The sequence below is a fragment of the Acinetobacter sp. NIPH 2100 genome (assembly GCF_000369805.1).
Lineage (GTDB): Bacteria > Pseudomonadota > Gammaproteobacteria > Pseudomonadales > Moraxellaceae > Acinetobacter.
The window spans coordinates 1244637-1302307 of the sequence record NZ_KB850224.1 but is presented as its reverse complement, the minus strand read 5'-3'; the positions used below and the strand labels follow the sequence as shown (position 1 = coordinate 1302307).

The following is a 57671-nucleotide window of genomic DNA, read 5'->3' as shown; positions in this document are numbered from 1 at the left end:
AGACCAAATACCCGTATGGATATAATCTGCCTTGTTATTTTTACCCAGCAAGTTGAGTGGAATCGCTGAGAATTGCAAGGATGCACCACCTTGTAAAAACAAGACTTTATAGTTCTCAGGAATATTCATGAGCTTACGTAAATCAGCTTCAGCCTTTTCTGCCACAGCAACATAATCATTGCTGCGATGACTCATTTCCATGATCGACAGACCCTTACCTTGCCAATCCAACAATTCTTGTTGAGCTTTTTCTAAAACAGCCGTAGGTAATGCAGCAGGACCAGCGCAGAAATTATAAGCACGCATGAGTTTTCCCTTGTTAAAGTGGAACAAATTGGAATGGGAATTTAACCATAGATTGGCGAAGCTTGCAGCAGCTTATCCAGTAAATATTTCAATTTGATTGAGAAAATAGGACTAATTTTTCAATCATGTCTTTGTCATTACATTGATTTTAAGTTGAATTACCCACTCATATTTATTCGCTCAAAAACCATCATTTCGCCCATTTTAATTAGATTAAAAACTCTACTTTTTACAAATTCACTACACCAAATCAGGTGATATAACTATTTAATTAAAAACATATTATTTTAATTTTATAAAAAGAATTTAGACTAACTCAGGATATTATTAAATTGCGACCTACCCTAATGTTGAAACGACATGATCGACCGAGTTTTAAGGTCAAACGGTTTCCCAAACAGTTAAGCTTAAGTATAAGCTTGATCAGCTGTGCTCTATTTTCAACTTCTTTATTTGCGCAAAGCTTTAGTTATACCGAAGCTGAACAATATGTTGTAGAAAATGCATATGGCACACAAGCACAGCAAGCACTACAACAAGCTTCGCAACTCGAAATGGAAGCCGTCAAACATCTGGGTTTACCGCGTATCGACTTAAATGCGCGTGCCTACTCATTTCATAGCGAAACCAGTGTGCCTTTAGAATCAAGTAAACGTCGGCTTGAAAACTCCCTCACGCGAGGTTTTGATGACAAATTGTCACAATGGGGAAATGTGCTACCTCCAGAAGTGATTGATCAAGTTAGCCAAGGTTTTGATCAGACTGTACAAGAAGGCTTAAATCAAGTCCCCAACAATCTAGATGTCACGGTAAAAGACCATGATGTTCGAACTTCAATTTCAATGGTTATGCCACTTTATACCGGCGGTAAGATTAACAGTGCCAAACAGATTGCTACGATTCAGGCGCAACGCTCAAACATTAGTGAAAAACAGCAACAAGATTCACAACGTTTTGAAATGATTCAATCGTATTTTAATGTGCAATTACAACAACAGTTACTCAATGCCAGCCTGTTTAATTTAAATGCGATGCAAGAACACTATAACAATGCACTTAAATTAGAAAAACAAGGCTTTATTAACAAAGGCCAACGTATGCAATTTGAGGTGGCACGCAATAATGCAGAACGCACCTATCAAAATGCTCAATCCAATTTGCAAGCCAGTCAGTTTAGCCTGCAAAATTTATTAAAAACACGAGAAAGTTTAAATCTCACTACTCCACTGTTTGTGAATAATGCCCAAAATCATTCTTTGGATAAACTCCTTGCAAACTACGATCAAAACTCCAGTTTGATTAAAAAGCTGCAAATGGATACCCAACTGGCCAATGAAAATGTCAAAGTTCAACAATCCGCCAAGAAGCCCAGTGTTTTTGCATTTGGTGAATATGGATTGGACAGCAAAGAGAATTGGATTGTCGGTGTGATGGCCAAATACAATTTATTCTCGGGCATTGATAACAACAAAAACATACGTGCGGCCGAACTTAAAAAGTATGCAGCCGAACTCATGACTGAACGCACTAAGCAAGAAGTTGAAAATGTACTGTACAAATCCTATAGCGAATTAAATTCATCGCAAACCAGTCATCAACTACTTACTCAGAATACCAAAGCCGCACAAGAGAACTTACGTATTCAACAGCTTTCATTTAAAGAAGGCATGGGCACAGCCACACAAGTCATTGATGCACAAAATGCCCTCAGCGCGTTAAGAAGTGAAATGGCCATTAATTCATATAAATACATTTTATCTTTAGCGACTTTATTGCAAAGCTATGGCTCGATTGATGAGTTCAAGCTTTATGTTAATCAACCACGTACTGACTATATCCGTTAATTGGAGAATTTTATGAGCCAAGACCAATCATCATCCAATTCAGAACGCGATAAAGATCAAGTGGTTAACACAGCTGAATCACCAGCTTCTGAATCGTCTAAAGAGCAAATGGCATCTACACAAATTCTTAATGAATCGAAATCAGAGGCAAGCACTTCAAATACACAGCAACCACCTCCTCCCCCCAATGAGCCACCTAAAAAAGGAAAGGCAAAAATCATTGGTTTAATCATTCTGATCTTGCTGTTAGGTTTGATTGCCTTTGGTTTATGGAAAGCTTATCAGCCGCAAGCCATTGAATTACAAGGTCGAGTTGAGTCAGAAACGGTGCATATCAGCACCAAAGTACCAAGTCGTATTGAAGAGTTTTATGTATCTGAAGGACAGAGCATCAAGAAAGGTCAGGCGCTGGTTCGTTTTGTCAGTCCTGAACTCGAGGCGAAAAAAGAACAGGCTCAAGCGGCCCTACAAAGTGCGACTGCCTTCCATTCGACTGTGTATCGTGGTGCTCAACAAGAAAATATTGAGACCTTATATGCCAACTGGCAAGCAATGAAAACCCAAGCAGAATTGGCAGCAACCACTTATAAACGTGGTGAAACGCTTTATCAACAAGGCGTAATTTCACGTCAACGTCGTGACGAAATGCTTGCTGCTCAAACTTCTGCACGAGAAACAGCAGAAGCAACCTATCAACAATATGCACGTGCCAAACGCGGCAGTACCGAGCAACAAAAATCAACTGCTGATGCACAAGTTGCCATGGCACAAGCCGCAGTCAAAGAAGCCAATGCATTAACTGAAGAAACCAAACTGTATTCACCTACAGACGGGACTGTGTCTAAAACATACGGCAAACCAACCGAACTAGTCGCAACAGGCGTGCCTGTGGTGAGCATTATTGAAGACCATGATTTATGGGTCAGCTTAAATGTCCGCGAAGACATGTATAGCACTGTTTATAAAATGAAAACCATTGAAGGTTTTATTCCTGCACTCAATCGTAAAGAAACATTCAAAGTAAAAAATATTGATGCCGAAGGTGACTTTGCAACGATTAAAACTACGCGCCAGACAGGTGGCTATGATATTCGCAGCTTTAAATTTCATTTAGTCCCTGAGCAATCAATCCCAGATTTGAAAGTCGGGATGAGCGTACTGTTTAAAATTGAAGAGGCAAAATAAGCGATGTTTGCAGTTTTGCTGCGGGAATTGCGCTATTTAAAACGTCATAAAGTTGATCTGTTTATGGCGGTGATCGCCCCTTTGCTGGTGATTTTGCTCTTTGGCAGTATGTTTTCTGCAGGTAAAGCAGAACACTTACCCATCGTTGTGATTGACCAAGATCAAAGTGAGATGAGTCGTAAAGTGATTCATGCGCTTAGCATCAATCATACCTTAAAAGTAAAAACCATTACTGCCAGTCAAGATGAAGCTGAACGCTTGATTAATAAAACGGATGCTTGGGGTTTTGTGATGATCCCCGAAGGTGCTGAGCAACGCTTGGTCAAAGCGCAAGATGCACAGATTAGCATTGCCTATAATCAGTCTTTTTTTAGTATCGGCAATACCATTTCTTCCGCCATGTTGATTAGCACCTTGAATGGAATGGCTGAATATATGGGGCAGAGTTATTTGGCCAATACCATCCCCTATTTGGATATGCCAACACCGCACATCAAGATCTCAACTTTGTATAACCCAAGTATGAGTTATGAACTGTTTCTGGAACCCTTCATGGTACCAGCAGTTTTACACTTATTGCTCTGTTGCTGTGTGGCTTTTGCCATAGGTCAGGAATTTAAACGAAAGACTGTCGGTGAATGGGTCAGTTCTAAGCAGGTGATTTCCAGCTTACTCGGCAAAATTCTACTCTATGTCTTTATTTTCTGTGCATGGACGTGGTGTTGGATGTTCTGGCTCGCCCATATTCGCGGTTATTTTATCGCAGGTTCGCTGACGTTGATTTTGTTCGCGCAATTTCTATTATATTTTTCTTATGCAGTAATCAGCAGTACCGTTGTTCTTGCCACACAAAACCTACCTAAGACTTTCGGTTTTATTGCACTGTATGGTGGGTCATCACCAAGTTTTTCAGGTATCACCCTTCCCTTGAATAATGCGCCTGCATTTACTCAATTTTGGTCAATGCTAATCCCTTACACCCCTTATGCCAAACTACAAACTGAACAGTGGATTATTGGCAGTGATCTCTATGTTTCAATGATTCCTTTTGGCATTTTAATCATTTTTGCCTGCTTGTTCTTTGTACTAAGCGTGCGCCTGTTAAAGAAAAATACTCAGGAGCTTTGTTCATGAAGTCATTTTTCGCTTATTACTTACAGACCTTTAAAAACATATTTGCCAACAACTCGGTTTTTACCACACTGATTGCAGCAACATTGGTCTATAGCTTCTTCTATCCAACCGCCTATAAAGCACAAACCGCAGAAGATATTCCGATTGTCATTGTGGATGAAGAACAAAGCATTCTAAGCTCTAAAATCATTAGCCAAGCGTCTAATAGTCCTCATATCAAAATTACCACTGTGACGGATAACTTCTTGGAAGCACAGCGTATGGTGCAGAACCAACAAGCTGAAGGCATTCTGTTACTTCCCGAAAATCTCACCAATAGTTTAAAACGTGGAGAGATGGGCGGAATTGGCCTGTATTTGAGTACTGCTTATTTCATTCGCACCAAAGAAGTTGGCGTGGGTTTAGCAGGTTCTATTGAATATACCCTGAAAGAGCATTTAGAAAAGTTCGGCAATGCATCCTCTTTTGAGCCTGAACTGTCGATCCACCAAATTCCTTTGTTTAATACTATGTCAGGTTACGGCAGTTATATCTTCCCTGCAGTCGCCAGTTTAATCGTTCACCAAACCATTCTGCTTGGACTCGCGATGCTCATTGCCAGCTACCGAGAAAAAGGATGGATTGCAAAACCAGTCGAATTTTGGGCGATATTTGCTGCAATTTTTACTACGGGTTGTTTAAGCTGCTTATATTTATTTGGTTTTACCTTTTGGTTATATGAATATCCTCATGGAGGCAACTTCTGGGGCATGTTACTTGCCGTGCCGATCTATGTCAGTTGTTTGATCGGCTTAGGGATGTTGGTCGGTTCTCTGGTCGATATGCCTGAACGAGTAGGTCATTTGATTGTGGTCACTTCAGTGCCCCTATTTTTGCTGACAGGCACCGCCTGGCCACATGAAGCCATGCCTCACTGGATGCAATACTTCGCTTGGATTTTTCCTTCAACCAATGGCGTACAGATGTTTGTACAACTCAATCAGATGGGTGTGCCAACCTCAATTGTGATGCCAAAAATGATTTATCTGGCGACAATAGCTGCCATTTTACTGGCATTGTCTTATTACCGCTTGGTCATGATGGAACCAATAAAAAAGGAAGCTGATTAGCTTCCTTTTTTTGATGAGAATGTTTACGCTTCTGGCGTATCATCTTTTGGTTCTATCGCCACTTCTTCAGAAGTTACAGCCTCAACCGTCTCGGTATTTTCCACTTCTTCTATAGCATCTAACTCTTCGTCATCTTCTACAGCTTCAATCGAAACAACACCAACTAGAGTTTCAGCATCGCTTAAACGGATTAAACGAACACCTTGTGCATTACGACCTGTGGTTGCAACTTCAGCAGCACGCGTACGTACCAATGTACCACCATCAGAAATCAACATCAGTTCTTTGCTTTCGTCAATCGATACAGCACCGACAAGCTCACCATTACGTTCGCTGGTCTTGATTGCAATCACACCCTTACCACCACGTTTCTTAGTTGGGAAATCATCCACAGGAGTACGTTTACCATAACCATTGGCACAAGCACAAAGCACTTCACCCGTTACCGGTACGACAACCAGCGAAACGATGCGGCTAACAACATTTGAATCTGATGAATCATCATTGTCATCTGTATCGTCATTTTCAACGTCTGCATCTTCAACTTCAATAGTATTACTTGCGAAGCTTACCCGCATACCACGTACACCTTTCGCGGTACGTCCCATTGCACGAACATCCGTTTCAGCAAAACGAATAGCTTTACCTTCGTTCGAGAACAGCATGATTTGCTGTTGGCCATCGGTAATTGCAACACCAATAAGCGTATCTTCTTCATTCAGTTCAATTGCGCGCAGACCATTTGAACGAACGTTGCTAAATTGACTCAATTCAACACGTTTTACCGTACCTGATGCAGTTGCCATAAACACATAATGGTTTTCAGGGAATTCTGTCAACGGTAAGATTGCGGTCACGGTTTCATTTGCATCTAATGGAAGCAAATTAATAATTGGACGACCTTTTGCACCACGAGATGCTTGTGGAACTTCAAATACTCTTAAGCGATACACTTTACCCACATTGGTAAAACATAAGACCGTCGCATGGTTGGATGCCACAATTAAATGTTGGATGATGTCATCATCTTTCATTGACGTTGCTGACTTACCACGACCACCACGGCGCTGCGCTTGATAATCAGAAAGTGGTTGAGTTTTCGCATAGCCTGTTTGAGAAACAGTCAATACAACCTGCTCTTCAGGAATCAAATCTTCACGGCAGAAATCAACACCAGACTCGACAATTTCTGTACGACGTCCATCACCATATTGCTGCAAGATTAAAGCAAGCTCTTCACGGATCACATTCATCAATAAGTTAAAATCATTGAGAATCGCTGTTAATTCAGCGATTTGACCTAAGATTTCAGAATATTCCGCATGTAACTTGTCCTGTTCTAAACCCGTTAAACGGTGCAAACGTAATTCTAAGATCGCTGCAACTTGCGTAGGTGACAAGCGATAAATATCACCAGCCAGACCAAATGGACGTGTTGGATCTTCGCCTTCAATCTCATCTGGACGAACAGAAATCGCACCCGCTTTTTCGAGCAATGCAACCACGCCACCGCCTGCCCACTCACCTGCCTGTAAACGCTCGCGAGCTTCAGCAGGGTTTGCAGAGGTTTTAATGGTTTCAATAATGGCATCAATATTTGCCAAAGCAACCGTTAAACCTTCTAAGATATGCCCACGCTCACGTGCTTTACGCAATTCGAACATGGTACGGCGAGTCACTACTTCTTGGCGATGACGAATAAATGCCGCAATAATATCTTTCAGGTTCATCAACTTAGGCTGACCATTGTCTAGGCAAACCATGTTGATGCTGAACGAATTTTGTAGTTGTGTATGCAGGAATAAGTTATTCACTGCCACTTCTGCATTTTCACCACGCTTCAAGTCGATCGCGATACGCATACCGTCTTTATCTGACTCATCACGCAGTTCAGAAATACCTTCAAGTTTCTTTTCTTTGACTAACTCGGCAATACGCTCAATCGTTCTTGCCTTGTTGACTTGATAAGGAATTTCAGTAAATACAATCGTAGTACGACCCGTTTTCGGGTCTTCTTCGAAGTGATATTTACCACGAATATGTAAACGACCTTTACCTGTACGATAGGCATCAACAATGCCTGACTTACCGTAAATAATACCGCCTGTAGGGAAATCTGGACCCGTAATATGCTCCATCAAACCTTCGATAGAAATATTCGGGTTATTGGCATAGGCCAAACATGCATTCACGACTTCTGTCATGTTATGCGGCGCCATATTGGTCGCCATACCGACCGCAATACCCGTCGTACCATTAATCAAAAGATTTGGAATACGTGTCGGCATCACTTGTGGAATACGTTCAGAACCGTCGTAGTTATCTTCCCAATCAACAGTATCTTTTTCTAAGTCTGCCAAAATTTCATGGGTTAACTTTTGCATACGAACTTCGGTATAACGCATTGCTGCTGCGCTATCACCGTCAACAGAACCGAAGTTACCCTGACCATCAACCAACATATAACGTAAGCTGAAGTTCTGCGCCATACGAACGATTGTTTCGTATACTGCACTGTCACCATGAGGGTGATATTTACCGATCACGTCCCCGACAACACGAGCAGACTTTTTGTACGCTTTGTTATAATCATTGCCCAATTCGTGCATCGCAAATAAAACGCGACGATGAACAGGTTTTAGACCGTCTCTAACATCTGGCAATGCACGAGATACAATTACGCTCATGGCGTAATCTAGATATGAATGCTTGAGTTCGTCCTCAATGGCAATCGGTCTGATTTCCGATACGCTCATGCATACTCCTTGTTTACAGATAGAGAGTTCTACCTGTTTTTATGTCTTCAATCTTGCAAAAATTTAGCTCAAGAGCTTGAACTAAAAATAAAAAATACAGCGAAAAATTATAGCATAAAGGACAAACTAACTGTGAGTTTAAACTTTGAAAAATAGCATTTTTTTACAATAAAAATTATATATAAATGAACAACTTAAAATTATCAAATACAAGACCGACAGATAAAAATAGATTCTCATCCATTTTGGGCAAAAGATCATCAAATGATGAGATAAAAGTAAGGAATTTAATGCACGAATTTTAATTCGGCTCAACCTCAAAAATTGAGCTGAGCCATATCCAATGATTTAAGAATAGGAACTCGACTTGGCTTGATTTGAAAGCTGTTCTAACCCAGCCACTTTTACCCGATCTTTCTTCATGAAATAAAATGCCATGAAGAATAAGGCAAAAATAAAAGGCGTTTCATACAACTCTTCTACAATGTCCTGATTCATGGCATCACTGAATAGCCAGGTATAAATAAAACGGTGATGCTCAACACTATCAGCAAAAAATAAAGATAGGATCGCGATCAATAAATACCAAAATGGAAACTTCACTTGGTGAAACTTATACTCAATCTCAGCGCGTAAATGAGAAGAAAACAGCATCAAAACGACTGGAGCGATAACAAAAACAGAAATAACGCGGTAGTAAATATGAGGAACTTCTGGGAAGAAATCACGTCCCCAACTGATACTGCGCCCAAAAAACATAAACCACCAAGCGATTGCCCACATCCAGAACCATTTCTTTTGCTCTGTGAGTGTTTGAGGCTTCATATAGAACCACGTAAATGGAACACACGCTAACAGCACAAGCGCTTGAATATCTTCAATCAGATGCACATTCCATGTCAGTAGCAATGGCCCTTTCGCTATTGCCAAAAAAGCAGTGATCAATAATAGGGAGAATAGGATCAATGCCACTATATTAAAACGGAAATCAAATTTCATGATTCAACAAAGACGATCGAAAACAAAAGTTTAGCAAAAGTGTACTAGTGAGTACACTTTAAGCTTAATTGAAATTACTCATTAAAAAAATTAAAAAATAATTAAATTGAAATCAATCACTTATTTAAACGCAACATTGTCCTATAAACAAAACACTCTGTTTCACGGGCCTTTTCTCTCGACTCATAAAATTAAAGTGAAAGCTTTCGAGATACAGAACAGAATTCCCTTCCTTCTTCCCAGCAATTAAAAATCCACAATATTCACTTTTGTGGACGATATTGTGTAGCAATCCACTGGTAAGTTTGGTTTTTTTTACCAATATGACCAATTCCAGGAAAAGCGACATGCGCGGCACCAATCCACCATTGATGCAGGTAAGCTTGCTCAAAAATATTTTTACGGACAGCGATTGCACCTTGAGAATTGGTATCAGGTTTATAACTAGCTTCAGGATAGGGAAATTGCACAGCTGTATAATGCACCACATCCCCTAGACCCAGAAACTTTTGTCCATTCTGTCCGTCAACCAAATAAGATGAATGACCTTCGGTATGACCATGGGTACTGATCAATTCAACATTCGGGACTTTAAACGAAGCTGTGGTAAAAGCAACCAACCGCCCTGCCTGTTGATAAGGCTTCAATGCATCACGGGTCATTTTAAATAAAGGTTTAAAGAAATTAGTGGCTTTTGCTTCATTCTTGGCTGATGTCCAGTAATCCACATCCTCTTTGGCCAAGTAGACTTTGGCATTTGGATAAACCATTTTCCCATCCAGCGTAATTCCACATAAATGATCAGGATGCGCATGGGTAATTAAAATGGTATCAATTTGCTCTGGTTGTACCCCCGCCTTTTTCAAATTTTCAGGGACATGGCCCAAGCTTGGGCCAAAACATTTTGCCGTGCCTGCATCAATTAAAATATTTTGTGTTGGTGTTTGCACCAGATAGGCTGAAAAATCGGTCACAATCTGATTGTGTTCATCGACAGGTACAAAATTCTCTTCGAATAGCTGATTGGCTTTCTTTGACGAGATACCTAACAAATCACTGCGCGGCAGCCCCAGTTCACCATCAAATAAAGCCGTGACTTTCAGATTCCCAACGGACTGTAAAAAATATCCATCGACCTGTTGTCGCTTTGGTTGTGATTCAGCATATGTTGTACCAGCACTAAACAGTAGTGCGATCAGGATAGGTTTTAATAATTTCATACTCATCAGCTTGATATTTGGTTGATTTAAATCTAACTATTTTTAGTGATAAAAATCGCTCAATCATCTATGTGAATCGCTCATTCTGAATCAGTCCAAAGATAAAACGGCAGGATCGACTTGATAGCGCTGCATAAACCGTTCACGAAACGTTGCTGTAGATTGATAACCTGATTTTGCTGCAATCGTTTTCATCGGTAGCTTGTTTGAGTACAACAACTCCAATGCATAAGCAAGCCGCGCATGGGTAATGATCTCTCGCAAGGAAGTCTGCTCATGACTCAGTTTACGACGTAGTGTGGCACTGCTCAAACCCAAACGCATTTCAATTTCACTGGATTGCCATTGATGCTGCGGATCATCGATAACCCACTGATAAATTTGTTTCGATAATTTTGGTGGGGGGAGAATCAGGACATCTGCACAGTGCTGTTGACATAACTGTACCAGTATCGCGGCAATAGATAAGCGCGCTTTTACGAAGTCCTGTTCAAGTAGCGCTGTTTGCCACTCCAGAAGATGGGCAGCAAAGTCATGGATTGAAAATCGTAAGATTGCTGCTGTTTTATCGGTAATTGGCTTGGCCCAAATCATTTGTGCTGCATGAATCACTTCTTCACACATTGGTACCAGAATCGTCAAATATTCCCCTGTGTTTGGATCTGGGATATGGACCGTATCCGCAATGGTATCTGGCTTGATGATAAAAAGATCACCGACATTGAGATCAATCTGGTGGTGATAAACATTCAACTGCTGCTGCCCATGTAGAATAATCCCCATGTGCAGTTGATTCACTTGAATATTTGACAGGCCATGCTGATTTTTCGCCCGAATACACAAATAATCCCGCGCCATATCTGCACGTGCCAATTTCACAAGTGAACCATGCAAATGATCAGCGTCAATGGAAGCAGAAGAATCAATATTCATAATCATGAAAAATAAAAAAAGCCCTTGTGCAATTTATAGCACAAGGGCTTTTTTAGAATAAGTAGCAGGCTGTAAATTACAGCTTGCTAACCAATTCTGGAACAACAGTATTCAAATCACCAACTAACCAGTAGTCAGCAACACTGTTGATTGGCGCTTCTTCGTCTTTGTTGATTGCAACAATAACTTTAGAATCTTTCATACCTGCCAAGTGCTGAATCGCACCTGAGATACCAATCGCCATGTAAAGATCTGGAGCAACGATTTTACCTGTTTGACCTACTTGGAAGTCGTTTGGTACGAAGCCAGCATCTACCGCAGCACGTGAAGCACCTTGAGCAGCACCAAGCTTATCCGCTAATGGATCAAGTACTTTGTGGTAGTTCTCACCAGAACCAACACCACGACCACCAGAAACAACGATACGTGCAGCAGTTAACTCTGGACGATCAAGTTTCACGATTTCTTCGCTTACAAACGTAGAGATGCCAGCATCTTTCGCTTCTGCAACCGCTTCAACCGCAGCCGAACCGCCTTCAGCAGCAACAGCATCAAATGCTGTACCACGAATTGTACCAACGATGATTGCTTCATCAGATTGAACAGTCGCGATTGCATTACCTGCATAAATTGGGCGCTTGAAGGTATTCGCAGATTCAACAGCAATAATGTCTGAAATCATGCTTACATCAAGAAGTGCAGCAACGCGTGGAAGAATGTTCTTACCCGTCGTTGTAGAAGCAGCTAATACGTATTTGTATCCGCCTTTTGCGATGTCAGCAACTAAGCCAGCAACGTTTTCAGCCAATTGGTTTGCATAAGCAGCATTGTCAGCAAGTAATACTTTGCTTACACCAGCAACTTTAGCAGCAGCGTCTGCAACTGCTTGAGCGCCAGAACCAGCAACTAATACAGTAATATCACCACCGATTTTTTGAGCTGCCGCAACAACGTTTAAAGTTGCACCGTTAAGTGTCTGGTTGTTGTGATCAGCGATAACTAAAATACTCATGATTTTATCCTTCTGTATTAGATCACTTTCGCTTCGTTTTTCAATTTTTCAACAAGCTCGTCTACAGACTTCACTTGTACGCCAGCTTTACGTTCAGCAGGTGCTTCAACTTTAATTGTTTTAAGTTTAGTACCCGTTGCAACGCCATAATCAGCAGGTGATTTAGTATCAAGTGGCTTTTTACGTGCTTTCATGATGTTTGGAAGAGCAGCATAACGTGGCTCATTCAAACGTAAGTCAGTCGTGATGATTGCTGGTAGTACAAGCTCAACAGTTTGCAAACCGCCATCCACTTCACGAGTTACTTGAACTTTACCGCCATCAACTTTAACTTCAGATGCAAAAGTACCTTGACCTGCACCAAGTAAAGCACCAAGCATTTGACCTACTTGGTTAGAGTCATCATCAATTGCTTGTTTACCAAGAAGAATAAGTTCTGGTTTTTCAGCATCAACAACGCCTTTCAAGATTTTAGCAACTTCTAAAGCGCCAACTTCATCAGCAGTTTCAACTAAAATACCGCGGTCAGCACCTAAAGCCATTGCAGAACGAATTTGTTCTTGAGCGTCTTTAGAACCCACTGAAACAACAACGATTTCAGAAACTGTTCCTTTTTCTTTTAAGCGAACCGCTTCTTCCACTGCGATTTCACAAAATGGGTTGATTGACATCTTAACGTTGGTAAGGTCAACCCCACTATTGTCCGGCTTAACACGAACTTTAACGTTGGCATCAACCACACGTTTTACAGCGACAAGAGCCTTCATGTAATCCTCGGCTGTTCTAAGCAAGTAAATGTAATGAAGAGCATTCTAACTCTTCGATCGAAACTTTTTAGGTGCCCTATCTTGCAATGTATTTGGCATTTCGGTCAAGTCACAATTTCCGCTACAGCTATAAAAAAGATGAAACGCTCAGTTCACATATTGAAAATAGTTATCCATTTTATAAATTTAGTTAACAAGAATAATAGATATTAAACTTTGATTTTTTTAATATTTTATAAAATTCAACGATCTAAAACAGGCTTTTTCGATCTTGCCTACGTGCACTGTAACGGATCATTTCGAGTAAAAACTGACGGCTTTCAGGTTTTGCAAAAATGTGGCAATTAAGTAAGAACAACAATTCAACAGATATTGCGAATAAAGTGGAAAAGTCATCGATGATTAAACGCTCAAATTTGCAACATAATATATCAAGATTTAGCTTTTTTGCGCGCGCGGATGCGTTTGATCATAAACTTTGGCCAGTTGCTCAAAGTCAACATGGGTATAAATTTGAGTGGTCGATAGATTACTGTGCCCCAGCATCTCCTGCACAGACCGTAAATCACCACTGGCTGAAAGCATGTGGCTGGCAAAACAATGGCGTAATAAATGTGGATGCAGGTCGACATTCACGCCTGCGCGTTGCGCCTGTAGTTTGACTCGATTTTCAATCTGTCGAGGTGTTAAGGCATTGCCCCGTTGCGAAATAAAAACTGCTGACTCAGCATTAAAACCCCCTTGCCAAATCCGATAGATTTTCAGCCACTCCACTAGACTGTCTTTGGCTTTGGTTCCGAATGGAACGATCCGAGTTTTGTTACCTTTACCAGTAATACGTAGCAGCTGTCGATTAAAATCAATATCTTTAACCGTTAAACCCTGCAATTCAGCCAAACGTAAACCACTTGAATATAACAATTCAAGCATGGCTTTATCACGTAACCATAGCTGTTGTTCAAGCGGCTTTTCAGGAGCAATTTGATCTAAGATTTGATGTACAGTTTCAATGTCAATCATCCCTGGTAAAGGTCGTGGCTGACGTTTTAATTTAAAATCTTCAGATGGATTCTGTTCTAGATATTGGCCTTGTTCTGCCCACTTCATAAATTGACGAATTGAAGTCAAATGACGCTGCAAGCTACTGGAACTTAATTGATCTCGTTCAACGCGTGTCGCCAGATATTCCCTCAAATCAGATGCTTCAATATCTTGTAGCTGTAATTGTTTATATTCGCAAAACTGAAAGAAATCGGTTAAATCACGTTGATAGGCCGCAATCGTATGTTCAGATTGATTTTGAATCATTCGTTCTTTTAACCACATGGACAGCAGTTTTTCTGGGCTTTCCAAATCGCTCTCCAAAGTTATGCAGGAATTAACAGCTACAGTCTAACAAATTTTTTTCCAAATCAAGCTAAACAAGTCTCGAAGCAGATCTATTGCTGTACTACAATTCTTATATCAGTACGCAATAGCCGCTCTTATCATGTTCACAACCCTTATTCCTTATCTGATCGCCATTACCCTGCTGACACTTACGCCTGGCCTTGATACCACGCTTATCATTCGTACAGCGACATTAGAAGGCAAAGCGAAAGCATTCCAAGCTGCATTGGGTATTAATTTGGGCTGTATCGTCTGGGGTGTGATTGTGGCCTGCGGTTTAGGGGCTTTATTGATGACCTCCGACCTTGCTTTCAATGCCTTAAAGTGGATGGGCGCAATTTATCTGACATGGTTAGGTTTAAATCTGCTTTTAAAACCACGTACCCAACTTGCAAATATCAATGGAACGACTGCAACGCAGAACTGGTTTATTAAGGGCTTCTGGGGTAATTTACTCAATCCGAAAGTCGGCATTTTTTATATCTCATTTTTACCGCAATTTATCCCACAGTCTTCCTCACCAGTCATTTGGACCATGGGTTTGGTGATGATTCATGTGCTGATTGGCTTTATCTGGTCCATTTTCCTGATCACCGCGATGCAGTCCATTTCTGGCTATTTAAAACGACCAAAATTCATTAAATATATGGATCGGATTACAGGCAGTATTTTTATCCTGTTTGCATTGAAACTGGCATTCAGCAAACGATAAATAATAAAAAGCGCGTTAATTAAAACGCGCTTTTTTAAATCTTAGATCATTAACCTTGGAAATATCTTAAATCCAAACGGGCATCATAAACATGCGTGGTTGGACCTGTCATCCAGACCACATCACCTTCACGCCAAGCGATATGTAACTTACCACCTGCAAGTTGAACTTCAACTTCATTGGCTAACAAACCCTGACGCATGCCACTGACAGCGGCTGCACAAGCACCTGTACCGCACGCTAGAGTTTCCCCTACACCACGTTCGAACACACGTAAACGGATATGCTTTTCATCGATGATTTGCATAAATCCTGCATTCACACGTGCAGGAAAACGTGCATGTGATTCCACTTGTGGTCCTATACGCTCAACATCCGCAGTCAATACATCAGGAACAATGGTGACCGCATGCGGATTTCCCATGTTCACCACATCAATATTAATGCTTTGATTGTCAGCTAGTGCCAATCCATATAAGCCTTCAATATCTTCATGCTCTTGAGTCACAAACGGAATTTCTTCTGGAAGAAACTTCGGTTGCCCCATATTGACGCGCACCCAACCATTGGCACCCAATTCAGGCTCAACGATACCTGCTTTGGTTTGCACACGAATCTTGGTTTTGGTCGTGAGTTGACGCTCATGTACAAAGCGAGCGAAACAACGCACGCCATTACCACACTGCTCTACTTCTGAGCCGTCAGCATTAAAGATTCGATATTTAAAATCAACATCTGGCAAATCAGGTGGTTCAACGATCAGTAGTTGATCAAAGCCCACACCGAAATGACGATCAGCTAACCGCTGAATCGTCACTGTATCTAAATAAGCTCGCTGGGTCACGAGGTCAACGACCATAAAATCATTGCCCAAACCATGCATTTTGGTAAATTCTAAATACATCTCAATTTACTCCTCAGGCAACAAACGCTCTTTTTCCCAAAGTGATTCTATGGTTTCACGTTCACGAATTAAATAGGCTTGATCACCACTGACCATAACTTCAGCAGCTCGGCCACGGGTATTGTAGTTAGAGCTCATCACAAAACCGTATGCACCTGCACCGAGTACTGCCAACACATCATTTTCCTGAAGGGCCAAGTCACGCTCTTTACCCAAGAAATCACCTGTTTCGCAGATGGCACCGACCAAATCCCAAGTTTTCACGTCAACATCAGCATTCGGGTTCACCGATTGAATATCCATCCAAGCTTCATATAAAGCGGGACGAATTAAATCATTCATCGCTGCATCAATAATGGCAAAGTTGCGGTGATTGGTTGGTTTTAATAGATCAACTTTGGTTAATAATGCGCCTGCATTCGCCGAAATACTACGCCCTGGTTCCATATAGACTTTCAAACCAAGTTTCTCTAAAGCGGGACGCATCGCATCGGCATATTCTTCAACACTCGGTGGCGTTTCATCTTTATAACGCACACCTAAACCACCACCGATATCAATATGTTTGAGGTTGATACCTAAGTTTTTCAATTGCTCAATCATCAAAATGACACGATCAAGTGCATCGACAAATGGTTTGGTTTCAGTCAACTGCGAACCAATATGACAATCAATCCCAACAATCTCAAGATTTGGCAATGAAGCTGCATATTGATAAGTTTCATCAACGGTATCGCTTGGAATACCAAACTTATTTTCTTTCAAACCAGTCGAGATATAAGGATGCGTTTTTGCATCAACATCTGGGTTTACACGCAAAGAAATCGGTGCTTTTTTGCCTAATTTCGCTGCAACTTTTTGAATGCGATCTAGCTCGGCATGTGACTCGACATTGAAGCATGCAATCCCAACATCTAAGGCTTTTTCAATATCTGCTTCAGATTTGCCCAAACCAGAGAATACGATTTTTGCAGGATCACCCCCTGCCGCCAATACACGTGCTAACTCTCCACCGGTCACGATGTCAAAGCCTGCGCCTACTTTAGCCAATACATTCAAAACAGCCAAATTTGAGTTTGACTTCACTGCATAACAGATTTGATGATCAATAAAATCAAAAGCACGGTGCATATCCAAGTAATGCTTTTCAAAAGTTGCTTTTGAATAAACATACAAAGGCGTGCCGTATTGCTGTGCGAGCTGATCCAGTGAACATTGCTCAGCATGCAATACTCCATTAATGCGAGTGAAACTCATGAAGATGTCCTTATTTACAAACTTAAGGTGAGATGGTCTGTGATTGAGTCGTTGAAGACGTCGCTGGGCTTTCCATTTTTACATCATCTGCTTTGCTTGCTGACGATGCTTTCGCCTGAGATGCTTCATTTTTATAAAGCAGATATTTTGCACGGTTGTCGTAGTTTGGATCAGATGGCAATTGCAATGCACCTGACTGACCACATGCAGTTAAAACCACACTGCTGAGCAATAAACTGATTGAACAAATGACTTTAAGCATCTGAGCACCTAACTTTTACAATTCGGAGCAGTATAGCGTGATCATCAGATTGGCTAAAGTCTAAACTTCAATGAATAAAACAATTAAGCATAAAAAACGCCGACCTTAAAGTCGACGTTTTCATCATTCATTGGCTAAAAGCTTACTTTTTCTTATAGAAGAAATAACCAATGGCCAAAATCACGAACCAGATTGGACTGACTTTTAATGATTCTAAAGTCGTTTCATCCAACGCTAGGAAGTAAATTGTTGCAAGGAAGAATAAAATCACAATCCAACATGTAAACACGCCGCCAGGCAATTTAAATGTAGACTGTGCATGTAGTTCAGGACGATTTTTGCGGTAGTTAATATAACTCCACATAATAATGATCCATACACAGATAAACAGAATCGTTGATAAGGTCGTTGCTAAAGTAAACGCGGTAACTTCGTCATTGGTACCCGTTTGTAATTTATAAACAAACTGTACAAATGCACCAATAAAGATACAGATAGACGAGAAAATCAATGCTTTTGCAGGTACCGCAGATTTAGACAGTTTTCCGAATAGTTTCGGTGCTTGATTATCTCCAGATAAACCAAACAACATACGACTGGTCGAGAAGACACCGCTGTTCATTGATGACATGACCGAAGACAACACCACCAAGTTCATAATGATCGCAGCAGATGCAATCCCCGCTTGCGAGAAGATATTGACGAATGGACTTACTTTAGGATTAATTTGATCCCAAGGCGTCACACACATCACCACGAATAATGCCAATACATAGAAAATAATGATACGAATTGGAATCGAGTTAATCGCTTTTGGTAAATTGCGTTTTGGATCTTGTGTTTCAGCAGCAGTTGTACCCACCAATTCCACACCAACAAAGGCGAAAATCGCAATCTGGAAACCGGCCAAGAAACCATCTAAGCCTTTAGGGAACATACCACCATGTGTCCATAAGTTAGACACACTAGCAACGGTACCTGTAGTGCTGGTAAATCCAGTAAAGATCATCCATAAACCAACAGCAATCAAGACAATAATCGCCGTGATCTTCACCATTGCAAACCAGAACTCCATTTCACCAAACAGCTTTACGGTGACCAAGTTCAAACCAAGTACGAATAGAATAGCTACGGTACTAATCAGTAAACCACCAGCCGCACTGAAGGATTCACCACCATTAAAGAATTCGAGATAATAAATAATGGCGGATAAATCTGCGATACCGATGGTGACCCAGCAGAGCCAGTAGGTCCAACCCACAAAATAACCCGCCCAAGGGCCAATTAAATCCGTCGATAAATCGATAAAAGATTTATAGTTCAAGTTTGATAGTAATAATTCCCCTAATGCGCGCATTACGAAGAACACCATCAAACCAATGGTCATGTAAATAAATAGAATTGATGGTCCAGCTAAACTAATGGTTTTACCAGATCCCATGAACAACCCTGTTCCAATGGCACCGCCAATCGCAATCAACTGTAGATGTCGATTAGATAGACTACGGTGAAGTCCGCTTTGTTCAGCAGCCTCACTCAGATTTTGATTCGACATTTTACAAAAACTCTCCAGTGTTTTAGTTCATTAGCGACAACAACGCCTAACAACGATTCGTACCATTTTTAGTATCTTTTCTCGTTATCCATGAGTTGGCTTGCTTTCGCTAAGAAATGTTTTACCTGTATTTTTTTCAAGTGAAATACAATCGAATTCGATCATACGCACAAGGTTAAAACAATACAATGAACTTATGAGGGCAACACGTCAGTCATAAAAAGGCACTTTAAAATAAAAGAGTGGCGATTGAAGCCACTCTTTTTCTATTGGAGAAAATATTGATTTATAATTCAATCATTAGAAGATTGCTTCTGTTTGTTTTTGAGACGCTCCTCCCAAAAAGTTGCATTACGGATACCCAATTTGATTGGGTCAAATGTAAACTCCTTAACGCCTGCTTTTTGTTGTTCTTCATAGTCACGTAAAGCTTTAATAGTCGGTTTCCAAATAAAATAAGTGACGATAATGCCAATAATATTGATCCAAGCCATTAACCCAACACCGATATCACCAATTCCCCAAATATAACCCGTTGCGCTTACGACACCATAAGCCACAGAAAGCATAATGAAGCATTTGGTGATGAACAATAGTGATGGTGTTTTAGTGATATAGCTGAGATAAGTAATATTGGTTTCCGCAATATAGTAATAGGCCACAATTGTTGTAAAGGCAAAGAAGAACACAGCTAAAGCCACAAAGATTTGACCAAAGCCACCAAACACAGTACTAACAGCCATTTGCGTAAATGCAGGTGAACCAATCTCTGTTGTCGTGGCCACATTTTGAACAATAAACTGTCCTGCCTCCAACGTACCTTGTACGTTGTACATCCCCGTAATTAAAATCATAAATGCCGTTGCAGAACAGACGAACAACGTATCTACATAAATCGAGAAGGCTTGCACAAACCCTTGCTGCGCTGGATGTTGAACCTCAGCCGCCGCTGCCGCATGTGGTCCAGTACCCTGACCTGCCTCATTGGAATAAACACCACGTTTTACCCCCCAACCAATTGCCGCACCTAAACCAGCCATTGGAGAAAAAGCATCTGCAAAAATTAGTTTGATTACACCAGGTAGCTCTTGGATATTCATTCCAACAATAATGAGAGCCATCAAGATATAACCCAAGGCCATAAATGGCACGACCAACTCTGCAAATCGAGCAATACGTTTGATGCCACCAAAAATGATGATCGCCAATAAGCAAACAATAATAACAAGTGCTAATAATTTATAGGTACCCACATTACCAAAGACAATGGCCCCTTCACCTGTAATTTGGGTAAAAGCATTGCCAACAGCATTGGCTTGAATACCTGGTAAAAATAAGCCACACGAGATAATCGCTGCAATCGCAAATAGAATCCCTAACCAACGCTGTCCCAAGCCACGATCGAAATAGAATGCAGGACCACCACGATATTCACCCTGATACTCCACTTTATAGATTTGACCGAGTGTTGATTCGACATAAGCAGTACTTGCACCAAGAAATGCAACCAGCCACATCCAAAACACAGCACCTGGGCCACCGAAGCCAATTGCTGCCGCAACACCAGCAATATTACCTACACCAACACGCCCTGATAGGGAAACAGATAGCGCTTGGAATGATGAAATCCCTTGCGCTGAAGATGAACCATTAATCAACAGTTTTGCCATTTCCTTAATTTGGCGAACCTGTACAAATCGAGTTAAAATCGAAAAAAATAAACCTGCGCCTAGGCATAAATAGATCAGTCCCTTACTCCAGATGATACTATTTACCCAATTCACAATTTCTGCTGCACTCATAGACATCAACCTTGTTATATATTTTTAAATGTAGCGATTGCTAAATTTTTATTCGTTTGAGCATGAGCAATATCTATGCCATTCGATCATGATGTCATGACAATAAATAAGCGAATACCTGCAAACCATCCATGGAAAAAGTGAATTGAACAAAAAAACGAATGCTAAAAACACACTGTCTATAACTTGTAAAAGTTGTATATCATGTTATTTTCCTGAGCACTTCCCTTTAACCAACCAGTGACGAAATCGTACTGTCGTCTTGTTTTATCCTTGTAAAGAACGATCAGCATTGTTAAAAAATTTTCGTCCTGACTCTTTTTTATCTAATTTTAAGAAAGTTTTCAATTTTATCTTATGGCAAAAATTAAATCCGTTTACAGATGTGAACAATGTGGTGCAGATCATCCCAAATGGGCTGGGCAATGTTCTGAGTGCGGCGAATGGAATAGTTTGCTGGAAGTCCGTGTCGAACCCGTGGTGACCCATCGCGGCCAACCCAAAATGGGCGGTGGTTATGCTGGACAAGTAGCCAACATCACCACGCTCAATCAAATCTCGGTCTCACATGAAACCCGTCTGCAAACAGGCATCAGTGAGTTTGATCGTGTATTGGGTGGTGGCTTGGTCACAGGCTCTGTGGTCCTGATTGGTGGTGATCCGGGAATTGGTAAATCAACCATCTTGCTGCAAACCGCAACACACATGGCCAGCAAGAAAAGCTCAGCACTTTATGTGACGGGTGAGGAATCACTTTCACAAGTCGCCTTACGTGCACAACGTTTAGATCTACCTACAGACTCACTTAGAGTTATGGCGGAAACTTGTGTCGAGCGCATTTGTGAAGTGTTGGCACAAGAACGTCCTGCTGTTGCGATTTTGGACTCAATCCAAACCTTATATACCGAAACACTACAATCGGCACCTGGTGGCGTCTCACAAATCCGTGAGTCTGCTGCCCTGCTCACTCGATTTGCCAAAAATAGTGGCACAGCGTTATTCCTTGTGGGTCACGTCACCAAAGAAGGTGCGTTAGCAGGTCCACGTGTTTTAGAACATATGGTCGATTGTGTACTTTATTTTGAAGGTCAATCCGACTCTCGTTATCGCATGATACGTGCCGTCAAGAACCGTTTTGGTGCAGTCAATGAATTGGGTGTATTTGCGATGACCGATAAAGGTCTACGCGAGGTTGCCAATCCATCGGCAATTTTCTTAAGTCGCTATGATGAAGCCATTCCGGGTTCAATCGTAATGATTAGCCGTGAAGGGACTCGCCCACTGTTAGTTGAAGTTCAGGCACTGGTGGATGATGCACACGGGCAACCCCGTCGAGTGGCACTGGGTTTGGAGCAAAACCGTTTAAATATGTTGCTTGCGGTGATGCATCGACATGGTGGTGTGCAAACTTCAGGGCAAGACGTCTATGTCAATGTGGTAGGTGGCTTAAAGATTACTGAAACAGGCTCTGACTTAGCTGTTTTGCTTGCCTGTGCTTCAAGCTTGAGAGGCAAAGCCCTGCCGCAACAATTAGCGGTTTTTGGCGAAGTGGGTTTATCTGGGGAAATTCGTCCCGTACCCAATGGCCAAGAACGCCTGAAAGAAGCGGCAAAACATGGCTTTAAATATGTAATTTTACCGAGAGGCAATGCACCGCAAAAATCGATTGAAGGCGTGCAAATCATTGCGGTTGCCCGTTTACATGAAGCCTTGACCGAAGCTATGCAGTTGAGTGATGAGTTGCTATGATGCCTTGACATAAAAAAACATACTTTTCTAGTTGAAATTCCATCGAAATACCTGCATAAATACATTTACAAATTGAATTTAAATAGGAATTTTCGATGCAAGTACATCAGCGTGGCTTGATGGCAGCTCTTTTAATGGCAACTTTGGTTGCTGCACCGCTTGCGGAAGCAAAACGTGCAGGTGGCGGTAAAAGCCACGGCATGAGCAGATCTAGTTCATCTAGCCAATCTTACCAGCCATCTCGTCAAGCAACTCCAGCACCTCAACAACAAACTGCACCACAGAAATCTGGTCCAGGTGTAGGTACGATGGTTGCTGCGGGTGTCGCAGGTGCTGCAGTAGGTGCAGTTGCTGCAAACGCATTGGCAGATGACAAGCAGCAAAATCCAACAGCAACTGAGCAACAAGCCAATGCTCAAGCGCAGCAACAGGAAGAAAAAGGTGGCATTCCTAGCTGGCTTTGGGTACTTCTTGCTGCAGCTGCCGCCTTCTTTGTTTTCCGCAAATTAGGCGCAAAAAAAAAATTAGCAACCAATAATCCATACGCACCAAACAATGGCGGTCAAAACAACTTTGGCCGTCAAGTACCGCCTCAAGCTGCGGCACGCCAAACATCTGATAATACCAATATCTTTGGCCAGTCTGTAGCTGGTGGTGCAGCAACACAAGCTCCTTTTGGTGGCGCATCAATGAGCAATGGCAATCAATTACCTGATGGTACTGAGCCTGCTGCGTTCTTACGCATTGCACGCCAACGTTTTAACCACATTCAATCGGTGAACAGTGCGAGCAATGTCGAAGAAATTCGTCGTTATTTAACACCTGAGCTTTATAACTCAATGTATAGCGATATTATGGCGAACCAAGATCAAGACGTGGCTGAATTTAGCAACCTCAATGCAATGGTTGTCGAAAGCTCTACTGAAAATGGTCAATACGTCGTGAGCGTCCGCTTTACAGGTACCGTGAGTGAAGACTTAAACAGCTTGCCTCAACCATTTGCTGAGATTTGGCATTTTGTTAAGCCTGCTGGCTCACAGCAAGATTGGGTTGTTGCAGGTATTCAACAAGCTTAAATGCGTTGATTGAACAAAAAGAGCTGTTTCGACAGCTCTTTTTTATGGCTTCACTTTGAGCAAAGCTAAAAAAAGCCACTCTCTATATCGGAGAATGGCGGAGTGTAAATAGAACAACGCTTGATACTTATTATAATAATGAAACAACACAACCTAGCACGATCTGTCTATTGATACTAACGGATAAGTTCATGGGAAAACTATTCCTCTTTTGGGGAATAAAAGTGATTTTCTTTAGTCTATTTCAATAACTTTCAAGCTCACCCTTCTATAGCGACTAACACACTTTGAATAAGCTTCTAAAATCGCTTTCAGCAGGTTAAAGATAAACTTGAAGCTTCCCTACACCATAAACAACGACAACCTTAGCAATGAAATCAGGCTCGACTGATGGTGGTACATAAATTGAAGCACATAAAAAAGGCTTTGCCGAAGCAAAGCCTTTACATCTGATTTTCAGTTTAATTATTCAGGATCATGAAACAAACTGTAGGAACAACCAATATAGACCACCAGATAAGGTAATCGTTGCTGGTAACGTAAAGATCCACGCAGAAAGAATCGTTCGAACTGTTGCGAAGTTTAAACCTGATTTATTAGCAACCATGGTACCTGCAACCGCACTGTTTAAAACATGCGTTGTCGAAACTGGCATACCAAGACCATCTGCCGCAGCAATCGTACTCATCGCGACAAGCTCAGCAGACATCCCCTGACCATAAGTCATATGGTTCTTACCAATACGCTCACCCACAGTCACAACGATACGCTTCCAACCCACCATTGTGCCCAGACCTAGCGCAAGTGCAACCGCAACTTTCACCCAGTTTGGAATGTACTGAAGGAATGAATCTAAACTACTACGGTATTCTTTCACAAGTTTGGCCTGGTCTTTATCCATTTCTGGCAAAGCTTCAGCTTTATCTAAACGCTTAAACGTTGTGGTGCTTAAGTACATGTCATTACGAATTTCACTCACAGCAGCCTCAGGGATTAACTTGAGATCACCGTAACCTGCAACGCGTGTACCAATATGTGCCGTCATACTTGCAAGCGCAGGTACAACCTCAGCAGTTTGTTCTTTGGTTTGGATATATTTGGTTAATACATCACGCGCTTTCTCATCGGTCAGCTCGTTTTGATTCACGTTTAAAACGGTTGCTGTCTGTGCAGAAAGTTGTTCGAATGATTGTAAATGCTGTGCATCTAAATTTTTGTTCAATGAATAAGCCAATGGAACTAAACCGATCAAGATCAACATGATTAAGCCCATGCCTTTTTGACCATCGTTTGAACCATGTGCAAAACTTACACCTGTACAGGTAAAAATAAGAATTGCACGAATCACTGGTGGTGGTGGCTTATTGCCTTCTGGTGGCTGAAACAGCTCCATTTGGCGTTTAAATACTTTCTTCACCAATAAGAACAGGATTGCTGCAAACGCAAAACCGATCAGAGGAGAGAATAATAATGCCTTACCAACTTTAATCACCTGATCCATATCAATACCGCTACTGGTCGCACCAGCTGACGCGTTTAAGATATGGTTCATGATGCCCACACCCAAAATCGAACCGATTAAGGTATGTGAACTTGAAGCAGGAATCCCCAAAAACCACGTGCCTAAATTCCAGAGAATCGCCGCGATTAATAATGCAAAAACCATCGCAAAGCCAGCGCCGCTGCCGACATTCATGATCATTTCTACAGGGAGTAATGCAATAATACCATATGCAACTGCACCACTCGCCACCATAACCCCAAGGAAGTTACAGAAGCCAGCCCACATCACTGCTGCTGGAGCAGGTAATGCATTGGTATAAATAACCGTCGCTACAGCGTTTGCCGTATCGTGAAAACCATTTACAAACTCAAAGCCTAAAGCAATGAATAGTGCCGTCGATAAAAGAATAACTGAATATAAACTTAAAGGCGGTACATGTGCCAAATCAGCACTTAACTGAAAACCGATATAAATCAGTGTTGCAACAATAATTGTCAAAAACACCGGCATAAAGAATTTCGGTGTTGGTACATGTACATTCGTCGATTTTGCCTGAGAGCTGGCAAGCGGTGAATCCGAAACAGGAGGAAGATTAGAATTCATGTAGACGGTTAGAGGATAATAAAATCCCCTGTATTGTTTAATTAAATTATGACAATTATATGACAAAGGACGGTCACATAAAGCCAAAATTTCATGTTTTCATCACATTTTTTTGTATTTTTCAGTAATAAATCCACCTTGTTTTTTATTTTAATTAATAAAAAACAATAAATTACAAAAACAAAAACAGTGATAGAACTGTTTGTCTGATTTTGCAACAAATGCTACGAAATGTGACATCGAACTGTCATATTTCGAACTGTATGTTTTCTTTTTAAGCATTATTCAATTCAATTGTGACAACTTCATGAACATTTTATGACATTTTCTAAGTGACCCGATGAATCACTGTTCAAGCTTGCTGAAAATACGCGCTTTTACCTTGCATCTGTTACAATGCCCCTGCTTTTTATCTTGATCATTGACTGGGGTTCCTGAATGTCCACGCTTACCACCCTACAATCACTTCTTGCCCAACGTATCCTGATTATTGATGGTGCGATGGGAACGATGATTCAACGCCATAAATTAGAAGAAGAAGATTATCGTGGGGAACGTTTTGCAGATTGGGCATCAGACCTTAAAGGCAATAATGACTTATTGGTATTAACACAGCCGAAAATTATCCAGGGCATTCATGAAGCGTACTTGGATGCAGGTGCTGACATCATTGAAACCAATAGCTTTAACGGCACACGTGTTTCAATGTCGGACTATCACATGGAAGACCTCGTACCAGAGATCAACCGTGAAGCAGCTCGTTTAGCGCGTGCAGCATGTGACAAATACTCAACTCCGGACAAACCACGTTTTGTTGCCGGTGTACTTGGCCCAACCTCACGTACCTGTTCAATTTCACCGAATGTAAATGACCCTGCCTTCCGTAATATTAGCTTTGATGAGCTCAAAGAAAACTATATTGAAGCAACTCATGCGTTGATCGAAGGTGGTGCAGACATTCTATTGATCGAAACCGTATTCGATACCTTAAACTGTAAAGCAGCGATTTTTGCGGTCAAAGAAGTCTTCAAGCAAATTGGTCATGAATTGCCGTTGATGATTTCAGGCACCATCACCGATGCATCAGGTCGTACCTTAACCGGTCAAACCGCAGAAGCGTTTTGGAACTCGGTTCGCCACGGTGATTTACTCTCAATTGGTTTTAACTGTGCCTTGGGTGCAGACGCGATGCGTCCACACGTTAAAACGATTTCTGATGTTGCCGATACTTTTATTTCTGCCCATCCAAACGCAGGTTTACCAAATGCATTTGGTGAATATGACGAAACCCCAGAACAAACAGCGGAATTCATTAAAGAGTTTGCCGAAAGCGGTCTCATCAATATCACGGGTGGTTGTTGTGGTACCACGCCAGATCATATCCGTGCGATTTATAACGCAGTTAAAGATATCAAGCCGCGTCAAATCCCTGAAACCAAACCTGCCTGTCGTTTAAGTGGCTTAGAACCATTTAACATTTATGATGATTCACTATTCGTGAATGTCGGTGAACGTACCAACGTTACGGGTTCAAAAAAATTCCTACGCCTCATCCGTGAAGAGAAATTTGCCGAAGCTCTAGAAGTGGCTCAGCAACAAGTTGAAGCAGGTGCACAGATCATCGATATCAACATGGATGAAGGGATGCTCGATTCGCAAAATGCGATGGTGCATTTCCTCAACCTTGTCGCATCTGAACCAGATATTTCACGTGTACCGATCATGATTGACTCATCGAAATGGGAAATCATTGAAGCAGGCTTGAAATGTGTACAAGGTAAGCCCGTTGTCAACTCTATTTCCTTAAAAGAAGGTTATGACGAGTTTGTCGAAAAAGCACGCCTATGCCGCCAGTATGGTGCTGCGATTATTGTGATGGCCTTTGATGAAACGGGTCAAGCAGATACCGCTGCACGTAAACGTGAAATCTGTAAACGTTCTTATGATGTTTTAGTCAATGATGTCGGCTTCCCTGCTGAAGATATTATTTTTGACCCGAACGTGTTTGCCGTGGCAACAGGGATTGAAGAACATAATAACTATGGCGTCGATTTTATTGAAGCCACAGGCTGGATCAAACAGAACTTGCCGCATGCGATGATTTCGGGTGGTGTCTCTAACGTATCGTTCTCCTTCCGCGGTAATGAACCTGTGCGTGAAGCGATTCACTCTGTGTTCCTTTACCATGCCATCAAACAAGGCATGACTATGGGGATCGTGAACGCGGGTCAAATGGCGATTTACGATGATATTCCAAAAGAACTGAAAGAAGCCGTTGAAGATGTTGTTCTAAACCGGAACCAAGGTGAATCAGGTCAAAATGCCACAGAGAAACTGCTTGAAGTGGCAGAAAAATTCCGTGGTCATACGGGTGCACAACGTGAAGCTGAAAATCTAGAATGGCGTAACGAGTCGGTTGAAAAACGTCTTGAGTATGCCTTAGTCAAAGGTATCACCACGTATATTGATGAAGATACCGAAGAAGCACGCTTAAAGTCCAAACGTCCACTTGATGTGATTGAAGGTGCATTGATGGATGGTATGAACGTGGTCGGTGACTTGTTCGGCTCAGGTAAAATGTTCTTGCCGCAAGTGGTGAAATCTGCTCGTGTGATGAAGCAAGCCGTGGCATGGTTAAACCCGTACATCGAAGCTGAAAAAGGCAATGCACAATCTAAAGGTCGTGTTTTGATGGCGACCGTAAAAGGTGACGTACACGATATTGGTAAAAATATCGTAGGTGTGGTGTTGGGTTGTAACGGTTATGACATCGTTGACCTTGGCGTGATGGTGCCTGCGGAAAAAATCCTGCAAACAGCGATTGATGAAAAATGTGACATCATCGGTTTATCTGGTTTAATCACTCCATCTTTGGACGAAATGGTGTTTGTTGCCAAAGAAATGCAACGTAAAGGCTTTAACATCCCATTGTTGATTGGTGGTGCAACCACATCGAAAGCACATACCGCGGTGAAGATTGATCCGCAGTATCAAAATGATGCGGTGATTTATGTGGCCGATGCCTCGCGTGCGGTCGGTGTAGCAACTACTCTGCTCTCGAAAGAAATGCGTGGCAACTTTATTGCAGAACATCGTGCTGAATATGCCAAGATCCGTGAGCGTTTAGCCAACAAGCAACCGAAAGCAGCCAAACTTAGCTATGCCGAATCAATTGAAAATGGTTTCAAGGTGGATGATAACTATGTGCCACCAATTCCAAATAGTTTAGGCACGCAAGTCATTACCAATTATCCATTGGCGACCTTGGTTGAGTACTTTGACTGGACACCATTCTTTATTTCTTGGAGCTTGGCAGGTAAATTCCCGAAAATCCTGACAGATGAAGTGGTCGGTGAAGCGGCAACTGATTTGTATAACCAAGCGCAAGCGATGCTGAAAGACATTATCGGGAATAATCTTTTTGATGCGCGTGCTGTATTTGGTCTATACCCTGCACAACGTACAGCTGCGGATACCGTGAGCGTGTTTGATGAATCTGGTCAAAATGTTACGCATACTTTTGAGCATATTCGTCAGCAATCTGACAAAGTCACAGGCAAACCGAATTTATCTCTCGCGGACTTTATTAGTACTTCTAAAGACAATACCGATTATCTCGGTGGTTTCACTGTATCAATCTTTGGTGCGGAAGAACTGGCAAATGAATATAAAGCCAAAGGTGATGATTACTCAGCGATTCTGGTTCAGTCTTTGGCTGATCGTTTTGCCGAAGCTTTTGCCGAACATTTGCATGAGCGTATCCGTAAAGAGTTCTGGGGCTATAAAGCCGATGAGACTTTGGGCAATGAAGAATTGATCAAAGAGAAGTATGTCGGTATTCGTCCTGCACCAGGTTACCCTGCTTGCCCAGAGCATTCTGAGAAAGCAGTGTTATTTGATTGGTTAGGTTCGGAAGCGAAGATTGGTACTAAGTTGACTGAACACTTTGCCATGATGCCGCCATCTTCTGTCAGTGGTTTCTATTATTCACATCCTGAAAGTGAATACTTTAACGTGGGTAAGATTTCTCAAGATCAGCTTGAGGATTATGCAAAACGTAAAGGCTGGACACTGGATGAAGCGAAGCGTTGGTTAGCACCGAATTTAGATGATTCGATTGGTTGAGCTGTATATCATGAATCCCCCTAAATCCCCCTTTTTCAAAGGGGGACTTGCACGTATCTAATAAATTGCGTGACCGCTCCTCCCTTTTTCAAAGGGAGGTTGGGAGGGATTGAATTGATATTCCAAAAACATATACTTAGAATATACGCATCCTTAAAAATTAAAGTAAATAATGGCAATAATTAAAAATATTGATCTTGGTAGCCTAGAAAGTATTTGTAAAATTTTAGGTGATACAAATAATGGGATTTCAGGAACTGAAATTTCCAAATATCTGGCTGAAACAAATATCAAAGATCCACAATTAAACTCTACAAAATAGAAGCGTTTGTATGATGCTCTTAGTATCAAGCAAAGAGAAGATCGCTGTTCCAACAATGTTCTAGCATTTATTAAATATGTTCTACGCCCATCCCGACACATCCATAGAAAAGAATGGTTTAAAAATATAAGAACCGAACTAAATTATGTATTGTCATTTGAAGGCTTCGAACTAACTGAAAGTGGTGATATTAGAGCAACAGATAAAGTAAAAACTTTTTCTGAGGCTGAGGAACGAGCTCAAAATTTAAGAAAAACATTATTAGACCGAAAAATTCATTCTGACGTCCTTACTTTTTGCAAAGCTGAATTACTTGTCGATAATTATTTTCATGCTGTATTTGAAGCAACTAAAAGTATTGCAGAAAAAATTAGAATAAAAACTAACTTAACTACTGACGGTTCAGAATTAGTAGATCATGCTTTTTCATATAAAGGTAAAATTCCTTATTTAGCATTAAATAATCTAACAACTGAAAGTCATGAAAGCGAGCAAAAAGGATTCATGAATTTATTAAAAGGGGTTTTTGGAACTTTTAGAAACACTACAGCGCATGCTCCAAAAATAACATGGGAAATTAATGAACAAGATGCTCTTGATATTTTATCAATGATTTCTCTTATTCATCGAAAACTAGATAAAGCAGAAGAAGCTAAAAAAATATACGAAGGAAAATCTTAATCCTCCCCAACCCTCCTTTTAAAAGGAGGGAGTATCAGGAATCCAATATCTACATCCAATTCGCAATAAAGCCCCCCTTTGAAAAAAAGGATTTAGGGAGATTCTAACCTTTGTCGAACTACATAATAAACCTGCTCTACCACAGCATCAATTTCAGTCAAAATCTGAGGATTAGTAAATCTTAAAGTGATCAGTCCTAATTCACTTAAAGCATGATCACGATTTTGATCAGCTTCCAACCCTGTTTCGGTATAATGCTGCCCACCATCACATTCAATGACTAAATTTGCTGCGGGACAATAGAAGTCCACAATAAAATTTAGAATCGGCTTCTGTCTATAGAACTGCAATCCTAATATCTGTTTACGTCTGATTCTTTGCCATAACAATTGCTCAGCATCTGTCATATTACTTCTTAAATTTCGAGATGCTTGCTTTAGATTTTTATTATAAGGCTTCATCAATACCTACATTTAAAACAGACGTTCAACCTGATCCAAGTGTCTCTATCACAATACATAAACTCTATTTAGAACCTATACTATCTAAATATAGGCTCTCTCCTCCTACAACTCTTTATGCTTCTCAATCAAATCCTCAAGATTCTGATAAACATGTAAGACTCGATCTTTATGCGTTCGCGCGTTATCCAAACGCTGCTCAGGATCAACCAACAGTAAAGTATGACCATCATCTATCAAGCGATCTATGCCTTCCAAAAACATGCGTTTTCCGACATCATGAATTAGGGAAATCTGGGATAAATCAATCACGATGCTAGTGTTATCGTCTGGTTCACATTGCAATGTCCGTAACAACATTTCCGCTTCAGTAAATTTCAAGACTCCACGAAGTACATAAACACTCAAAGAAGCATCTTTTCCAGTGCGATAATGACTCTGCACAATGGTTTGTGCAGAAGGTGTCCCTTCCATCAAATGCAAGCCCATATCACGAGAAAGTCTTTCCAAGATATCAATGCCGCGCACACTATTGCCATGTTCATCGAGTCGAGGAGAAAAAGCCGCAATGCTCACCTGACCAGGTAACACGCCCAAGATTCCACCTGCCACGCCACTTTTAGCAGGAATGCCTACTGTTGTGAGCCAATCCCCTGCGGCATCGTACATACCACAGCTCATCATCACGCTCAGAACTTGACGTACCACAGCACGATTCAATAAGCGTTTTCCAGTTTTAGGATCAACCCCGCCATTGGCAAAAACACTGCCCATCCGCACCAGATCTTTGACCGTCACCAAGATAGAGCATTGACGAATATAACCATTCACAATATCAACAGGATCAGTTTCCAAAATTCCTACGGTACGCAACATATAACCGATCGAGAGATTGCGGTAAGCCGTTTTCACCTCAGACTCATACACCGCATGATCAAATTGCAGTTCACGTCCTGCCAGTTCACTCATAAATCGACGTAAAATTTCTGCGCCTGATAAGTCTTCTTTGACAGGAATGAGTGAATGCGTGGTGATGGCACCCGAATTAATCATCGGATTTTTAGGACGGCGATCTTTCCCCAATGAAATTTGATTAAACGCCTCGCCAGAAGGTTCAACACCGACTTTTTCTAATACCGCATCAATACCAAGCTGTTGAAGCACATAGGCATACGTGAAGGGTTTAGACATCGACTGAATGGTGAATTCAATCTCATCATCCCCAACGGAATAGATTTCACCATCGACGGTGGAGAGTGCCAATGCCAGTCGATTCGGATTGGCATTGGCTAACTCAGGAATATAATCAGCGAGATGCCCACTGTTATCGATATCACAGGCATCGATCACATGTGCCAAATAATCAGGAAGTGGAGTTTTCATGGTCATCTAGCCTTTGAATATTTCAAGTTTTAATTTACATAAGTCTTATAGTACAGAGTACGAATCATATTAAAATTATAGCTTTTGTAATGATTTAGAGTCACGATGCATTGCTAAAACCAAACCGAAGTGCTCACTAGTTATAAATATTAAGCGACTCGCTCGACGAATAGAATCCCATCCAAATGATCGACTTCATGCTGAACAATCCGTGCAGGAAAACCTTCAAAAGCCGTTTCAATGACTTCACCCTGTAAAGTGTAATAACGTACTTTGATTGCTTGCGCCCGTTCTACCTGTCCACGCTCATCGGGCACACTTAAACAACCCTCCTCGCCGAAACAAGACTCTTGAGAAAACGCCAAAATCTCTGGATTAACCATCACCACAGCATCCATTTCAGGTGCATCGGGATAACGTGGATTGGGGCGAGATGCCACAATAATTAATCGCTTTGAAATATAGACCTGCGGTGCTGCAATGCCGACCCCATTCCGTTCCAGCATGGTCGCATGCATGGCAGAAGCCAATTGCAATAGCCATTCACTGTTAAATTCCCCGTTCGCGACCGTAGCCGCTTTAATGTTTAAAATCTCTTCACCACGTTGTGCTACAGGTAGAATTACACTCATCCCACGCCCTTATCGTTATTTTGACCAAATAGTGAATATCATCGTATTGGATATTTTATCGCGTTACCATAATTTTCATTTAAGAATCTTGTCATAATATATTCGCGAAAAAAATAACGATGGCAAACCACAATGAATGCAACCCAACTATTTTTAGGTGTCATTTTTAGTTCGATTGGCTTAGGCTATTTTCTATATGGAAAGAAGCAGAAAATGACGGTACCTTTGGTCTGTGGCTTGGTCTTGATGCTCTTTACCTATTTTATCGATAGCACAGCGATGATCAGTATTATTGGTGTCATTCTCTCAGTTATTCCTTATTTTCTGCGCTTCTAAAAACAAAAAACTCCCCAAATGGAGAGTCTTTTATTTATTGAAAAATTAAAGGTGTTTCTTTAATTCATCTGCAACGATCTCGATTTCAAGTGTGCTGAATTTACGGATTTCACCTTCAGCATGCTTCTCTAACATACCGCCAATCAACGGCACTTTCACTTTAACCGTCCAGGTTAAAGAGATATTCACTTTTTCACTATCGCCTGTCACGCTACGCTCACCCTTCGCTTCCAAAGGCAGGTTTGCACCCAATTCAACTGTAGAGGTTAAGTTTTTCAAATGCGTCACATCAGCACGTTTTAAGCGGAATGCATTCTTTAATAATTTTTTTGCCACCTCTGGAATATTCACATCCAGATTATATTCACGGCGTAGCGTATAAATATCACCCTTAATATTCGACTCGATAATTTCCAAGTTCTCACCCGGAATGCGTTTACATACTGCTTCATGCAATGAAGTATCCGCCACCAGTCTTGAAAAGTCCTCAATTGAAACACCATGAATTGTTTCATTAACCGTAAATTGATGTGCCATTTTTAAATGTCCATTTCGTTTTATTAGGATTTCATCATTGTACAAAAGTATAGCACTCTCATTTACATCTCAAAATCTGATCAGGCAAAAATGGATGACTGCTCGGATTAGTTATTTTGATTGTAATGATGTCGCATACCTAATTTGACCGTGACGCGTTCGGTTCGGCTGATATACAGATAATGATCACCATATTCAATCACCGCATAAAATTGTTCTGCCCCATCATCCAATCCTGTTGCTGACCATGTCGTCCCTTGAGGAAACTCATCTAACCACGCGGCTTTGTAAAAATCGGAGACCGAGTCAAACGCCAGATAATGTTCTGGATCAGCCATGATTTTGGCTGCCATCTGATCAAATTTTTGTTGTTTAAATGCCTCTAAACTCAATAACACAAAGTTTCCTTATTCAGTCAAATACAGCTTAAATTTTGTGCTTCGATCTAAAGTTAATCTTAAGCCGAATTACAAAAATACAGTGATTTTCTTATCTCTCTATTTTGCTGAGGAATCTACTGTTTTTCTACATTATTTTCAGTTTTATCATCGCTTTTATGGATGCGCTGATTTGCTAGACCAGACTCAATATGTTATCAACTTGTTATGCTTTATATTTTTTACAACGATAAACTATAAGGAGTAAACATGTCTTATCAAAATATTTTAGTCCCTGTGGATGATTCTCCAATTTCCTATGCCGCAGTCGAACATGCACTTTCCCTAGCAAAATTATCAGGGGCAAAAGTGACCATTCTCAGCGTGGTTGCAGTTGACCCATTTGTTGGCGTAGATTTTTACCAAGTCGCACCTGCGATCACCGATCATTTTATGCAGGCCGAAGCACATGCCAAAACCCAGCTTCAAGATATCGCCCAATCTTTCGTACGTGATGGCATTCAAGTGACAACCAAAATTCATCATGGTGTTGCCAGTGAAGGTATTATCTTTGTTGCCGATGAGGTTGGTGCGGATTTGATTGTCATGGGTTCTCATGGGCGTACAGGGGTAAAACGTTTATTGCTGGGTAGTGTTGCCCGTGCCGTTTTAACCGAATCACATATTCCTGTGCTGATTGTGAAGCAATAACCGCTTGCTTTAATTCAAAAAACCTTGTGTCACAGCACAAGGTTTTTTTATTGGCTAAAATTGCGGATGTGACCGTTTCGCCCCCCATAATGAACATCTCCAACCCTATTCCACACCTGCAAAAGATGCTTCACTCAAGCATAGGCATTGCATTCACTTTCCAAAGAAAGCGAGAAAATGACCATCAATAAAAAGAGCGCTTTTAAGAATAAGACGTCGTTTTGCAAGGATGATAAATATGAAACTCAATCGAATTTTGATCGGTATATGTGGAATATGTGCCAGCACGTTTAACCATGCTGCCGCACTGGACCAGTCAGGACAATCTATACTGCCTTTTCTGGAAAATGGTAACTATGTCGAAGTCAGTGCCACAGCCGTTGATCCTGACATTTCGGGGAAAATTCGTAACCGCCCAGAACTGGTCAATGATCCGCAAAATCTCAACTCAGGCAATATGGGCAATAGCTTTCAATATTATGCTGCCGCGCTCAAGCTGCAACTGACCGACCGAATCAGCTTTGGTCTACTTTATGACCAGCCTTTTGGTGCCGATATTACTTATCCGATGCAGTCGAATAATACCTTTTCGGACAATGAGTTTACTCAGCAAGGTACATCGGTCAATGTCGACACCGAAAGTATCAGCATGATTTTGGGCGTGAGCCCTTTTAGCAATTTTCAACTGTATGGCGGTGCAGTCTATCAATCCGTCAAAGGTGATGTAGCACTGCGTGGTAATTCTTATAGCGAAGCCTTTAATGGTTATGATGCCAAATTTAAACAGGATCATGCTGTGGGTTGGTTAGCAGGTTTGAGTTATCAGATTCCAGATATTGCCTTAAAAGCCGCAGTCACCTATCGCTCCAAAATCGACCACGACATGCAAGTGACTGAGACCAAGTTCGGTCAACCTTTGGAAGCAACTACGCCAAGTAAAACCAAAATTTCGACCCCACAATCCGTGAATCTTGATTTTCAAACAGGTGTGTATAAAGACACGCTCGCCTATGCCAATGTCCGCTGGGTCAACTGGAAAGATTTCCATATTCGGCCGACTCAATTTGGTGCTGTTACAGAGTATCTCACTGGCGTAATAAGTGATGGTGCATATACAGGTGGTTTTGATTTAGACAGCTACCAAAAAGATCAGTGGACAGTCAATGTCGGACTTGGACATCAATTCACTGAGAAATGGAGTGCATCGACGGAAGTGAGCTGGGATTCAGGTACAGGCGATCCTGCATCCACCTTAAATCCGACTCAAGGCTCTTGGGGCGTGGGCGTAGGTGTTCAGTTTAATCCAGCACCAAACTACTTTATTGCAGGCGGGATTAAATACTTCTGGCTCGGTGATGTCGTTGCCGAAGATGGTACCTATTACATTCCTGTACCAGGGATTAAACCGATTGCTGAACAGGCCGACTTTAAAGATAACAGTGCCATCGGCTATGGTTTGAAAATTGGTTATCGTTTTTAAAGTATAGATTCAATCAAATATTCAGCCATGTAGGAACATACACTGTTTCCACATGGCTATCTCCTAGTATCAAATACACGGATTAGATTAGAATCTCAGCAGCATTATTCTTATAACCCATTTGATCTCTAGGAAAAACCAATGAAAAAAACATTGCTTGCCTTTTCTTTGCTTATATTGAGCCTATTCCTGCCTGTAGCGGCTTTTGCCAATTCAACTGATCCCAAAGAAAGCATGGATATTTTTATTGGCACCTTAACCATAAAAGATAAAAAAGCTATTTTGACGCGATGTGATATTGCAGCAAATGAATATGTTCTCAAAGATGCAGCCTGGTCTCAGGAAAAGGCTGTATCACGCTTTCTATCTAAAGCGACAAAACTCAAACAGCCGATTTATGCAGAAGTGATTGCGGCATATCAAAGCGAAAAAGACATCAATGTTTTACTGGTCGATTCCATTGACAATCTGACTGAAGCGAAAAGCTGCCATTTGAGCGATTTATTTTAAAACTCAAAATACACGGCAGGCTTTTGGGTTGAATCTTGATGATTAAAGTTCAATTATTCACTAAAAGTTTGCCATGACTCAAAAGCATGGTTGCTATACAGCTTTAGCTCGGAAAACTGAGGAATAATCGCTTCACTTTGTGTGGGTCTTAAAAATACAAAATCATCGACCTGAATATCACAATCCTTCGGCACATTGACCAACTCCTGATTACTGCTACGCCCATACAACGCATGCGTATGCGCTTGGGCAGGATAGACATAATCAGCCAGCCAATAGCCCCCATAAATAAACAGCGCTTTGCATTTATGCGGCAATTTATCCAGTAAAGACATCGAAGGAAGCTGAGTAAACGGCAGGATTTTTAACACAGGTGCTGCGATCCATAAAGCAGGTTGTAATGCGCTTAAAAAATCACTGTCAAAATCACTCGGTTTGAGCAACATTGAACCAAAAGACAAATCATTACAGACACTTTCAGTCGTATGAAAACTAAAGGTTGGACTGCCGCCACCATTAAAACAAAGTTCATTATTCCATAAGGCTGGGAACTGTTTTTGAATCAACTTTTGGTAATTGGCATAGGTCTGCTGCGAGCTTTGATAAGCCAGTTCAGGTTTTTTAATAATGGCAGGAATTTTACTGACATGCGCATCATAGCCCATCAAACCAGAGAGTTTTAAATACTGCGGATATTGTTGAATCAGCTTTAATATTTCAGTTAGTTGCGCTGTCGATTGCACTCCACCACGATGTAAACCAACATCAATCTCAATATTCACATGCAAACATAGAGCATAGAGCTGGGCAATCTCGATATATTGCTGTAAGCGTTGTTTGGTATCAACCAGCCACTGAATGTTGGCATTTGACCATTCAGCATGCTGTTCAAAAAATTGACGAACCGCTTCGGCAGGCATCGGTTTGCCTAACAGGATATCAGCTTCGGCAAAATTTTCTAAGATTGAAATAATATGCGGTTGATGGAACACCATAAAGCGTTGTGTATTGATCTGTTCAGATAACACCTTGAGTAAATCTAGACTGGCTAAAGACTTTACTACCAAGCGTGCTTTTAAGTGTTTGGCATGAGCAAGACGAATTTGAACATGCTGGATATTTTGTTTTAAAGCCGCTTCATCGACGATCAGTTGCGGTGTAGCAATCCCCTGTTTTTTTAGGTCGAGATTGAGTTGCTTAAAATAATGATCCAACATGGCGATACCTTTTTTCAATCCAAGAAAATTTACATACAATTTGATACGCTTCTCAGGGTGGAACCAAATTCAGTCCAGTTGAAAGCTTTACTCTTAATTGGATGAGAACTCGATATGACTCCGTTAAGCACTTTCAACGCATAAAAAATTCTTCTTAACCTAAAAACAACTTTTCCAGATAGGGATTTAAAAACTTGGCTTCTGGGTCAAGCTGCTGACGCAAAGCCATAAAATCATCCCACTTTGGATATAAAGCACGAAGCTGGGTCGTGGTCATATGATGCATTTTACCCCAATGCGGACGACCCTGATATTTCTGCAAGATCGGTTCAACCACATCAAAAATCAAACGCGGATCTTGTTTATGGTATTGATGCACCGAGATAGAAATCGAATCCTGCTGATAAAAAGGACTGAGCCAAATATCATCCCCCTTCACAAAGCGAAATTCGAGCGGAAAAAAAGTCGCAACCTTATTGGCCCTTAAGGCATGCAATACTTCATCCAAACATTCAATTCCACGATCAACTGGAATCTGATATTCCATTTCATTGAACTTGGTATTACGAGGCGTTGGGAAGATTGTGCTCGACCAATCCACATAGCTCGTCGGTTTAACAAAGATTCCCAATAGCTTCTGTAAATACGGATTTAATGAAGGAAAGTTTTTGGTCAGCTCAGAACATAATGTCAGCAAGGTATCATCGGAAGGGAAATTCTCCTTCCGTGGCAGAATTTCCTCATCGGTCTCATCCAATGTTTTTAACATCAACTGCTTTTCATAGGAAAATACAAAACACTCAATATGCCGATGCTGATGCTTCCATTGCTGAATATGCTGCATCATGTCCTCTACAGGACAAAGTTCAATATGTTCTTTTAACTTATAGCGTGGGCGATTCTGCATGGTGATCTGAGTCAAAATGCCCAAGCTACCCAAAGAAACACGTCCAGCGGCAAAAATTTCAGCATGTTCAGTACGACTGCATTTCAAGATTTCACCTGAAGCTGTCAGTAGCTCAAAAGCTTCAACATAGGCCGAAATACAATGCAAATCTGCCCCAGTCCCATGTGTGCCCGTAGACACCGCACCCGCCAGACTTTGCTGATCAATATCGCCCTGATTCATCAGGGCTTGGTCAATTTGCTGCTGTTTTAAATGTTGATCCAAATCATACAAACGTGTGCCTGCATAGATACTGCTTTGACATCGATCAATATCAGTCGATGCAATTCCGGCAATATGATCCAGAGACAATAAGGTGGCATCGGTACAGACCAACGGCGTAAATGAATGTCCTGCACCCAATACCCGTATTTTTTGATGTTCTCGCACAATGGTCTGTAGTTCTTGAATATGGGCAGGTCGAAGAATCTGTTGCGGCCTGGCTTTTTGAAAGCCAGACCAATTTGACCAGATACCTTGTTTTAGATCGCTCATACTGCCTCTCCTTGGCTGACGGCAGTTTTTAAATTGCCATGATTCGTGCGTTTTGCGAGTTCTTGTTTTGGAATGGGTTGCGGCCGTGTCATTTCATCGTAATGACGTTTATGTTTTTCTAATAATAATTGTTCTGTTAAATCTTTGAATTTGCTCTGACAAGCGGCCAAGGTCCATTGCCCGAATAAGGTATGTCCACCCTCATAGGCCTGTTCTTGATATTCTTCATAGGTGGTGACATAACCCATATAATCATTGCAGTATGAAGCGAACCAAACTTTTTCAATTGAAGTCTGTGCAGCAAGCGTCTGTTTCACTGTAGCCACAACACGTTGCCCAGCAATCGTAGTAAATTCTCCCGGACAACATATCAGTGCCAAAGATCCTAATCGCACAATTTGTAAGGGAACAACGTTCGGCACTAAAGGACTGTCCTGAATCGCGCCTGCTTTGACTTGTCGATTCATCTCGGCAATCAATGGATCAAGAATACTGGGTGGAAAGCCAATGGGCTGGCCTAAAATCTTTTTAGCGCCTGCTTCCAATACAATCTGCTTTGGTCCTTGTGAAGCATACAGCTGCTGATCAGCAATAAAATCTGCTGAATTTGAATTTTTAAGTTTATGTTTACGCAGTTGATCCGCTAAAAATTGCATCCCCATAATGAATGGTTTGGGCGCACCTAAACCATCCACAGGCGTACCTGCAAAAAATGCAGTGCCGTGACAAGGCTGACTGGTTTTGGCATCATGCTGTCCATAGGCAAATTCAGCAGGAATCTCAATATTACTCAGATCAACATAGGACAAAACGGCATCAATCTTGCCTTCAACTTTTTCCAGATTTTTAGAAATATCCTGCTGTAAAGCCGTCAAAGCCAATTCACTTTGATAACGTCCATTTTGTTGTGCGTATTGATACTCCTGCTCACCTTTAATCTGACGACGAATCTTAAGCTGGTCTTTACCATGAAAATGCGGCGATACATCCCCAGCGGTGGCTTGGGCAAAAATTGCTACAGGATTTTGAATGCCTTGTTGGGTTAAAGCCTGCTCTGAAAATGCAGCCGCATAACCTTTATTATCGCCATCATATGCTTTTAAGGTGTTTCCCAAACAGGTGGCATGTACACCAAAGAAAGAAATAAAGGACTGTAATTTCTGTTCACGATAAAAACCAATCAGTTGCATTTCTCGGTTTAATGCCAAATGCGTTTCAGCTACGGAATGTATTCGCACTTCTGGATTTCGGTTATAGGCTTTAATTGAACGATTCCATGCGACAGGTGTTTGTTCAGGAAAATGCTGTGTGCTGGTAAAAATTTCAGTATCTTGTTCTACCGCAATCGCATGCTCAATACTCAGTACAATCGCTTCAACAATGGCATCTAAATGTTCAGGTACAAAACCTGGTGTCGGCATATTATACAAAGCCTCATGCGCGCAGCCGCCTGGCCCTGAATGGGTGTGCGTTGCCGTTAATACCAATTGATTTTCATCAAATGTCGAGCCTAATCGTTCAGTTAATTGCGCGACTGTTTGGCTACGCATAGCATGGGTAATACAGCCTAAATCAAGACAACAGATCAGTAGTCGATTGCCGTGTTGATCGACAATGCTCAGACTACGGGCAAATAATGCCGTGCGCTGCTCATAGGCACGATGAGACCATTGCCCATAACCAAACATGGCATAGCCTTTCGGTGTTATTTTAATTTGCTGTTTATCCCAACCCACCTGATACATTGGCGCTTTCCTTTCCCAATTCTTTTTCTAACTGTGTTAAAGCATGTTGAAAGTTAATCAAAATTATGCGATACCCAACAGGGTTAAAGGAACTTTTATTTGGGGGGCAAAACGGACTTATGCCTAAACACAGCATCTATCACAATGACCAACAACAGTTTATTCCACCCACGATTTTAGCTAGTCTGATTCACTACGCTGAACAACAGCAGTGGGAATATGCCGTCTGGTTTCAGGATTCTGGTCTGGATATTACTCAAATTCGGCAAACCCAAGGCGTTGTTCGTTTCCCACAGCTTTGCGATGTTGTGCGTCAAGCCATTGCAGCCTATCAACAACCCGACCTCGGCTTAAAACTTGGAAGTAGTGAAGGCTTGATTTCAATGGGAATTTTAGGTTTTGCCATGCAATCATGCAAAACCGTGGCTGATGCTTTAGACATTGCGCTGCGTTACCATCGTATTTCTGGCAGCGTGCTCAATATCAACTTTAGTCTCCAAACAGATATCTGTGAGCTGGAAGTGACTGAGTCTCACCCATGCGCTGATTTGAAAGCCTTCTTTTATGATGAATTATTCAGCAGCATCATCACCTGTTTAAACGCAATGCTGGGCGATCATGATGATGTGATCAGTCTTGAACTCAGCTATTTTCCCAACCAATACCAAGAACAATATAAAACTATTTTTGGCTGCCCGATTCAATTTAACAGTCCTAAAAATATCATCCGCTTTAATACCAGTATGTTGCAACGTGGCTTAAAGAATTACAGCCCAGCCAACTATGCAACTGCCATCCAAATCTGTGAGCAGGCCCTAAAAGAAATTGATCAGCTCAATCAGGTGGGCTATGTGCATTTACTCGATCATTTAATTGAACAGCAATTACCTGAACGTTTCGAGATGCAGCAAGCTGCTGAGCATTTACGTATCAGTGAACGCCATCTAAGACGGCAATTATTATTGGAAGGTCTGAGTTTTCAACAAATTCGGCAAAATGTACTGGAACGTAAAGCAAAGCAACTCCTTGAACAAAACCTGTCCATGAGTGAGATCAGCCTACAACTGGGTTTTAGTGAGCTCCGCGAATTCCGACGTGCCTTTAAACGCTGGACGGGACAAGCCCCTTCGGTTTATAAACAAGAGACTCACCTGACTTAAATGATTAATTCGCAATGCCTACCTAGATAAAATGAACATATCTCAGGAATTACTTGTGCTACAGGTCATCCACAACCTGCGTGAAATTAATCAGATGCTATTTCTGCGATTAATTTAAAGAGATACCGAAAGAAGACAGGTTTTGTGGATGACAATGGTTTTGGTTACTTTTGCCAAAACAAAAGTAACTCCAGCTGAAGGCTTATCCAAAAATAAGATGAGATCTCTGAAAGATTCCATCGAAGCAAAAAATTAAAACTAAATTCTAACTTGCTGCTTGATAAAACGGCACATCACCATTAATCGTGGCACGATGCATAATTCGATGCGCATCCCCATAATCAAATAAAGCCTTGTGCTGTGTGCAACGATTATCCCAAATCGCCACATCACCCGCTTGCCACTGCCAACGCAAATGGAACTGCTCATTGGTGGCATGTGCAAATAAATATTGCAACAACTCAGCACTTTCCGTCTCATCCAATTCATTAATACGCGTGGTAAATCCTTCGCTGACAAACAAAATTGGCTGACCTGTGACTGGATGCGTTCTCACCACAGGGTGAATAACAGGTGGATTGCGCTTAAAGGTTTCTTCCAGTTTTTTACGCTCAACATCATTATGCGCAAAACGCTCAATTGGGAAAGACTGACGAATATCATGCGTTGCGGTTAAGCCTTTTAACTTCTTCTGTAAGTCTTGATCTAGCGCAGCAAATGCAGCTGCCCCACTCGACCATAGCGTATCGCCACCTACAGGCGGAATCTTAATCGCTTGCAATACACAGCCCAATGGTGGTTTTTGGCTAAAGGTCACATCGGTATGCCAAAGTTCATTGTCACGTAAATCCAGTTTCCAGCTGTCCAGTACAATGATTTCGGGTACATTAGCAACTGATGGATAGATCGGATGAATATGCAAAGAACCAAAGCCACGTGCCAGTTCAGCTTGAGCGTGTGGTGCAAGTTGCTGGTTACGAAAGAAAATAACATGGTGATCAAGCAATGCTTGTTGAATTTGTTGTGCGGTATGTTCATCAGCCGTATTTAAATCAACATCGTGAATAATCGCACCGATTGTTGGTTTAATCATTTCAATATTTAACGTCATCTCTAACTCTCTCATCTTTACCATTTGCACTTACAGCTGTTGACCATACCAAGGAGATAATTGCTTCTGTAACCAACGCAAGAATAATTCAAAACTGACTGCGACAATCGCAATCACAATAATACCAAGTACCACAGTATCGGTAATCAGGAACTGGGCCGCTGACTGCACCATAAAACCGATACCACGATCTGCCGCGACTAATTCTGATGCCACTAAGGTTGACCAACCCACACCTAAACCAATGCGAATCCCCGTTAAAATATGCGGTAACGCAGTCGGCAAAATCACATGCCAAAATACTTGTGACTGGCTCGCCCCTAATGATAAGGCTGCACGTTCACGATTGAGCTGATGGCTAAGCACACCATGCGTACTGCTAATAATCACAGATGCAAGGATGGAAAAGAAAATCAAAAGTACTTTGGTGGTTTCACCAATCCCGAACCAGATCACCAATAATGGCAAATACGCTAACGGTGGAATCGGACGCAATAATTCAACCAATGGATCAAGTACCGCACGGACCCATTTGTTCAACCCCATCCATAAACCTAAAGGCACGCCAATCGCGATCGCTGCAACAAGTGCCAGCAAAACACGCGAGATACTCGCCGCCAAGTGCTGCCATAAGGTTGCTTTCATAAAGCCTTGTTGGCTGACTTCAAGGAACTTTTGCCATACCGCTTGTGGGCTCGGCAGAAATAAACTTGGGACAATTTTTAATGCAGTGATCAAGTACCAAATGATCAAGACACTCAATACGCTCGATAAACTCAACACCAAACTACGATGGCGAGCAATAAAAGACGCTACTGCATTTACAACTGAGCCTGACGGCTTGTCAGATTGTTGATGCTCATCTGCCTTGCTTAGCTCATAGGCCGTATTTTTCGCTTGACCCGTCATACAGCCACCTCATGCCCTGCCAGTTTCTGCACCCGTAAACGTTCAAACAAGTGTTCACGTAATTGAATAAATTTCGGATCTGATTTAATTGTACGAATCGATTCGCCCTGCTTATAACGGTCAGCAAAATCCAGTTTTAAAGTTTCGACAATCTTGCCAGGTCGGGCAGTCATCAACACCAATTGATTGCTCAGTAACAAAGCTTCTTCGATGTCATGCGTGATCAAGAAGAACGACTTATTTTGCTCAATCCATAAATCCAGAACCAGCTGTTGCATGGTTTCACGGGTAAATGCATCTAAGGCAGCAAAGGGCTCATCCAACAAAATAAAGGCTGCATGGCTCACCAATGCACGTGCAATACCGACACGTTGCTTCATACCACCCGACAATTCCCAAATATTGGCTTGAGCAACATGGCTTAAACCCACAATTTTCAAGATTGCATCAACTTGCTGCTGAATCTCTTGCGCTTTCAAACCTTTGAGCTGTAAAGCAAAACCAATATTTTCAGAGACATTTAACCATGGTAGTAAAGCATGATCTTGAAACACCACCGCACGGCGTGCGTCAGGTGCAGTCACGACTTCATGATCCAGTTTAATCTGACCTGAACTCGGTTTTTGGAACCCGGCCAGAATATTCAGCAAGGTGGTTTTCCCACAACCCGACTCACCCAAAATCACAGTCAAAGTCCCTTCTTCAATCTTCAGATTAATATCTTGAAGTACAGGCACCGTCTGCTTTGGAAAAGTTAAATGAAGATGCTCGGCAGCTAATACGCTCATTTCGATCTCCTATGGCTGTAAGAAATTGGTGGTCACATTCTCTTGATAATCAGGCTTCACTTGATCGACCTTGCCCTGACTTTTTAAGAACGTTGCCGTATCAAAGATATTCTTGGCAAATTCACCCGCCAATGTCGTTTGCTGTTGCTGAAGATCCAGATAAATATTTCCTGAAAGCAACAATGGAATGTCTTTTACATCTGAACCCGTCAATTGTGCGATTTTCTGAATATTGTCAGCATTCTGCTCAAATGTTTTTGGATCTTGCTGGTACGCCTCAACCTGTTTCAAGCTGGTTTGTACGAATGCTTTTAAGAACTCAGGGTTTTTCTCGGCAAAGTCCTTACGTACCACCCAAAGATCGTAAGTTGGTGCACCCCATTCACCGACTTGTTTAGAGTCAGTTAAAACATGACCGCTGGCTTTGACTTTGCTTAAAGCAGGTTCCCAAACATAAGTCGCATCAATATCACCACGTTCCCAAGCTGCAGTAATTTCAGGTGGACGTAAATTGATGATCTTGACTTGATTATCAGCAATATTCCAATGCTTTAAAGCTGACAATAAACTGTAATGTGTGGTTGAAACGAATGGCACTGCAATGGTTTTTCCAATCAAATCTTGCGGTGTTTGAATGCCAGATTTATTGCTGACCACCAACGCTTCTGAACCACCTAATTTAGCCGTCACAAGAAACACTTCTATTGGTAAATCACGACTTGCTGCTGCAGCCAAAGGACTAGAACCGATATTACCAATCACCACATCGCCCGAAGCCAATGCATTGACCACATCAGAACCTGCATCAAACTTACGCCATTGAATTGCTTGATTACTATTACGTTCATAATCACCATTTGCCTGCGCAACCTTGGTTGGATCAACACCTGTTTGATAGGCAATCACCACCGCTTTATTACTTTTAGATTGAGTTGGTGCAGCATCTTTTTGATTTTGATAGACAATAAAAGCAACAATCGCCACTAGGACGATCGCAGTAACAATTAGCGGCTTAGAGTTCTTGATGCCCATAATTAGATGATCTTTCAACAATATAGGCTTATGGTATGCGGCATGCTTTATGATTAAAAATAAGAAAAAGTGAGTTGCTTATTCCATTATTAGATAAGAATAAGAGTTGATCATTACTTGCTGCTTTTATCATCAGATCTATTTTTTGAATTGTATCGTATTAAAATTCCAAAGTTGCCTTTTTTAATATTTATGTTTCACATTATTTGAAAAGTAAAATATTTAATATTGATAATTTCATCTTTAAATTAAATAAGCACATTCATTTTAAAACACTGTTTCAAACTATATTCCGAATAAGTTAATAAAAAGCTATTATTTATCAAAAATAGATATATAAATAAATTTTGCTTATTTTCCTGAATATAAAAACAGTCCTAAGATAAAAACATCATCCCGCTGATGTATGAAAAGGTTATAAAAATGAATGCTCAATTTGATTCTACTGACATAGCAGAATCGACATCTACGATTCACGGTTTATCTACCAATCCACAAGAAATCTTGCAACGTGCCCAGCAATATGCTGAAGAAAATGAACTTGATTTCACTGGCAGTGTGCCACCGACCGAAGCTTGGTATTTGGTAGAACAAGGTCATGCGGTTCTCGTCGATGTACGTACCAATGAAGAACGTAAGTTTGTCGGCTATGTGCCTGAAAGTATTCATGTTGCATGGGCAACTGGCACATCCTTTAACCGTAACCCACGCTTTTTAAAAGAACTGGATAGCAAAGTCGGCAAAGATAAACCCATTTTATTGTTGTGCCGTAGCGGTAAACGTTCTGCTTTAGCAGCAACAGCAGCCTTTAGTGCAGGTTTTGCACAAGTTTATAACGTGCTGGAAGGTTTTGAAGGTGATTTAAATGAACTGCAGCAGCGTAATCAAAGCAACGGCTGGCGCACACATCAGTTACCTTGGTTACAAGATTAATGCTGCTTTTTTAAGCGAATATTTTACGATTTATTCAATACCTCGATTTGCAAGGAATTCACGTGAGCCAATGGAAAATACAGCCTGTCGTTGAAGGCTTGCAACAAGCGCGACACGAATGGAGAGAGCGTCAACATCGTATCAAAGAATTTGGTGGACGCGAACTCCCTTCCAAAGAAGCCCTCAAATCGATCTTAGATGACCTTTGCGGAATCCTGTTTCCGATGCGACTTGGCCCCAGCGATCTGCGTCAAGAAACAGAAGATTACTATATTGCTTATACCCTTGACCGCGTACTCAATGAATTATTTTCACAGGTAAAGCTGGCTTTAAATTATGAAGCCAAAAGTCGAGTCAAACAAATCCCTGTTTCCAACAATGATCGTCTGCTCTACGAGCAACAAGTTGCCTTGGCCCAAACCATCGTACAAGACTTTGCCAATACTTTGCCTGATATCCGTCGCTTGTTGGATGCAGATGTCTGTGCTGCTTATGAAGGAGATCCAGCCGCTCATAGTGTCGATGAAGTACTGCTCTGCTATCCAGGGATTTTAGCCATCATCCATCATCGAGTAGCACATCAGCTCTATCACAGTGTTCCACTGCTTTCACGGATTATTTCTGAATTGGCTCATTCCGCTACAGGGATTGATATCCATCCAGGTGCGCAAATTGGTAAAGGTTTCTTTATCGATCATGGTACAGGTGTAGTGATTGGTGAGACCTCAGTAATCGGTGAATATGTACGTATTTATCAGGCTGTTACCCTCGGTGCGAAACGCTTCGAACTGAATGAAGATGGCGCCTTGAAAAAAGATTATGCCCGTCACCCGATTGTTGAAGACCATGTGGTGATTTATGCAGGTGCAACGATTCTAGGGTGTATCACCATTGGTAAAGGCTCAATTATTGGCGGGAATGTATGGCTCACCCATAGCGTTGCAGCAGGCAGCCAGATTTTACAGTCACCAAGTGAGTCATTACATAATAGTAAAGTTTAAATGAATGAAGTATTTAAATAGTTTTTAGAATAAATAAACGTATATTCAATACTTATATTTATTTTTTATAAATATATTCTTATGAGTAATAAGTAAATAATTCACGATTATTTATCTCATAATAATATTTTTAAAAATACTAAATAGTCTCTAGTCTAGCTAAATAAATCATTCAACATTAATTGCAATAAAACCAATTTTATTAACAAAGCCAAAGACAACAGGAAAATTTATTCATGGCAAAAACCACAGATAAAGTCCAACTTGCGCTTGGGGATCATGCAGCTAGACAGCTTGCAAATGCCACCAAGACCGTTCCACAACTTTCGACCATTACCCCTCGTTGGCTCACGCATCTATTGCAATGGATTCCTGTTGAAGCAGGTATTTATCGCGTTAACCGTGTCAGCAATACCGACGATATCCAAGTCGCGTGCACACAACGTGATGAAGCGACTTTGCCACAAACTTTTGTGGATTATGATGCGCAACCACGCGAATATTTCTTAAATGGTGTTTCAACTGTTTTAGATATTCATACTCGTGTTGCCGATCTCTACAGCAGTCCACATGATCAGATTAAAGAACAATTACGTTTAACCATTGAAACCATTAAAGAGCGTCAAGAAAGTGAGCTAATCAATAACCCTGAATATGGTTTATTGGCAAGCGTGGCAGATGACCAACGTATCTCTACGTTGAATGGTCCACCAACACCCGATGACTTTGATGATTTACTCCGTAAAGTCTGGAAAGAACCAGGTTTCTTCCTTGCACATCCAGATGCCATTGCTGCATTCGGTCGTGAATGTACCCGCCGTGGTGTTCCACCACCAACCGTAAGTTTATTCGGTTCACAGTTCATCACATGGCGCGGTGTTCCACTGATTCCGTCGAATAAGATTCCTGTGGAAGATGGTAAAACCAAAATTTTGTTATTGCGTGTGGGTGAAAAACGCCAAGGTGTGGTTGGCTTATTCCAGCCGGGCTTGGCTGGTGAGCAATCTCCTGGTCTTTCCGTACGCTTCATGGGCATCAATCGCAATGCGATTGCGTCTTACCTGATCTCACTGTACTGCTCATTGGCGGTATTGACCGAGGATGCATTGGCCGTGCTCGAAGATGTGGAGGTGGACAAGTATCATGACTACCCAGTTAACTACAAGTAATTTACACGGTAGTCCAACGGGTTCTGAAGTGGTCGGTGTTAGCCCACCGTCCAACTTCCCAGATGAAGCAACACTTTCACGGATTGCCTCTGAATTTTTTGCAGCCCTGCCAAGTTCTGGCAGTGGTCATTCTTCTGGTTTGAATTTGGACTTGCCGAATGTCGGTACGCCACCTCATCAACCACAGCCCGCTGAACCTCTGGCGGCACTCAGTGGTCGTGCGCCCAATATTGCTTATGAAAAAAGTTTAAACCCTGAATATCCTGAGCATATTCCTGACTATCCTGACTATCCTGAACGTCGTGCGATCGCCTCTGCGCCAGTCGTGGGGGGTGCCAATTTACCACGTCCACCCATTGAACCTAACTTTCCACAAGCGGTTCATAGTGCGCCGAATGTACCTTTAGTTGAGCCATCCCGTCCTTCAACAAGCGATGCTTCACCCTTTTATTTTTTAAATGATTTTACAGCACCGAGTCCGTCAAGTTCTGAATTTGATGCTGCCAATTTTGCCACAGCACAATCATTTCAATTGCCTCATGGTGATGCATTAAAAAGTTTGTTGCAGCAAGATTCTCAAGCTTCAACTCAAGCAAAAAATAACGCCTCGTCAGGCTTTTATTTCTTGGATCTGCCACAACACAATGCGGGTTACGGCAATTATCAACCTTCACAGCCACAGTTTGTGGCCAATGCCGCTCAGCCCTTGGATATTCAAGCGATCCGTCGTGACTTCCCTATTCTGCAAGAACGCGTCAATGGTCGTCCTTTGGTTTGGTTTGACAATGCAGCAACGACACAGAAACCACAAAGCGTGATTGATCGTATTGCCTATTTTTATCAGCACGAAAATTCTAATATTCATCGTGCTGCACATGAACTGGCAGCACGAGCAACCGATGCTTATGAACACGCCCGTAATGTGGTGGCACGTTTTATTGGGGCAAAATCATCAAAAGAAATTCTTTTTGTTCGTGGCACCACAGAAGGCATCAACCTGATTGCCAAGACTTGGGGTGAACAGAATATTGGTGAGGGTGATGAGATTATTGTTTCGCATCTTGAACATCACGCCAATATCGTACCGTGGTTCCAGCTGACCAAGAAAGTCGGTGCCAAACTGCGTGTCATTCCTGTGGATGATACGGGACAAATCATTTTGGAAGAGCTACCCAAACTGATTAATGAGCGCACCAAACTGATTTCGATTACCCAAGTGTCCAATGCCCTAGGTACCGTCACTCCTGTCGCTGAGGTCATCAAAATCGCCCATGCCAAAGGTGTACGCGTCTTGGTCGATGGTGCCCAATCTGTTTCGCATATGCCAACTGATGTCCAAGCGATTGATGCTGACTTCTTTGTGTTCTCAGGGCATAAAGTCTTTGGGCCAACAGGCATTGGTGCAGTTTATGCCAAACCTGAAATTCTGGAGACCATGCCCGTTTGGGAAGGCGGCGGCAATATGATTCAGGATGTGAGCTTTGAACAAGTCATTTACCAACCTGCCCCAAATAAGTTTGAAGCGGGAACAGGTAATATTGCTGATGCGGTAGGTTTAGGCGCTGCTTTAGAATATGTTGAACGCCTAGGCATTCATAATATTGCCCGTTATGAACATGACTTACTGGAGTATGGTCAGCACGCATTGAGTACGGTTTCAGGTTTAAGACCCATTGGTACAGCCCGCAACAAGGCCAGTGTGATGTCCTTTACCCTTGAAGGTTATTCCACTGAACAAGTGGGTAAAGCACTCAATCAACATGGCATTGCAGTACGTTCAGGGCATCATTGCGCTCAGCCAATCCTACGTCGTTTTGGTGTAGAACAGACTGTGCGTCCTTCTTTGGCGTTTTATAACACCACAGAAGAAATTGATTTGTTGGTATCCGTCTTACATCAACTTGCAAGAAATAAGCGAAGTAATTAAATCTACTCCAATAAAAAGACTGCCTCAGCGCAGTCTTTTTTCTGTTTAGGAAAATGCAACACTCCAAATCAATCGTATTGCAACTACACCGAGAATAACCCCCATCACGCGTTCGAAATATACGCCAAACTCTAAGAAGCGTTTCCGTACAATCGGTTGAGCAAACATGATACTGACCAAAATAAACCATAAGGCATTGACTAGACACATCCAAAGCCCATAACCAATTTGAACCTTTAACGGTGTAGTAGGACTGACAATGGTAGTAAAAATCGCCAGAAAGAAAACTGTCGCTTTCGGATTTAATGCGTTGGTTAAGAAACCCATATTGAAGGCTTGGATTAAACTCGGTTTGCCCATCACCTCACCTGCCAAAATATCCAGATTGGCATTCGGTTGACTACGTAAACATTGCCAGCCCAAGTAAATCAAATAAGCTGCACCTGCAACGCGTAGTAACGACATTAACCAGACACTTTGCTGAATCAATACCCCAACACCCACCAAAGTATAAAACACATGCACCGAGATACCAACGCCAATACCAATCGCGGTGATACAGCCAATCAAATAACCATAGCGAACACTTTGTCTGACGGTAATAATAAAATCAGGTCCCGGTAAAACAACTGCCATAAAATGGATCAATGCCAAGGCTAGAAACTCATGTCCATACAACTGCCACATTTCATTTATCTCCACATCATGACTACAGGAAAAAGATTGTATTGCGATTTTCAAAGCGCGATAATCCAATCAAAATCCAAATAACTTTTGCCTCATGAGCACAAATCAAAGTCTGGTTCTATTAAATGAAATGGCAACTTTTGTAAAAGTTGTCGAAACGGAAAGTTTTTCTGAAACTGCTCGCCAGCTCGGCTCAACCCCTTCTGCGGTCAGTCGTGCCATTGCTCGTTTAGAACGTGCGCTAGGTACACGCTTACTGCATCGCACCACTCGTAAACTGCGCTTAAGTGAAAGTGGCCAACAAGTCTATGAGCGCTGCGTGGATCTGGTCAATGCAGCACAAGCAGTAATGGAAAGTTCAGGACAATTTCATATTGAACCGCAAGGCATTATCCGAATCAGTGTGCCAAAGGCCGTTGGGCATTTTATGCTGCATCCGCACTTACCTGAATTTTTGGCCTTGTATCCCAAAATTGATATTCAGCTATTATTGGAAGACCGTTACATCGACTTGATCGATGATGGTGTAGATCTAGCGATTCGCATTACTGAACAACCGCCAGGTGGATTGATGGGACGAAAACTGATTGAGATTGATCATTTGATTTGTGCCACGCCTGAATATTTGCAGAAAAATGGCGTACCACAGCATCCACACGACTTAAAACAGCATCAATGTATCTATTTGGGCGAACAACCGAATGATTCTAAATGGAAATTCCAGCAAGAACAGAAATCCATTACCGTTGCTGTCCGCGGTCGTTATGCTGCGAATCATACAGGCGTGCGTCTGAGTGCAGCCTTACAACATTTAGGCATTGCCAGTTTGCCTTACTTCGTGGCCCGCCATGCTTTAGAACAAGGCACACTGGTTCAGGTCTTACCTGATTGGCATTTTAAAACCTACTACAGCGGTGGCGCATGGTTACTCTACCCGCCAACACGACATGTTCCACCCAAACTCAGTGTGTTCATTCAATATCTGGCTGAAAAATTAGCCGCAGAACCCGTCCTGTTTCAGCAAAATAACCCAAGCTAAAATGATCACTTTCATTTATAAATCTAACGACAATAGCAAACAATAGGATGTTTTATAACATTCTAAGTTATTTATTTTTAATGATTTACTCTTAAAAAATACAGATAGATAAAAAATAAAAATCATCTTTATTTTTCATCCTGCACAGAAGGTAATGCACAAAAACAGATATTTTTTTCAGCATAAGTTATTTTTCTTCATTTTGCATAATCGCTAATCTAACAACCAAGTTGTTATAACAAGTTTAAGTTCAATGAACCAACCAATTGTGAATAAAGTGAACGGCGAACGCCCGTTGTATGATCAAGTCTATCAGGCCCTGCTACAGCAGATCGTTGATGGAACCTATCATATTCATCAGCAACTGCCATCTGAAAAAGAATTGAGTGAATTATTTAATGTCAGTCGCATCACCATTCGTCAGGCACTCAATCAACTTCAGCTCGAACACTTGGTTTACAAAATTCAAGGCAAAGGTACTTTCGTTAGCGCACCGAAAACCTTTCAGAATATTTCACAATTACAAGGCTTTGCCGAAGCTATGACCAATATGGGGCATGAGGTATTTAACGTTGTAAAAGAGTTTCGCTTTATTCCAGCTACACCGCAAATTGCATCGAAATTAAAACTTTCAGTCAACAGCACTGTGGTGGAGATCAAACGGATTCGCTTACTCAATCGTAACCCGGTTTCATTTGAACTGACCTACTTACCTGAAGCGATTGGTACAGCTTTGCAACAGATCAACCTCTCCACACGCGATGTATTTTTAGCGATTGAAGAGGATTTATCGCTTGCCTTGGGACATGCCGATTTAAACATTGATGCCACACTTGCTGATGAAGAACTCAGTGAGCTTTTACAAGTCGATATCAATGCGCCCCTGTTAAGAGTGGAGCGATTGACTCACGATCATGCAGGACATCCAATCGATTTCGAATATCTCTATTTTTCAGGAGAGACCTTCCAATACCGTTTAAGAGTAGATCGAAAGCGAAATACCTAACGACCATTACTTTGTGAGTTAAGACTCACTCAAAAAGGCACAACATGAATACGATTACACTGGACTATGACATTGTCGTCATCGGTGGGGGGACGGCTGGCCCAATGGCAGCCATCAAAGCCAAAACAGCCAACCCCAACCTGAGAGTTTTATTGATTGAAAAAGCCAATGTGAAACGCAGCGGCGCAATTTCAATGGGCATGGACGGCCTGAATAATGCCGTGATTCCAGGCTATGCCACGCCTGAGCAATATACCAAGGAAATTACCATTGCCAATGATGGCATTGTTAACCAAGCCACGGTCTATGCCTATGCCAAACATAGTTTCACCACCCTTCAACAGCTGGATCAATGGGGAGTAAAATTTGAAAAGGATGAAACGGGTGAATATGCGGTCAAAAAGGTCCATCACATGGGTGCTTATGTGCTGCCAATGCCTGAAGGTCATGACATTAAAAAAGTTCTGTATCGCCAACTGAAACGTGCTCAGGTCAAAATTAATAACCGCATCGTCACCACTCGTCTGCTGAAAAATGCAGAAGGTGCCATCAACGGCGTACTGGGTTTTGACTGTCGCAATGGTGACTTCTATGTGATCAAAACCAAGGCTGCGATTTTATGTTGTGGGGCCGCTGGACGTCTGGGCTTGCCTGCATCTGGCTATCTCATGGGAACGTATGAAAACCCAACCAATGCGGGTGATGGCTATGCCATGGCTTACCACGCAGGTGCTGAGCTTTCAAATCTGGAATGTTTCCAGATCAATCCACTGATTAAAGATTATAACGGCCCTGCCTGTGCTTATGTGACAGGTCCTTTGGGTGGTTATACCGCCAACAGCAAAGGTGAACGCTTTATTGAGTGCGACTACTGGTCAGGCCAAATGATGTGGGAATTTTATCAGGAGCTGCAAAGTGGCAATGGCCCAGTGTTCCTGAAAATGGATCATTTGGCGGAAGAAACCATTCAAACCATTGAAGAGATTCTACATACCAATGAACGTCCAAGCCGCGGCCGTTTCCATGAAGGACGTGGCACAGATTACCGCCAAGATATGGTGGAAATGCAGATTTCAGAAATTGGTTTCTGTAGTGGCCACAGTGCATCTGGGGTATGGGTCAATGAAAAAGCAGAAACCTCCGTCAAGGGTTTATATAGCGCAGGCGATATGGCAGCCGTTCCACATAACTATATGTTGGGCGCCTTTACCTATGGCTGGTTTGCTGGGGTCAACTCCGCTGAATATGTTGTAGAACAGGCCGACTCAGAACTGAATGCTGATGAAATAGAGGCCGAAAAAGCCCGTATTTTTGCGCCCTTACACCGTCCAGAAGGTTTGTCATCGGAACAAGTGGAATACAAGTTACGCCGTATGGTCAACGATTATTTACAACCTCCTAAAACCCGACAAAAAATTGAAATAGCGCTAAAGCGCTTCGAAGAAATTAAAACTGATATTGCGCAGATCAATGCCAGCCATCCACATGAATTGATGCGCGTTGCTGAAGTCGCTGTAATTCGGGACTGTGCCGAAATGGCGGCACGTGCTTCGTTATTTCGTGAAGAAAGTCGTTGGGGCCTGTATCACTATCGCGCAGATTGCCCAGAAAAAAATGATCGGGACTGGTTCTGTCATGCCCATCTGAAAAAAGATCAGCACGGCAATATGGTTAGCTTTAAAAAAGCGGTTGAGCCTTATTTCATTCCGATCGAGGAAGATGAAGCCAATGCTTACAACTTATTGCGAATCCAAAAGAAATTAGTCGCTGAAGCAGTCGAATAAGGAACATCACATGGCGTTTATTTTTAAAGAAATTTCCCACCGCACTGCTGCACCCGTGTTGGTGGATGAAGACAAATGTATTGCCGACAAAGGCTGTACCGTCTGTGTCGATGTTTGTCCAATGGACTTATTGGCGATTCATCCGACCAGCAACAAAGCCTATATGCAGTTTGATGAATGTTGGTATTGCATGCCATGCGAGAAGGACTGCCCGACCGATGCCATTCAGGTCAACATTCCATATTTACTTAAATGAGGGGAACAACATGAGATTCAACAACTTGGCCAAAAGCCTAATTCTGGGCGGTAGCTTCCTGTCGGTATTCAGCTCAGCACAGGCAGAAAATATTCGTATTGCGATTGGTACTCAAGACACGACCATCAACTGTGCCACAGGTGGCTTACTGATTCGCGAATTAAATTTATTACCTAAATATTTACCCAAAACTGGCAAATATAAAGATGCTAAATACGATATTGTCTGGAAAAACTTTACTTCTGGCGCACCATTGACCAGTGAAATGGTGGCTGGTCGTTTAGATATTGGCGCCATGGCAGACTTCCCTGCGGTTAATAATAATGTCGCTTTTAAAAAGACAAATAAAGAAAGTATTTTCCTGAGTGTGCTCTCTGGCAGTACCACTGGAAGTGGTAATGGTATTGTAGTTCCATTGCAATCAGAGGTTAGCTCAATTCAGGAATTAAAAGGTAAAACCATTTCAGTGCCTTTTGCCTCGACCTCGCATGGTCTGTTACTGCGTGCCATTGCTGCACAAGGTTGGGATCCGAAAAAGGATGTCAAAATTATTGCCCAAGCCCCTGAAGTGGCAGGCCCAGCGCTGAAAAGTAATAAAATTGATGCGCATGCTGACTTCGTCCCTTTTGCAGAATTATTTCCTTACCAAGGTTTTGCCCGAAAAATCTATGACGGTGCACAGGCTAAAACCCCAACCTTCCACGGTTCTTTAGCCAATAAATCCTATGCACAACAATATCCTGAAATTATTCAGGCCTATTTGCGCGCGACGATTGAAGCCGATCAACTGATTCGTAAAGAACCTGAAAAATATAGTGAACTGATTGCAGCCA

At 41.7% G+C, this 57671-nt stretch carries 51 protein-coding genes (2 of these 51 cut by a window edge); 24 read left to right on the top strand and 27 right to left on the bottom strand.

Annotated elements, in window-relative coordinates; translation table 11 throughout:
- Positions 1–306, bottom strand: partial view of a 3-phosphoserine/phosphohydroxythreonine transaminase gene (gene serC, locus F887_RS12025; RefSeq protein WP_005292780.1) — the start only. The gene continues 774 nt to the left of window position 1, outside the view; only the first 306 of its 1080 coding nucleotides appear in the window; its start codon is at positions 304–306; the stop codon falls past the left edge of the window.
- A 347-nt stretch (positions 307–653) separates the two neighbouring features.
- On the opposite strand from serC, the gene F887_RS12030 reads away from it, so the two are divergent.
- Genes F887_RS12030 through F887_RS12045 form a run of 4 tightly spaced genes read left to right on the top strand, consistent with a single transcriptional unit; the run spans position 654 to position 5578 of the window.
- Positions 654–2150, top strand: coding sequence for a TolC family protein (locus F887_RS12030; protein WP_005292778.1), 1497 nt, complete (start codon positions 654–656; stop codon positions 2148–2150).
- A 12-nt stretch (positions 2151–2162) separates the two neighbouring features.
- Positions 2163–3335 (top strand): HlyD family secretion protein, encoded by a 1173-nt coding sequence (locus tag F887_RS12035; RefSeq protein ID WP_005292776.1) that lies wholly within the window; start codon positions 2163–2165, stop codon positions 3333–3335.
- A gap of 3 nt (positions 3336–3338) precedes the next feature.
- On the top strand, positions 3339–4469 hold the full coding sequence (locus F887_RS12040; protein ID WP_005292775.1) for an ABC transporter permease: 1131 nt from the start codon (positions 3339–3341) through the stop codon (positions 4467–4469).
- The gene (locus tag F887_RS12045; protein WP_005292773.1) at positions 4466–5578 is read left to right on the top strand and encodes an ABC transporter permease; all 1113 of its coding nucleotides are present in this window, start codon (positions 4466–4468) and stop codon (positions 5576–5578) included. The genes F887_RS12040 and F887_RS12045 overlap by 4 nt, the downstream gene beginning before the upstream one ends.
- Before the next feature lie 23 nt (positions 5579–5601).
- Here F887_RS12045 and gyrA read toward each other — a convergent pair whose 3' ends face one another.
- From gyrA to xerA, 7 genes are all read right to left on the bottom strand, one after another.
- Positions 5602–8334 (bottom strand): DNA gyrase subunit A, encoded by a 2733-nt coding sequence (gene gyrA, locus F887_RS12050; protein ID WP_005292771.1) that lies wholly within the window; start codon positions 8332–8334, stop codon positions 5602–5604.
- 348 nt (positions 8335–8682) lie between these two features.
- Complete coding sequence (locus F887_RS12055; protein WP_005292770.1) at positions 8683–9333, bottom strand: hypothetical protein; 651 nt, start codon at positions 9331–9333, stop codon at positions 8683–8685.
- 263 nt (positions 9334–9596) lie between these two features.
- A complete protein-coding gene (locus F887_RS12060; protein ID WP_032862799.1) occupies positions 9597–10553 on the bottom strand; it encodes an MBL fold metallo-hydrolase in 957 nt (318 codons plus the stop codon).
- Between the two features lie 90 nt (positions 10554–10643).
- Positions 10644–11486, bottom strand: a complete 843-nt coding sequence (locus tag F887_RS12065; RefSeq protein WP_005292766.1) for a helix-turn-helix domain-containing protein — start codon at positions 11484–11486, stop codon at positions 10644–10646.
- A gap of 76 nt (positions 11487–11562) precedes the next feature.
- On the bottom strand, positions 11563–12498 hold the full coding sequence (locus F887_RS12070; RefSeq protein WP_005292765.1) for an FAD-binding protein: 936 nt from the start codon (positions 12496–12498) through the stop codon (positions 11563–11565).
- 17 nt (positions 12499–12515) lie between these two features.
- Positions 12516–13265, bottom strand: a complete 750-nt coding sequence (locus F887_RS12075; RefSeq protein ID WP_005292763.1) for an electron transfer flavoprotein subunit beta/FixA family protein — start codon at positions 13263–13265, stop codon at positions 12516–12518.
- Positions 13266–13703: 438 nt separating this feature from the next.
- Positions 13704–14591 (bottom strand): site-specific tyrosine recombinase/integron integrase, encoded by an 888-nt coding sequence (xerA, locus tag F887_RS12080; protein ID WP_171067443.1) that lies wholly within the window; start codon positions 14589–14591, stop codon positions 13704–13706.
- A 163-nt stretch (positions 14592–14754) separates the two neighbouring features.
- Between xerA and F887_RS12085 the strand changes: the two genes are divergently transcribed.
- A complete protein-coding gene (locus tag F887_RS12085; RefSeq protein ID WP_005292761.1) occupies positions 14755–15366 on the top strand; it encodes a LysE family translocator in 612 nt (203 codons plus the stop codon).
- Positions 15367–15415: 49 nt separating this feature from the next.
- Here the strand turns inward: F887_RS12085 and dapF are convergent, their stop codons facing one another.
- From dapF to F887_RS12110, 5 genes are all read right to left on the bottom strand, one after another.
- Positions 15416–16270 (bottom strand): diaminopimelate epimerase, encoded by an 855-nt coding sequence (gene dapF, locus F887_RS12090; protein WP_005292759.1) that lies wholly within the window; start codon positions 16268–16270, stop codon positions 15416–15418.
- Positions 16271–16276: 6 nt separating this feature from the next.
- Entirely contained in the window at positions 16277–17527 is a 1251-nt protein-coding gene (gene lysA / locus F887_RS12095; RefSeq protein WP_005292757.1) for a diaminopimelate decarboxylase, read from the bottom strand.
- Positions 17528–17549: 22 nt separating this feature from the next.
- Positions 17550–17789, bottom strand: coding sequence for an LPS translocon maturation chaperone LptM (lptM, locus tag F887_RS12100; RefSeq protein ID WP_005151714.1), 240 nt, complete (start codon positions 17787–17789; stop codon positions 17550–17552).
- A 142-nt stretch (positions 17790–17931) separates the two neighbouring features.
- On the bottom strand, positions 17932–19344 hold the full coding sequence (locus F887_RS12105) for an amino acid permease (protein WP_005292756.1): 1413 nt from the start codon (positions 19342–19344) through the stop codon (positions 17932–17934).
- A gap of 293 nt (positions 19345–19637) precedes the next feature.
- The gene (locus tag F887_RS12110) at positions 19638–21146 is read right to left on the bottom strand and encodes an alanine/glycine:cation symporter family protein (protein ID WP_005292753.1); all 1509 of its coding nucleotides are present in this window, start codon (positions 21144–21146) and stop codon (positions 19638–19640) included.
- A 357-nt stretch (positions 21147–21503) separates the two neighbouring features.
- Between F887_RS12110 and radA the strand changes: the two genes are divergently transcribed.
- Both radA and F887_RS12120 read left to right on the top strand, forming a co-directional pair.
- Positions 21504–22895 carry a DNA repair protein RadA gene (gene radA / locus F887_RS12115; RefSeq protein WP_005292750.1) on the top strand — a complete coding sequence of 464 codons (1392 nt, stop codon included), beginning with the start codon at positions 21504–21506 and terminating at the stop codon, positions 22893–22895.
- Positions 22896–22990: 95 nt separating this feature from the next.
- The gene (locus tag F887_RS12120) at positions 22991–23971 is read left to right on the top strand and encodes a Tim44 domain-containing protein (RefSeq protein ID WP_005292748.1); all 981 of its coding nucleotides are present in this window, start codon (positions 22991–22993) and stop codon (positions 23969–23971) included.
- Between the two features lie 475 nt (positions 23972–24446).
- On the opposite strand, the gene F887_RS12125 is transcribed toward F887_RS12120, so the two are convergent.
- Positions 24447–26078, bottom strand: coding sequence for an inorganic phosphate transporter (locus F887_RS12125; protein WP_005151709.1), 1632 nt, complete (start codon positions 26076–26078; stop codon positions 24447–24449).
- 438 nt (positions 26079–26516) lie between these two features.
- Between F887_RS12125 and metH the strand changes: the two genes are divergently transcribed.
- From metH to F887_RS12135, 3 genes are all read left to right on the top strand, one after another.
- Positions 26517–30203 carry a methionine synthase gene (metH, locus tag F887_RS12130; RefSeq protein ID WP_005292744.1) on the top strand — a complete coding sequence of 1229 codons (3687 nt, stop codon included), beginning with the start codon at positions 26517–26519 and terminating at the stop codon, positions 30201–30203.
- A gap of 172 nt (positions 30204–30375) precedes the next feature.
- Entirely contained in the window at positions 30376–30525 is a 150-nt protein-coding gene (locus tag F887_RS18770; RefSeq protein ID WP_005292742.1) for a hypothetical protein, read from the top strand.
- Positions 30526–30531: 6 nt separating this feature from the next.
- Positions 30532–31206, top strand: a complete 675-nt coding sequence (locus F887_RS12135) for a TIGR02391 family protein (RefSeq protein ID WP_005292738.1) — start codon at positions 30532–30534, stop codon at positions 31204–31206.
- A gap of 92 nt (positions 31207–31298) precedes the next feature.
- Here F887_RS12135 and F887_RS12140 read toward each other — a convergent pair whose 3' ends face one another.
- The 3 genes from F887_RS12140 to def all read right to left on the bottom strand — a co-directional run bounded on the left by F887_RS12140 (position 31299) and on the right by def (position 33682).
- Positions 31299–31667, bottom strand: a complete 369-nt coding sequence (locus F887_RS12140; protein ID WP_005292736.1) for an endonuclease domain-containing protein — start codon at positions 31665–31667, stop codon at positions 31299–31301.
- A 105-nt stretch (positions 31668–31772) separates the two neighbouring features.
- Complete coding sequence (locus F887_RS12145) at positions 31773–33050, bottom strand: glutaminase (RefSeq protein ID WP_005292734.1); 1278 nt, start codon at positions 33048–33050, stop codon at positions 31773–31775.
- A 149-nt stretch (positions 33051–33199) separates the two neighbouring features.
- Positions 33200–33682: a peptide deformylase gene (def, locus tag F887_RS12150; protein ID WP_005292733.1), complete on the bottom strand. Its 483-nt coding sequence runs from the start codon at positions 33680–33682 to the stop codon at positions 33200–33202.
- Between the two features lie 132 nt (positions 33683–33814).
- On the opposite strand from def, the gene F887_RS12155 reads away from it, so the two are divergent.
- The gene (locus F887_RS12155; protein WP_005292732.1) at positions 33815–34018 is read left to right on the top strand and encodes a hypothetical protein; all 204 of its coding nucleotides are present in this window, start codon (positions 33815–33817) and stop codon (positions 34016–34018) included.
- A 45-nt stretch (positions 34019–34063) separates the two neighbouring features.
- Here the strand turns inward: F887_RS12155 and F887_RS12160 are convergent, their stop codons facing one another.
- Both F887_RS12160 and F887_RS12165 read right to left on the bottom strand, forming a co-directional pair.
- The gene (locus F887_RS12160; RefSeq protein ID WP_005292731.1) at positions 34064–34555 is read right to left on the bottom strand and encodes a DUF2505 family protein; all 492 of its coding nucleotides are present in this window, start codon (positions 34553–34555) and stop codon (positions 34064–34066) included.
- A gap of 107 nt (positions 34556–34662) precedes the next feature.
- Positions 34663–34953 carry a hypothetical protein gene (locus F887_RS12165; RefSeq protein ID WP_005292728.1) on the bottom strand — a complete coding sequence of 97 codons (291 nt, stop codon included), beginning with the start codon at positions 34951–34953 and terminating at the stop codon, positions 34663–34665.
- Positions 34954–35202: 249 nt separating this feature from the next.
- On the opposite strand from F887_RS12165, the gene F887_RS12170 reads away from it, so the two are divergent.
- The 3 genes from F887_RS12170 (at position 35203) to F887_RS12180 (ending at position 37633) form a co-directional block, all read left to right on the top strand.
- Positions 35203–35643, top strand: coding sequence for a universal stress protein (locus tag F887_RS12170; protein ID WP_004805552.1), 441 nt, complete (start codon positions 35203–35205; stop codon positions 35641–35643).
- A 238-nt stretch (positions 35644–35881) separates the two neighbouring features.
- Complete coding sequence (locus tag F887_RS12175; RefSeq protein WP_005292726.1) at positions 35882–37123, top strand: OmpP1/FadL family transporter; 1242 nt, start codon at positions 35882–35884, stop codon at positions 37121–37123.
- A 141-nt stretch (positions 37124–37264) separates the two neighbouring features.
- Positions 37265–37633: a hypothetical protein gene (locus tag F887_RS12180; protein WP_005292724.1), complete on the top strand. Its 369-nt coding sequence runs from the start codon at positions 37265–37267 to the stop codon at positions 37631–37633.
- A 53-nt stretch (positions 37634–37686) separates the two neighbouring features.
- Here the strand turns inward: F887_RS12180 and F887_RS12185 are convergent, their stop codons facing one another.
- The 3 genes from F887_RS12185 to F887_RS12195 all read right to left on the bottom strand — a co-directional run bounded on the left by F887_RS12185 (position 37687) and on the right by F887_RS12195 (position 42036).
- Positions 37687–38850 carry an alanine racemase gene (locus F887_RS12185; protein WP_005292719.1) on the bottom strand — a complete coding sequence of 388 codons (1164 nt, stop codon included), beginning with the start codon at positions 38848–38850 and terminating at the stop codon, positions 37687–37689.
- A gap of 154 nt (positions 38851–39004) precedes the next feature.
- Positions 39005–40291: a D-arabinono-1,4-lactone oxidase gene (locus F887_RS12190; RefSeq protein WP_005292717.1), complete on the bottom strand. Its 1287-nt coding sequence runs from the start codon at positions 40289–40291 to the stop codon at positions 39005–39007.
- Entirely contained in the window at positions 40288–42036 is a 1749-nt protein-coding gene (locus F887_RS12195) for a neutral/alkaline non-lysosomal ceramidase N-terminal domain-containing protein (RefSeq protein WP_005292714.1), read from the bottom strand. Before F887_RS12195 ends, F887_RS12190 begins: the two co-directional genes overlap by 4 nt.
- A 65-nt stretch (positions 42037–42101) precedes the next feature.
- Here F887_RS12195 and F887_RS12200 point away from each other — a divergent pair, with 65 nt between their 5' ends.
- Positions 42102–43196: an AraC family transcriptional regulator gene (locus tag F887_RS12200; RefSeq protein ID WP_005292712.1), complete on the top strand. Its 1095-nt coding sequence runs from the start codon at positions 42102–42104 to the stop codon at positions 43194–43196.
- Positions 43197–43461: 265 nt separating this feature from the next.
- Here the strand turns inward: F887_RS12200 and tauD are convergent, their stop codons facing one another.
- From tauD to tauA, 4 genes are read right to left on the bottom strand one after another with little or no spacing between them, the layout of a single operon-like run.
- Positions 43462–44307 carry a taurine dioxygenase gene (gene tauD, locus F887_RS12205; RefSeq protein ID WP_005292710.1) on the bottom strand — a complete coding sequence of 282 codons (846 nt, stop codon included), beginning with the start codon at positions 44305–44307 and terminating at the stop codon, positions 43462–43464.
- 30 nt (positions 44308–44337) lie between these two features.
- Entirely contained in the window at positions 44338–45216 is an 879-nt protein-coding gene (tauC, locus tag F887_RS12210; protein WP_005292708.1) for a taurine ABC transporter permease TauC, read from the bottom strand.
- Complete coding sequence (locus tag F887_RS12215) at positions 45213–46004, bottom strand: taurine ABC transporter ATP-binding protein (RefSeq protein ID WP_005292705.1); 792 nt, start codon at positions 46002–46004, stop codon at positions 45213–45215. Before F887_RS12215 ends, tauC begins: the two co-directional genes overlap by 4 nt.
- Before the next feature lie 9 nt (positions 46005–46013).
- Positions 46014–47054 carry a taurine ABC transporter substrate-binding protein gene (gene tauA / locus F887_RS12220; RefSeq protein ID WP_171067388.1) on the bottom strand — a complete coding sequence of 347 codons (1041 nt, stop codon included), beginning with the start codon at positions 47052–47054 and terminating at the stop codon, positions 46014–46016.
- Positions 47055–47459: 405 nt separating this feature from the next.
- Between tauA and F887_RS12225 the strand changes: the two genes are divergently transcribed.
- The 4 genes from F887_RS12225 (at position 47460) to F887_RS12240 (ending at position 52066) form a co-directional block, all read left to right on the top strand.
- Positions 47460–47969: a rhodanese-like domain-containing protein gene (locus F887_RS12225; protein ID WP_005292701.1), complete on the top strand. Its 510-nt coding sequence runs from the start codon at positions 47460–47462 to the stop codon at positions 47967–47969.
- 62 nt (positions 47970–48031) lie between these two features.
- Positions 48032–48970: a serine O-acetyltransferase EpsC gene (gene epsC, locus F887_RS12230; RefSeq protein ID WP_005292699.1), complete on the top strand. Its 939-nt coding sequence runs from the start codon at positions 48032–48034 to the stop codon at positions 48968–48970.
- A 236-nt stretch (positions 48971–49206) separates the two neighbouring features.
- Positions 49207–50139, top strand: coding sequence for a family 2A encapsulin nanocompartment shell protein (locus F887_RS12235; RefSeq protein ID WP_005151670.1), 933 nt, complete (start codon positions 49207–49209; stop codon positions 50137–50139).
- Positions 50114–52066, top strand: a complete 1953-nt coding sequence (locus tag F887_RS12240) for a family 2A encapsulin nanocompartment cargo protein cysteine desulfurase (RefSeq protein ID WP_005292696.1) — start codon at positions 50114–50116, stop codon at positions 52064–52066. The genes F887_RS12235 and F887_RS12240 overlap by 26 nt, the downstream gene beginning before the upstream one ends.
- 45 nt (positions 52067–52111) lie before the next feature.
- Here the strand turns inward: F887_RS12240 and F887_RS12245 are convergent, their stop codons facing one another.
- Complete coding sequence (locus F887_RS12245; protein ID WP_005292694.1) at positions 52112–52753, bottom strand: LysE family translocator; 642 nt, start codon at positions 52751–52753, stop codon at positions 52112–52114.
- Positions 52754–52847: 94 nt separating this feature from the next.
- On the opposite strand from F887_RS12245, the gene F887_RS12250 reads away from it, so the two are divergent.
- The 5 genes from F887_RS12250 to F887_RS12270 form a co-directional block, all read left to right on the top strand.
- The gene (locus F887_RS12250; RefSeq protein ID WP_005292692.1) at positions 52848–53792 is read left to right on the top strand and encodes a LysR family transcriptional regulator; all 945 of its coding nucleotides are present in this window, start codon (positions 52848–52850) and stop codon (positions 53790–53792) included.
- Between the two features lie 253 nt (positions 53793–54045).
- Positions 54046–54798, top strand: coding sequence for a GntR family transcriptional regulator (locus tag F887_RS12255; protein ID WP_005292689.1), 753 nt, complete (start codon positions 54046–54048; stop codon positions 54796–54798).
- Between the two features lie 44 nt (positions 54799–54842).
- Complete coding sequence (locus F887_RS12260) at positions 54843–56582, top strand: fumarate reductase/succinate dehydrogenase flavoprotein subunit (protein WP_005292687.1); 1740 nt, start codon at positions 54843–54845, stop codon at positions 56580–56582.
- A 10-nt stretch (positions 56583–56592) separates the two neighbouring features.
- Positions 56593–56838 (top strand): 4Fe-4S dicluster domain-containing protein, encoded by a 246-nt coding sequence (locus F887_RS12265; RefSeq protein ID WP_005292685.1) that lies wholly within the window; start codon positions 56593–56595, stop codon positions 56836–56838.
- A 10-nt stretch (positions 56839–56848) separates the two neighbouring features.
- Positions 56849–57671: the 5' portion of an ABC transporter substrate-binding protein gene (locus tag F887_RS12270; protein WP_005292683.1), read on the top strand. It continues 587 nt past the right edge of the window; 823 of the gene's 1410 nt are visible here — the first part of the coding sequence; its start codon is at positions 56849–56851; its stop codon lies off the right edge, out of view.

Coding starts and splice junctions, on each gene's coding strand:
- F887_RS12105 (WP_005292756.1), bottom strand. CDS start 19,344: ATGTCGAATCAAAATCTGAGTGAGGCTGCTGAACAAAGCGGACTTCAC.
- tauD (WP_005292710.1), bottom strand. CDS start 44,307: ATGACGTTAAATATTGAAATGATTAAACCAACAATCGGTGCGATTATT.
- gyrA (WP_005292771.1), bottom strand. CDS start 8,334: ATGAGCGTATCGGAAATCAGACCGATTGCCATTGAGGACGAACTCAAG.
- F887_RS12065 (WP_005292766.1), bottom strand. CDS start 11,486: ATGAATATTGATTCTTCTGCTTCCATTGACGCTGATCATTTGCATGGT.
- F887_RS12055 (WP_005292770.1), bottom strand. CDS start 9,333: ATGAAATTTGATTTCCGTTTTAATATAGTGGCATTGATCCTATTCTCC.
- F887_RS12160 (WP_005292731.1), bottom strand. CDS start 34,555: ATGGCACATCAATTTACGGTTAATGAAACAATTCATGGTGTTTCAATT.
- F887_RS12145 (WP_005292734.1), bottom strand. CDS start 33,050: ATGAAAACTCCACTTCCTGATTATTTGGCACATGTGATCGATGCCTGT.
- F887_RS12260 (WP_005292687.1), top strand. CDS start 54,843: ATGAATACGATTACACTGGACTATGACATTGTCGTCATCGGTGGGGGG.
- xerA (WP_171067443.1), bottom strand. CDS start 14,591: ATGTGGTTAAAAGAACGAATGATTCAAAATCAATCTGAACATACGATT.
- F887_RS12030 (WP_005292778.1), top strand. CDS start 654: ATGTTGAAACGACATGATCGACCGAGTTTTAAGGTCAAACGGTTTCCC.
- F887_RS12120 (WP_005292748.1), top strand. CDS start 22,991: ATGCAAGTACATCAGCGTGGCTTGATGGCAGCTCTTTTAATGGCAACT.
- F887_RS12110 (WP_005292753.1), bottom strand. CDS start 21,146: ATGAGTGCAGCAGAAATTGTGAATTGGGTAAATAGTATCATCTGGAGT.
- F887_RS12060 (WP_032862799.1), bottom strand. CDS start 10,553: ATGAAATTATTAAAACCTATCCTGATCGCACTACTGTTTAGTGCTGGT.
- F887_RS12170 (WP_004805552.1), top strand. CDS start 35,203: ATGTCTTATCAAAATATTTTAGTCCCTGTGGATGATTCTCCAATTTCC.
- lptM (WP_005151714.1), bottom strand. CDS start 17,789: ATGCTTAAAGTCATTTGTTCAATCAGTTTATTGCTCAGCAGTGTGGTT.
- F887_RS12255 (WP_005292689.1), top strand. CDS start 54,046: ATGAACCAACCAATTGTGAATAAAGTGAACGGCGAACGCCCGTTGTAT.
- F887_RS12215 (WP_005292705.1), bottom strand. CDS start 46,004: ATGAGCGTATTAGCTGCCGAGCATCTTCATTTAACTTTTCCAAAGCAG.
- F887_RS12140 (WP_005292736.1), bottom strand. CDS start 31,667: ATGAAGCCTTATAATAAAAATCTAAAGCAAGCATCTCGAAATTTAAGA.
- F887_RS12240 (WP_005292696.1), top strand. CDS start 50,114: ATGACTACCCAGTTAACTACAAGTAATTTACACGGTAGTCCAACGGGT.
- tauC (WP_005292708.1), bottom strand. CDS start 45,216: ATGACGGGTCAAGCGAAAAATACGGCCTATGAGCTAAGCAAGGCAGAT.
- F887_RS12125 (WP_005151709.1), bottom strand. CDS start 26,078: ATGAATTCTAATCTTCCTCCTGTTTCGGATTCACCGCTTGCCAGCTCT.
- F887_RS12245 (WP_005292694.1), bottom strand. CDS start 52,753: ATGTGGCAGTTGTATGGACATGAGTTTCTAGCCTTGGCATTGATCCAT.
- F887_RS12075 (WP_005292763.1), bottom strand. CDS start 13,265: ATGAAGGCTCTTGTCGCTGTAAAACGTGTGGTTGATGCCAACGTTAAA.
- F887_RS12040 (WP_005292775.1), top strand. CDS start 3,339: ATGTTTGCAGTTTTGCTGCGGGAATTGCGCTATTTAAAACGTCATAAA.
- F887_RS12225 (WP_005292701.1), top strand. CDS start 47,460: ATGAATGCTCAATTTGATTCTACTGACATAGCAGAATCGACATCTACG.
- F887_RS12185 (WP_005292719.1), bottom strand. CDS start 38,850: ATGTTGGATCATTATTTTAAGCAACTCAATCTCGACCTAAAAAAACAG.
- F887_RS12035 (WP_005292776.1), top strand. CDS start 2,163: ATGAGCCAAGACCAATCATCATCCAATTCAGAACGCGATAAAGATCAA.
- radA (WP_005292750.1), top strand. CDS start 21,504: ATGGCAAAAATTAAATCCGTTTACAGATGTGAACAATGTGGTGCAGAT.
- F887_RS12195 (WP_005292714.1), bottom strand. CDS start 42,036: ATGTATCAGGTGGGTTGGGATAAACAGCAAATTAAAATAACACCGAAA.
- F887_RS12265 (WP_005292685.1), top strand. CDS start 56,593: ATGGCGTTTATTTTTAAAGAAATTTCCCACCGCACTGCTGCACCCGTG.
- F887_RS12155 (WP_005292732.1), top strand. CDS start 33,815: ATGAATGCAACCCAACTATTTTTAGGTGTCATTTTTAGTTCGATTGGC.
- F887_RS12200 (WP_005292712.1), top strand. CDS start 42,102: ATGCGATACCCAACAGGGTTAAAGGAACTTTTATTTGGGGGGCAAAAC.
- F887_RS12085 (WP_005292761.1), top strand. CDS start 14,755: ATGTTCACAACCCTTATTCCTTATCTGATCGCCATTACCCTGCTGACA.
- F887_RS12250 (WP_005292692.1), top strand. CDS start 52,848: ATGAGCACAAATCAAAGTCTGGTTCTATTAAATGAAATGGCAACTTTT.
- F887_RS12070 (WP_005292765.1), bottom strand. CDS start 12,498: ATGAGTATTTTAGTTATCGCTGATCACAACAACCAGACACTTAACGGT.
- F887_RS12180 (WP_005292724.1), top strand. CDS start 37,265: ATGAAAAAAACATTGCTTGCCTTTTCTTTGCTTATATTGAGCCTATTC.
- lysA (WP_005292757.1), bottom strand. CDS start 17,527: ATGAGTTTCACTCGCATTAATGGAGTATTGCATGCTGAGCAATGTTCA.
- def (WP_005292733.1), bottom strand. CDS start 33,682: ATGAGTGTAATTCTACCTGTAGCACAACGTGGTGAAGAGATTTTAAAC.
- metH (WP_005292744.1), top strand. CDS start 26,517: ATGTCCACGCTTACCACCCTACAATCACTTCTTGCCCAACGTATCCTG.
- dapF (WP_005292759.1), bottom strand. CDS start 16,270: ATGTATTTAGAATTTACCAAAATGCATGGTTTGGGCAATGATTTTATG.
- F887_RS12045 (WP_005292773.1), top strand. CDS start 4,466: ATGAAGTCATTTTTCGCTTATTACTTACAGACCTTTAAAAACATATTT.
- F887_RS18770 (WP_005292742.1), top strand. CDS start 30,376: ATGGCAATAATTAAAAATATTGATCTTGGTAGCCTAGAAAGTATTTGT.
- F887_RS12235 (WP_005151670.1), top strand. CDS start 49,207: ATGGCAAAAACCACAGATAAAGTCCAACTTGCGCTTGGGGATCATGCA.
- F887_RS12175 (WP_005292726.1), top strand. CDS start 35,882: ATGAAACTCAATCGAATTTTGATCGGTATATGTGGAATATGTGCCAGC.
- F887_RS12190 (WP_005292717.1), bottom strand. CDS start 40,291: ATGAGCGATCTAAAACAAGGTATCTGGTCAAATTGGTCTGGCTTTCAA.